The 55,979-nt window shown below is 73.7% G+C and carries 51 protein-coding genes, 2 rRNA genes and 1 pseudogene (2 of these 54 cut by a window edge); 23 read left to right on the forward strand and 31 right to left on the reverse strand.

Going from position 1 to position 55,979, the window contains the following annotated elements; all coding sequences use genetic code 11:
- The 4 genes from RVR_RS20100 to RVR_RS20115 form a co-directional block, all read left to right on the forward strand.
- A 23S ribosomal RNA gene (locus RVR_RS20100) occupies positions 1-979 on the forward strand (it extends 2,147 nt beyond the left edge of the window).
- Between the two features lie 106 nt (positions 980-1,085).
- Positions 1,086-1,202 (forward strand): 5S ribosomal RNA (rrf, locus tag RVR_RS20105).
- Positions 1,203-1,269: 67 nt separating this feature from the next.
- Positions 1,270-1,794 carry a GNAT family N-acetyltransferase gene (locus RVR_RS20110; protein ID WP_202235167.1) on the forward strand — a complete coding sequence of 175 codons (525 nt, stop codon included), beginning with the start codon at positions 1,270-1,272 and terminating at the stop codon, positions 1,792-1,794.
- Between the two features lie 35 nt (positions 1,795-1,829).
- The gene (locus tag RVR_RS20115; protein ID WP_202235168.1) at positions 1,830-3,527 is read left to right on the forward strand and encodes a hypothetical protein; all 1,698 of its coding nucleotides are present in this window, start codon (positions 1,830-1,832) and stop codon (positions 3,525-3,527) included.
- Between the two features lie 121 nt (positions 3,528-3,648).
- Here the strand turns inward: RVR_RS20115 and RVR_RS20120 are convergent, their stop codons facing one another.
- The 3 genes from RVR_RS20120 to RVR_RS20130 form a co-directional block, all read right to left on the reverse strand.
- Positions 3,649-5,253 carry an FAD-dependent monooxygenase gene (locus RVR_RS20120; RefSeq protein ID WP_237404868.1) on the reverse strand — a complete coding sequence of 535 codons (1,605 nt, stop codon included), beginning with the start codon at positions 5,251-5,253 and terminating at the stop codon, positions 3,649-3,651.
- A gap of 59 nt (positions 5,254-5,312) precedes the next feature.
- Positions 5,313-5,927 carry a TetR/AcrR family transcriptional regulator gene (locus RVR_RS20125; protein WP_202235169.1) on the reverse strand — a complete coding sequence of 205 codons (615 nt, stop codon included), beginning with the start codon at positions 5,925-5,927 and terminating at the stop codon, positions 5,313-5,315.
- 183 nt (positions 5,928-6,110) lie between these two features.
- Entirely contained in the window at positions 6,111-7,112 is a 1,002-nt protein-coding gene (locus RVR_RS20130) for a hydroxyacid dehydrogenase (protein ID WP_237404869.1), read from the reverse strand.
- Between the two features lie 624 nt (positions 7,113-7,736).
- On the opposite strand from RVR_RS20130, the gene RVR_RS20135 reads away from it, so the two are divergent.
- Positions 7,737-8,909: a LacI family DNA-binding transcriptional regulator gene (locus RVR_RS20135; RefSeq protein WP_202235170.1), complete on the forward strand. Its 1,173-nt coding sequence runs from the start codon at positions 7,737-7,739 to the stop codon at positions 8,907-8,909.
- A 33-nt stretch (positions 8,910-8,942) separates the two neighbouring features.
- Here RVR_RS20135 and RVR_RS20140 read toward each other — a convergent pair whose 3' ends face one another.
- From RVR_RS20140 to RVR_RS20165, 6 genes are all read right to left on the reverse strand, one after another.
- Positions 8,943-10,736, reverse strand: a complete 1,794-nt coding sequence (locus RVR_RS20140; protein ID WP_202235171.1) for a type IV secretory system conjugative DNA transfer family protein — start codon at positions 10,734-10,736, stop codon at positions 8,943-8,945.
- Between the two features lie 4 nt (positions 10,737-10,740).
- Positions 10,741-12,159: an ATP-binding protein gene (locus RVR_RS20145; RefSeq protein WP_202238812.1), complete on the reverse strand. Its 1,419-nt coding sequence runs from the start codon at positions 12,157-12,159 to the stop codon at positions 10,741-10,743.
- 30 nt (positions 12,160-12,189) lie between these two features.
- Positions 12,190-13,734 carry an SCO6880 family protein gene (locus RVR_RS20150; protein WP_202235172.1) on the reverse strand — a complete coding sequence of 515 codons (1,545 nt, stop codon included), beginning with the start codon at positions 13,732-13,734 and terminating at the stop codon, positions 12,190-12,192.
- Entirely contained in the window at positions 13,731-15,080 is a 1,350-nt protein-coding gene (locus RVR_RS20155; protein ID WP_202235173.1) for a hypothetical protein, read from the reverse strand. Before RVR_RS20155 ends, RVR_RS20150 begins: the two co-directional genes overlap by 4 nt.
- Complete coding sequence (locus tag RVR_RS20160) at positions 15,070-15,921, reverse strand: hypothetical protein (RefSeq protein ID WP_202235174.1); 852 nt, start codon at positions 15,919-15,921, stop codon at positions 15,070-15,072. Before RVR_RS20160 ends, RVR_RS20155 begins: the two co-directional genes overlap by 11 nt.
- Before the next feature lie 210 nt (positions 15,922-16,131).
- On the reverse strand, positions 16,132-16,440 hold the full coding sequence (locus RVR_RS20165) for a hypothetical protein (protein WP_202238823.1): 309 nt from the start codon (positions 16,438-16,440) through the stop codon (positions 16,132-16,134).
- A 260-nt stretch (positions 16,441-16,700) separates the two neighbouring features.
- Between RVR_RS20165 and RVR_RS20170 the strand changes: the two genes are divergently transcribed.
- Both RVR_RS20170 and RVR_RS20175 read left to right on the forward strand, forming a co-directional pair.
- Positions 16,701-17,711 (forward strand): bifunctional lytic transglycosylase/C40 family peptidase, encoded by a 1,011-nt coding sequence (locus RVR_RS20170; RefSeq protein ID WP_202235175.1) that lies wholly within the window; start codon positions 16,701-16,703, stop codon positions 17,709-17,711.
- 277 nt (positions 17,712-17,988) lie between these two features.
- Positions 17,989-18,681 (forward strand): phosphatase PAP2 family protein, encoded by a 693-nt coding sequence (locus tag RVR_RS20175; protein WP_202235176.1) that lies wholly within the window; start codon positions 17,989-17,991, stop codon positions 18,679-18,681.
- 292 nt (positions 18,682-18,973) lie between these two features.
- Here the strand turns inward: RVR_RS20175 and RVR_RS20180 are convergent, their stop codons facing one another.
- Positions 18,974-20,575, reverse strand: a complete 1,602-nt coding sequence (locus RVR_RS20180) for an FAD-binding oxidoreductase (RefSeq protein WP_202235177.1) — start codon at positions 20,573-20,575, stop codon at positions 18,974-18,976.
- Between the two features lie 613 nt (positions 20,576-21,188).
- Entirely contained in the window at positions 21,189-21,359 is a 171-nt protein-coding gene (locus RVR_RS20185; RefSeq protein WP_202239701.1) for a hypothetical protein, read from the reverse strand.
- 236 nt (positions 21,360-21,595) lie between these two features.
- Between RVR_RS20185 and RVR_RS20190 the strand changes: the two genes are divergently transcribed.
- Both RVR_RS20190 and RVR_RS20195 read left to right on the forward strand, forming a co-directional pair.
- On the forward strand, positions 21,596-22,483 hold the full coding sequence (locus RVR_RS20190) for an SCO4651 family lipoprotein (protein WP_202235178.1): 888 nt from the start codon (positions 21,596-21,598) through the stop codon (positions 22,481-22,483).
- A gap of 129 nt (positions 22,484-22,612) precedes the next feature.
- The gene (locus tag RVR_RS20195) at positions 22,613-22,786 is read left to right on the forward strand and encodes a hypothetical protein (RefSeq protein WP_202235179.1); all 174 of its coding nucleotides are present in this window, start codon (positions 22,613-22,615) and stop codon (positions 22,784-22,786) included.
- Positions 22,787-22,818: 32 nt separating this feature from the next.
- Here RVR_RS20195 and RVR_RS20200 read toward each other — a convergent pair whose 3' ends face one another.
- Positions 22,819-23,145, reverse strand: a complete 327-nt coding sequence (locus RVR_RS20200) for a metal-sensitive transcriptional regulator (RefSeq protein ID WP_202235180.1) — start codon at positions 23,143-23,145, stop codon at positions 22,819-22,821.
- Between the two features lie 189 nt (positions 23,146-23,334).
- Between RVR_RS20200 and RVR_RS20205 the strand changes: the two genes are divergently transcribed.
- Both RVR_RS20205 and RVR_RS20210 read left to right on the forward strand, forming a co-directional pair.
- Positions 23,335-23,955, forward strand: coding sequence for a DUF47 domain-containing protein (locus tag RVR_RS20205; protein ID WP_202235181.1), 621 nt, complete (start codon positions 23,335-23,337; stop codon positions 23,953-23,955).
- 5 nt (positions 23,956-23,960) lie between these two features.
- Positions 23,961-24,956: an inorganic phosphate transporter gene (locus tag RVR_RS20210; RefSeq protein ID WP_202235182.1), complete on the forward strand. Its 996-nt coding sequence runs from the start codon at positions 23,961-23,963 to the stop codon at positions 24,954-24,956.
- Between the two features lie 166 nt (positions 24,957-25,122).
- Here RVR_RS20210 and pstB read toward each other — a convergent pair whose 3' ends face one another.
- From pstB to RVR_RS20280, 14 genes are all read right to left on the reverse strand, one after another.
- Positions 25,123-25,899, reverse strand: a complete 777-nt coding sequence (gene pstB / locus RVR_RS20215; RefSeq protein ID WP_202235183.1) for a phosphate ABC transporter ATP-binding protein PstB — start codon at positions 25,897-25,899, stop codon at positions 25,123-25,125.
- 43 nt (positions 25,900-25,942) lie between these two features.
- On the reverse strand, positions 25,943-27,025 hold the full coding sequence (pstA, locus tag RVR_RS20220) for a phosphate ABC transporter permease PstA (RefSeq protein ID WP_202235184.1): 1,083 nt from the start codon (positions 27,023-27,025) through the stop codon (positions 25,943-25,945).
- Positions 27,022-28,008 carry a phosphate ABC transporter permease subunit PstC gene (pstC, locus tag RVR_RS20225; protein WP_202235185.1) on the reverse strand — a complete coding sequence of 329 codons (987 nt, stop codon included), beginning with the start codon at positions 28,006-28,008 and terminating at the stop codon, positions 27,022-27,024. The genes pstA and pstC overlap by 4 nt, the downstream gene beginning before the upstream one ends.
- A 109-nt stretch (positions 28,009-28,117) precedes the next feature.
- A complete protein-coding gene (gene pstS / locus RVR_RS20230) occupies positions 28,118-29,263 on the reverse strand; it encodes a phosphate ABC transporter substrate-binding protein PstS (RefSeq protein WP_202235186.1) in 1,146 nt (381 codons plus the stop codon).
- A gap of 479 nt (positions 29,264-29,742) precedes the next feature.
- Positions 29,743-30,162, reverse strand: coding sequence for an NUDIX hydrolase (locus RVR_RS20235; RefSeq protein WP_202235187.1), 420 nt, complete (start codon positions 30,160-30,162; stop codon positions 29,743-29,745).
- Positions 30,159-31,376: a CHAD domain-containing protein gene (locus tag RVR_RS20240; RefSeq protein ID WP_430393156.1), complete on the reverse strand. Its 1,218-nt coding sequence runs from the start codon at positions 31,374-31,376 to the stop codon at positions 30,159-30,161. Before RVR_RS20240 ends, RVR_RS20235 begins: the two co-directional genes overlap by 4 nt.
- A complete protein-coding gene (locus RVR_RS20245) occupies positions 31,354-33,609 on the reverse strand; it encodes an RNA degradosome polyphosphate kinase (protein ID WP_202235188.1) in 2,256 nt (751 codons plus the stop codon). The genes RVR_RS20240 and RVR_RS20245 overlap by 23 nt, the downstream gene beginning before the upstream one ends.
- Before the next feature lie 419 nt (positions 33,610-34,028).
- Positions 34,029-34,958, reverse strand: a complete 930-nt coding sequence (gene mshD / locus RVR_RS20250; RefSeq protein WP_202235189.1) for a mycothiol synthase — start codon at positions 34,956-34,958, stop codon at positions 34,029-34,031.
- Entirely contained in the window at positions 34,955-36,151 is a 1,197-nt protein-coding gene (locus RVR_RS20255; RefSeq protein ID WP_202235190.1) for an MFS transporter, read from the reverse strand. The genes mshD and RVR_RS20255 overlap by 4 nt, the downstream gene beginning before the upstream one ends.
- Before the next feature lie 147 nt (positions 36,152-36,298).
- On the reverse strand, positions 36,299-37,780 hold the full coding sequence (locus RVR_RS20260; protein ID WP_202235191.1) for a sensor histidine kinase: 1,482 nt from the start codon (positions 37,778-37,780) through the stop codon (positions 36,299-36,301).
- On the reverse strand, positions 37,777-38,520 hold the full coding sequence (locus tag RVR_RS20265) for a response regulator transcription factor (protein ID WP_202235192.1): 744 nt from the start codon (positions 38,518-38,520) through the stop codon (positions 37,777-37,779). Before RVR_RS20265 ends, RVR_RS20260 begins: the two co-directional genes overlap by 4 nt.
- A gap of 184 nt (positions 38,521-38,704) precedes the next feature.
- Positions 38,705-39,997: a S1C family serine protease gene (locus RVR_RS20270; protein WP_202235193.1), complete on the reverse strand. Its 1,293-nt coding sequence runs from the start codon at positions 39,995-39,997 to the stop codon at positions 38,705-38,707.
- 182 nt (positions 39,998-40,179) lie between these two features.
- Complete coding sequence (locus RVR_RS20275; RefSeq protein ID WP_202238827.1) at positions 40,180-41,202, reverse strand: LacI family DNA-binding transcriptional regulator; 1,023 nt, start codon at positions 41,200-41,202, stop codon at positions 40,180-40,182.
- A 44-nt stretch (positions 41,203-41,246) separates the two neighbouring features.
- The gene (locus RVR_RS20280; protein WP_202235194.1) at positions 41,247-42,056 is read right to left on the reverse strand and encodes a winged helix-turn-helix transcriptional regulator; all 810 of its coding nucleotides are present in this window, start codon (positions 42,054-42,056) and stop codon (positions 41,247-41,249) included.
- A gap of 197 nt (positions 42,057-42,253) precedes the next feature.
- Between RVR_RS20280 and RVR_RS20285 the strand changes: the two genes are divergently transcribed.
- The 6 genes from RVR_RS20285 to RVR_RS20310 all read left to right on the forward strand — a co-directional run bounded on the left by RVR_RS20285 (position 42,254) and on the right by RVR_RS20310 (position 47,486).
- The gene (locus tag RVR_RS20285) at positions 42,254-43,063 is read left to right on the forward strand and encodes an alpha/beta hydrolase (RefSeq protein ID WP_202235195.1); all 810 of its coding nucleotides are present in this window, start codon (positions 42,254-42,256) and stop codon (positions 43,061-43,063) included.
- A 52-nt stretch (positions 43,064-43,115) separates the two neighbouring features.
- Positions 43,116-43,400: a MoaD/ThiS family protein gene (locus RVR_RS20290; RefSeq protein WP_202235196.1), complete on the forward strand. Its 285-nt coding sequence runs from the start codon at positions 43,116-43,118 to the stop codon at positions 43,398-43,400.
- 1 nt (position 43,401) lies between these two features.
- Entirely contained in the window at positions 43,402-45,069 is a 1,668-nt protein-coding gene (locus tag RVR_RS20295) for a hypothetical protein (RefSeq protein WP_202235197.1), read from the forward strand.
- 112 nt (positions 45,070-45,181) lie between these two features.
- On the forward strand, positions 45,182-45,889 hold the full coding sequence (locus tag RVR_RS20300) for an LmeA family phospholipid-binding protein (protein ID WP_202235198.1): 708 nt from the start codon (positions 45,182-45,184) through the stop codon (positions 45,887-45,889).
- Positions 45,890-46,328: 439 nt separating this feature from the next.
- A complete protein-coding gene (locus RVR_RS20305; RefSeq protein ID WP_202235199.1) occupies positions 46,329-47,165 on the forward strand; it encodes a sulfurtransferase in 837 nt (278 codons plus the stop codon).
- Between the two features lie 30 nt (positions 47,166-47,195).
- Positions 47,196-47,486, forward strand: a complete 291-nt coding sequence (locus RVR_RS20310; RefSeq protein WP_202235200.1) for a DUF1416 domain-containing protein — start codon at positions 47,196-47,198, stop codon at positions 47,484-47,486.
- Positions 47,487-47,812: 326 nt separating this feature from the next.
- Here RVR_RS20310 and RVR_RS37795 read toward each other — a convergent pair.
- From RVR_RS37795 to RVR_RS20325, 3 genes and pseudogenes are all read right to left on the reverse strand, one after another.
- Positions 47,813-48,034: pseudogene (locus tag RVR_RS37795) on the reverse strand (DUF3099 domain-containing protein); the annotation flags it as partial.
- A 160-nt stretch (positions 48,035-48,194) separates the two neighbouring features.
- Positions 48,195-48,905: an alpha/beta fold hydrolase gene (locus RVR_RS20320; protein WP_202235202.1), complete on the reverse strand. Its 711-nt coding sequence runs from the start codon at positions 48,903-48,905 to the stop codon at positions 48,195-48,197.
- Between the two features lie 58 nt (positions 48,906-48,963).
- A complete protein-coding gene (locus tag RVR_RS20325; RefSeq protein ID WP_202235203.1) occupies positions 48,964-49,326 on the reverse strand; it encodes a DsrE family protein in 363 nt (120 codons plus the stop codon).
- Between the two features lie 128 nt (positions 49,327-49,454).
- Between RVR_RS20325 and RVR_RS20330 the strand changes: the two genes are divergently transcribed.
- The 4 genes from RVR_RS20330 (at position 49,455) to ygfZ (ending at position 52,482) form a co-directional block, all read left to right on the forward strand.
- Positions 49,455-50,150 carry a hypothetical protein gene (locus RVR_RS20330; protein ID WP_202235204.1) on the forward strand — a complete coding sequence of 232 codons (696 nt, stop codon included), beginning with the start codon at positions 49,455-49,457 and terminating at the stop codon, positions 50,148-50,150.
- Between the two features lie 308 nt (positions 50,151-50,458).
- Complete coding sequence (locus RVR_RS20335; protein WP_202235205.1) at positions 50,459-51,022, forward strand: heme-binding beta-barrel domain-containing protein; 564 nt, start codon at positions 50,459-50,461, stop codon at positions 51,020-51,022.
- 19 nt (positions 51,023-51,041) lie between these two features.
- Entirely contained in the window at positions 51,042-51,476 is a 435-nt protein-coding gene (locus tag RVR_RS20340) for a Fur family transcriptional regulator (protein WP_202235206.1), read from the forward strand.
- Between the two features lie 25 nt (positions 51,477-51,501).
- Positions 51,502-52,482: a CAF17-like 4Fe-4S cluster assembly/insertion protein YgfZ gene (gene ygfZ, locus RVR_RS20345; RefSeq protein ID WP_202235207.1), complete on the forward strand. Its 981-nt coding sequence runs from the start codon at positions 51,502-51,504 to the stop codon at positions 52,480-52,482.
- A gap of 78 nt (positions 52,483-52,560) precedes the next feature.
- On the opposite strand, the gene dtd is transcribed toward ygfZ, so the two are convergent.
- Entirely contained in the window at positions 52,561-52,986 is a 426-nt protein-coding gene (gene dtd / locus RVR_RS20350; RefSeq protein WP_202235208.1) for a D-aminoacyl-tRNA deacylase, read from the reverse strand.
- A 328-nt stretch (positions 52,987-53,314) separates the two neighbouring features.
- Between dtd and RVR_RS20355 the strand changes: the two genes are divergently transcribed.
- Positions 53,315-53,971 (forward strand): RsiG family protein, encoded by a 657-nt coding sequence (locus RVR_RS20355; RefSeq protein ID WP_202235209.1) that lies wholly within the window; start codon positions 53,315-53,317, stop codon positions 53,969-53,971.
- 251 nt (positions 53,972-54,222) lie between these two features.
- Positions 54,223-55,491, forward strand: a complete 1,269-nt coding sequence (locus tag RVR_RS20360) for a GNAT family N-acetyltransferase (RefSeq protein ID WP_237404870.1) — start codon at positions 54,223-54,225, stop codon at positions 55,489-55,491.
- A 143-nt stretch (positions 55,492-55,634) separates the two neighbouring features.
- On the opposite strand, the gene RVR_RS20365 is transcribed toward RVR_RS20360, so the two are convergent.
- Positions 55,635-55,979 carry the 3' portion of a GNAT family N-acetyltransferase gene (locus RVR_RS20365; RefSeq protein ID WP_237404871.1) on the reverse strand. The gene runs 66 nt beyond the window's last position, so only the last 345 of its 411 coding nucleotides appear in the window; the start codon falls outside the window, past its right edge; the stop codon is at positions 55,635-55,637.

Genomic DNA, 55,979 nt, shown 5'->3' on the forward strand with positions numbered 1-55,979 from the left:
CATCCTAAGGTAGCGAAATTCCTTGTCGGGTAAGTTCCGACCTGCACGAATGGCGTAACGACTTCTCGACTGTCTCAACCATAGGCCCGGTGAAATTGCACTACGAGTAAAGATGCTCGTTTCGCGCAGCAGGACGGAAAGACCCCGGGACCTTTACTATAGCTTGATATTGGTGTTCGGTTCGGCTTGTGTAGGATAGGTGGGAGACTTTGATCATCGAGCGCCAGCTTGGTGGGAGTCGTCGTTGAAATACCACTCTGGTCGTGCTGGATGTCTAACCTCGGTCCGTGATCCGGATCAGGGACAGTGTCTGGTGGGTAGTTTAACTGGGGCGGTTGCCTCCTAAAGGGTAACGGAGGCGCCCAAAGGTTCCCTCAGCCTGGTTGGCAATCAGGTGTTGAGTGTAAGTGCACAAGGGAGCTTGACTGTGAGACTGACGGGTCGAGCAGGTACGAAAGTAGGGACTAGTGATCCGGCGGTGGCTTGTGGAAGCGCCGTCGCTCAACGGATAAAAGGTACCCCGGGGATAACAGGCTGATCTTCCCCAAGAGTCCATATCGACGGGATGGTTTGGCACCTCGATGTCGGCTCGTCGCATCCTGGGGCTGGAGTCGGTCCCAAGGGTTGGGCTGTTCGCCCATTAAAGCGGTACGCGAGCTGGGTTTAGAACGTCGTGAGACAGTTCGGTCCCTATCCGCTGCGCGCGTTGGAGTCTTGAGAAGGGCTGTCCCTAGTACGAGAGGACCGGGACGGACGAACCTCTGGTGTGCCAGTTGTTCTGCCAAGGGCATGGCTGGTTGGCTACGTTCGGGAGGGATAACCGCTGAAAGCATCTAAGCGGGAAGCCTGCTTCGAGATGAGGGCTCCCACCCACTTGATGGGGTAAGGCTCCCAGTAGACGACTGGGTTGATAGGCCGGATGTGGAAGCCTCGTGAGGGGTGGAGCTGACCGGTACTAATAGGCCGAGGGCTTGTCCATGTGTGCTCGCGTCCACTGTGTGGTTCTGAAACAACCAGCTACCCACATGCCATTGCCTGTTGAGAACCGGGTGTGTGGTGTGTGGGTGTGGAGAGTTTCATAGTGTTTCGGTGGTCATAGCGTTAGGGAAACGCCCGGTCACATTCCGAACCCGGAAGCTAAGCCTTTCAGCGCCGATGGTACTGCAGGGGGGACCCTGTGGGAGAGTAGGACACCGCCGAACAATCATTCAGCTCGGGTCCCCCGATTCATCGGGGGACCCGAGCTTTTTTGCGTTGTATGGTCCGTCCATGGAGTACGAGATACGGCCGGTACTGCCGGCCGAGTGGCGGCGGAGCAGGGACCTGCGGTTGGCGTCGCTCCGGGATCCGGTCGCTCCGCTGGCGTTCGCGAGGACGTACGCGGAGGAGTCGGTCCTGGGCGACGACCGGTGGCAGCAGCGGGCGTCGGGAGTCGGCTCGCAGCAGTTCGTCGCGGTGGGCAAGGGAGTTGCGGGGGCCGACGGTGGCGCGCCCGTCGAGGAGCGCTGGGTCGGGATGGCGGTGGTGGTCGAGGAGCGGCCCGGCTACTTCTGCGTCAACGCCGTCTACCTGGTGCCCGAGGCCCGCGGCCTCGGTGTGGCCGACCGGCTGCTCGCCGTCGCCCTGGACTGGGGGTGGCAGCGGGCCGACCGGCTCCACCTCTGGGTGCACGAGAAGAACCCGCGGGCCGAGGCGTTCTACCGGCGGCTCGGCTTCGGGCGGACCGGCAGGACGATGCGCTCGCCCGTCGACGTCTCCTACACCGAGTACGAGTTGGCGCTCGACCGTCCCTGAGACCGTCAGCCGGGAGGACGACCAGGAGACCGCGCATGGGAACAGCCGCGTCGTCCGGGAGTTCAGCCGGGAGTCCGTCAGAGGGTGAGGAGCGTCCGCGGCGGGCCTCCGGCGCGGAGCAGGACGCGACGGCGGCCCGCGGCAGAGCACGGGCGGGCACGAGCGGGAAGGCGCTGCGGCGCGCGTCGATCCTGACAGTTGCGTCGGTGGTGGGGATGGTGCACCTGACCGGTGGCGCGCTCGCCGACCCGTCCGGTGCGGACGGCGGGGCCCGCGCGGGATCGTACGGCAGCGACAGCAGTGGGCGGGCCGGACTGGGCGGGGCCGGGGGCGGTCCGCAGTCCGGGGCGATCGGGATCGGCGGGGCTTTCGGGAACAGCTCCAACGGTGCCCCTGCGTCGGCCGGGATGAGCGTCGGGGACGGGAAGACCGGCGCCGGGGCGTCGTCGTACGGCAGCGGCACGAACTCGGCCGGGGTCGGCGCGTCCAAGTCCGGCCCGAGCGGCGGGTTGTCGGTCGGCGACGCCACCGCGACCGGCAGCGGGGCGGGGGCTGACGCCAACGCCTCGACCGGCAGCGGGACCTCCTCCGCCGAGGCGTCCGGCGGCGCGCGGAGCGCCGGCGCGACGAGCGGGTCCAGCGGGAACGGGACCGCGGCCTCCGCGAGTACGGACGGCGGCGGCTTCTCGGGTGCCAACGCGAGCTCGGGTGCGGTCGCTTCCTCCGCCTCGGCCTCCGGCGCCAGCGGTACGACCTCGGCCAGTACGGCCGCGGGCCCGCTCGGCAGCGCGGGCAAGGCAGGTGTCGGGGTGAGCGGCGCGTCCGCGAGCACGTCCGCGGCCGGTACCTCCGCCGCCGGCACCGACGCCGGCGGGAGCCAGGCGCAGGCGTCCGCGACCAGCACGTCCGGTCCGACCTCCGCGACCTCGACGGGGATCGGCGGCCCGTTCGGCGGGGTGTCGTCGGCAACCGCCTCCGCGCCCGACGGCGGGACCGCGACCGCCCAGGCGCCCGGTGCCGCGCCTGCTGGCATCTCCGGCCCGCCCGGCACCAGCGTGTCGGCCAGCGCGTACAGCGGCGCGATAGCCGGCACGCCCGGCGCGACGCTGGGATCGCCCTGGGGCGCGACCACGACGTCGAGTTCGGCCCCGGCGGCCTCGGCGTCAGCTCCGGCCGACGCGGCGCCGCCGTCGGCACCTGCTGATTCCGCGCCGGCGTCGGCCCCGGCGGCCTCGGCACCCGCCGATTCCGCTCCGGCCTCCGCGCCTGCCGACGCCGCCCCGGCCGCCCCCGCCGCGCCCGCCGGTGATGCGGCGGCCGCGTCCGCGCCGGGCGACGACGGCACGGCCGCGGCCGCCGCCACGGGCAGTTCGGGCGATGACGGGGCGGCGGACGGGGCCACGGACGGAGCTTCCGCCGACGGCGCTTCGTCCGACGGTTCCTCCTCCGACGGCGCTTACGGGGGCGACTCGGGCGCTTCCGCTTCGGCGGGTGGCGGTTCCTCCTCCGACGGCGGCTACGGCGCCTCCTCGGACGGCGGCTACGGCGGCAGCGACGGCGGTTCTTCCGCGTCCGGCGGCTATGGCGGAGGTTCGGACGGAGGTGACGGCAGTGGGGACGGCGGAGGCGACGGAGGCGGCGACGGGGGTGGTTCCGGCGGCTACGGGGGCGGCTCCGGCAGCGGCGGGGAAGGCGGTGGCGGTGACGGCGGGGGTTCCGGGGGCGGGGACTAGGACGCGTCCCGCGTGCGGCCGCTCCCGGGCGGCTGCGCGCGGAGGCTGGACCCCGATGGCCGGCCGCAGCACCGCCGTGGCCGGTCGTCCGGGTCTCCTGCCCGGCGTACCCCCTTCCCGGTCAGCCCGCGTCAGCCGTCCTGCCGGCCAGGTCCATCCGGCCGGGAGCCGGGGCGGTGAACCAGCGGTCGAGGGACGCGCGCAGGGCGGCGAGGTCGTCGGCGCTCGGAGCGGGGGAGGAGCAGGCCCAGGCCGTGTAGCCGTCGGGGCGGACGAGGAGCCCGGTGACGTCGCCGGACGGCACGGCTTCCTCCGCGGTGACGAGGTCGACGCCGGCCGGTGCGTCCCCCAGAGCGGCCGCCAGTACGTGGTCCGCCGTCAGATCGATCAGCAACGGCCGCCCGGTACGCGCGAGGTCGGCGAGCCGCGTGGGGCCCGTGGCGGTGAGCAGCGTCAGCTCCGGCGCGAAGTACCCGACCGCGGGGTGCGGGTCGGACAGCCCCATGGCGTAGCGGACGTCGGTGCCGGCGGTGAGGTCGGCGAGGTGCTGGACGACCTGCTTGCGGGTGAGCAGTTCGGTGAAGAGCTCCCGCAGCGCGGTGGTGTCGCTGCCGGGCGCGGTGAGGGCGGACTGCGCCTCGGCGTTCAGCACCATGCGGCGGGCGGCCTGGCGGCGCTCGGCGTCGTAGCTGTCGAGCAGGCCGGCGGGGGCGGCGCCGCGCAGCGCGGCGGCGAGCTTCCAGCCGAGGTTGGCCGCGTCCTGGAGGCCGAGGTTGAGCCCGGGGCCGCCGCCGGAGGTGTAGACGTGGGCCGCGTCGCCGACGAGGAAGACGCGGCGGTCGCGGAACCGGTCGGCGACGCGGGTGTTGCCGCCGTCCACCCGGCGCAGCACGTGCGGGCCGGGGCCGTCCGGCGGGGCGAGCGGCAGGTCGGCGCCGAGGACGCGGCGGACGCTCGTCTCCATCTCGGCCAGGGTCATCGGTCCGTCCGCGGCGGGCTGGTCCCACTCCGTGGTGCTGACCAGGGGCGGCTGGCCGGGGAAGGGCGCGTAGGAGAAGCCGCCGTGCTCGGTGCGGTGCGGCAGGAAGGGCCGGATCGGGGGGTGCCCGGGGACGGTGAGAGAGCCGTCGGCCGGGTCGACCCGCCCGGCCGGGAGGGTGACGTGGGCGGTCCGGTTGGTGCGGTGGTCGTAGCTGACGCCGGGGAAGCCGATCCCGGAGAGCTTGCGGACGACGCTGTGCGCGCCGTCGGCGCCGACCACGTACCGGGCGCGGAGCCGCCGGTCGCCGCCGGGCCCGGTGACGTCGAGGGTGACCGCCTCCCCGTCCTGGGCGACGGAGGTGACCCGGTGGTCGCGCCGCAGGTCGACGCCGAGTGCGTGGGCGCGCTCCTCCAGTACCTGGACGACGCGCTGCTGCGGGACGGCCAAGCCGTATACCGGGCTGGCGTCCAGCAGTCCGAGGTCGAGGGCCATCGCGGCGAACATGAAGTACGCGGAGTTCGGCCGCGGAGGTTCCGGGCTGCCGCTGAGCGGTTCGTGCAGGCCGCGGTGGTCGGCCAGGCGCACCACCTGGCCGAGCAGGCCGTTGGCCTTCGGTTCCGTGCCGGGGCGCGGCAGTCGTTCCAGCACGGTCGGGCGGATGCCGGACAGGGCCAGCTCACAGGCGAGCATCAGACCGTTCGGTCCGCCCCCCACGATGATCACATCGGCGGTCACGGTCGTCATGTCTCCTCGGGGTGGGCGGACGCGGGGGCGGCGCCGGGCGCGCCGCTCCCGCCGCTCCGCTACGGGACCGGCAGGCCGGCGGCCAACCGGTCGAAGACCTCGGTCAGGACCGCGCCGAGCGGTACGGGTTCGGGCGCGCGCAGGCCGTGTTCGACGGCCGTCGCGCTGCCGGCGGCCACCACGGCCGCGACCAGCTTCGGGTACACGTCGCGCTCGGGGTCCGTCCCGGTGCGTCGCGCGACGGCTGCCACCAGCTCCTGCTGGGCCGCCGCGTTGGCCTTCACGATCTCGCCGGCGAGCGCGGGTTCGGCGAGCATCAGCCGCACCCCCTCGCGCCAGCGCTCCTCCTGCGGCGCCGCGCCCTCCGGCGGGGCGAACTGGCTCAGCACGGCGTGGAGCAGCGCGTCCCACAGGGGTTCGCCGGCCGGGCGGGCCAGCAGCTCGTCCGCGACGCGGTGCATGCGCTCCACGTGGCTGGCCGCGATCGCCTCCGCCTTGCCGGAGAAGTAGTTGCGGAACGTGCGGACGGAGACGTTCGCCTCCGCGGCGATCCGGTCCACCGTCACGTTCGGCCAGCCGTGCAGGACGCACAGGCGGATCGCCGCCTGGCTCAGCGCGACGCGGGTCTCCCGCTTCTTGCGTTCACGCAGGCCGGGTTCCTCTGCGGGTGCCATGCGCCGACCCTAGGGCAATCGTGCCGCAACGGCAAGATTGCAGAATCGGCAGTTTTGCGGGAGGGGGTTGGAGGCAGGGGGCGGCGGCAGGGCTCCGGCCGATGCGCGCCGCCCGGGGCGCGTCACGCTGTCCGCGCGAGGTCCGCCGGGCGGAGGTCAACGGGCTCGGTACGGGCTGCGGCGTCACGCTATCCGCGCGAGGTCCGCCGCCTGCACCCTGCCGCGCAGCGGCTGCCCGGTGATCCACCGCTCGACCTCGTCGACCGCGTAGCCGCCGAGCCGTTGGACCTCGCTGCCCTGGCATCCCGCGATGTGCGGGGTGACCAGGACGTTCCGCAGGAGCAGCAGCGGGTGCCCGGCGGGGAGCGGCTCGGGTTCGGTGACATCGAGGTAGGCGTCGATCCGCCCGGTCCCGCACTCGCGGGCGAGGGCGTCGGTGTCCACGAGCCGGCCCCGCGCGCTGTTGATGACGGCCGCGCCGTCCCGCAGCAGGGCGAGCCGGTCCGCGTCGAGCAGGTGCCGCGTCTCGGGCAGGTCGGGGGCGTGCACGGTGACGATGTCGCTGCGCCGGCACAGGTCGTCGAGGCCGACGAGGGTGGCCCCGAGGGCGTCCGCCTCCGCCGCGCCGACGTAGGGGTCGGCCAGCAGCACTTGGAAGCCCGCCGCGGCGCCGACGAGGCGGCCGATGACGCCCCGTCCGATCCGGGAGGCGCCGATCACGCCGACGGTCGCGCCGTCGGCCCCCTGCCGCAGGTGGAAGACGGGCTCGCGCCCGGTGACGTACGCCGCGGCGGTGCCGAGCGCGCGGTGGGAGGCGAGCCAGATCGTGGCCATGGTGTACTCGACGACCGGCGCCGCGTTGGCGTCGGCGGCCGAGGAGACGGCGATGCCGCGCGCCCATACCGCCGGGGTGGCGTGGTGGCGCACGCTGCCGGCCGCGTGGACGGCGGCGGCCAGCCGGGGCATGCGGTCAAGGGCCTCGGCGTCGAGCACCGGGCAGCCCCACCCGGTCAGCAGCAGCCGGGCGTCGGCGAGCGCGCGGGCGGCGCCCGGGTCGGCGAGGTCGGTGACCAGGTCCGGGTGGACGTCGGCGAGCGCGTCGAGCCGGGCGCGCAGCGGGGCGGGCAGGACCAGGTCCAGGATGTCGGGCCGCATCGCCAGTACCAGCTTCGGCCGCTCCGCCATGTCTGCTCCTCGCGTGTGGTGGTCCTGCCGCCTGCCGCCTGCCGCCTGCCGCCTGCCGTACGGGCCTGCCGTGCGCCGCCGGACCGTACCCGTGCCGCCGGGTGCCCGCCGTCCGCTGTCCCTGTCGTACCCGCGGCCCCTGGACATTCCACCCGTCCGGCACGCACCACGCGTCCATCGGGACACGGACGTCCCCGGGGTACGGGCGTGCCCGCGAGCGTGTCGCGTGCGGGCGGCGCCGCGGGAGCCGCCGTTCTCGCCCCATCCCGGCGTGGCCGGTCGGAGCGAGCGCTCCGATCGTCGTGTAAGCGGTTACTGCATCGCACCCCGCAGCCTAGGTCCCCGCCCAGGGGCCGTCAACGGGCCCTCCGCACCGCCCATCCGCCCTCACGTCCGATTTGCCCTTGTGGGAACCGCCCTTGGGACCGGTGGCCGGCATGGCGCATCCCTCCGAGTGGTCGGGCCGGCTGGTTGCCCTGGCGTAGTAACCGGTTCAGAAGGAGAGCCGCCGCTCGCCGGGGTGCCGGGCCCGCCGCCGGGCGGCTGCCGGGCGGCAGGGCACCAGTACGCTGGGCCGCGGGACGGTGGTGTGCGGCGGCTGCGACGGGACTGCGGATGGCGGAGATGGCGGAGCGTTCATCAGGGCCGAGTGCGGGTGCGAGTGCGGGTGCGGGACCGGGTGCGGCGTCCGGCGGGCGGCAGGGCGCGGCGGGCCGCGGCAGCGGCAGGAGCACGATCCGGGACGTCGCCGACCGCGCGGGCGTGTCCGTCGCCACCGTCTCCCGGGTGCTGGCCGGGAACTACCCCACGTCGGCCGCGGCCCGCGCGAAGGTGCTGCGGGCGGTGAAGGACCTCGACTACGTCATCGACGGCCGGGCCCGGGCCCTGGCCGGCACCGGCCCGAAGACCATCGCGGTGATCGTCTCCTCGGTGGACAGCGCGTTCTACACCGGCATCGCGCAGGGGGTGGAGCAGGAGGCCGCCGCCCGGGGCCGGCTGTGCCTGGTGTGCAGCCACGGCGGCGACGAGGCGCGCGAGCTGGCGCTGGTGCAGATGATGCGCGAGCAGCGCGCGGAGTTCGTGGTGCTGGTCGGCGGTGTGGTCGAGGACGAGGGCTACCGGGCCCGGCTGGCGCGGTACGCACAGGGTCTGGCCGCGGCCGGCTCCCGGCTGGTGCTGTGCGGGCGGTCGGCCCCGGGCCCCGACATGCCGGTGCTGGTCGTCGAGTACGACAACGAGGCCGGCGCGTACGCGGTGGTGAGCCACCTGCTGGCGGCCGGGCACCGCGACATCCTCTTCCTGGGCGCGCTGCCGGGCCACTCCACCATCGAGCAGCGGGTCGGCGGCTACCGCAGGGCACTCGCCGACCACGGCGCCGGCCGGGCCGCGGAACGGATCGCCCGGGTGCGCCTGGGACGGGCCGACGGCCACGCGGTGATGCGGCAGATCCTCGCCGACTGCGACGGGCGCCCGGAGTTCACCGCCGTCTTCGCCGGTGACGACCACGTCGCGGCGGGTGCGATGGCGGCCCTGCGCGAGTTCGGCCTGCACACCCCGCGGGACGTCTCCGTGGTCGGCTACAACAACGACGGCCTCGCCCAGGACCTCAACCCGCCGCTGACCACGGTCAACATCCCGTCGTACGAACTGGGCCGGGAGTCGGTGCGGTTGGCGCTCGCCGAGAAGGCGGTCCGCGGCGCGGGCGGCGGGCCGTACGCGCCCGCGCAGAGCCGCCACCTGCTCGGCACGCACCTGGTGCTGCGCGAGTCGGTGGGCCCGCCCCGGCCGCGGGGCTGAGGCGGCGTCGGACCGGGACGCGCGGGTGCGGACTCAGCGGATGCGGACCGCGTCCGGGACGGCCGGCGGGAGCGCGTCGGCGGTGGCGTCCCCGAGTGCCAGCCGCATGTCCGCCTGCCGCCACAGCGGCGACCGCCAGTGGGCCGTGCCCTGCTCGGGGGAGCGCAGCACCGCGAGGGTCGGCAGCCCGGCGGCGTGGCCCTCGGCGAGGAGCACGGGCAGCTCGGGGACGGGGGCGAGCGCCGCCACGTCGTCGAGGACGAACGTCATTGGTGGGTCGAGCCGACCGGCGGGTGACCTTCCGGCCATGCGCCGGCCGTGCTCGACCACGCTGGAGACGAGTGCGGTCAGCAGGGGCATCGCACCCGGATGGGAGCGCGGGTCCTCGATCCGTTCGCCCACCACATAGAGCGTTCCCCGTTCGGCGGTGAATGACTCCAGGTCGAGCCCCCCGGACTTGGCGGGCGTGCAGGCGTCCCGGACGTGCACCGAGTTGAGCGGTTCGAGGGCGCGCCGGATCAACGCCTGGGCGGCGTCGCGGCGTTCGGGGTGGGCGTGCAGCACCGACTCCAGCTCGCCGCTCCAGCCGGACGCGGCGGCGCGGTCGCTGCGCAGCACCCGTACCGCCTCGCCGGCGCTCGCGCCGCCCGCCGACCACCGCTGCACCTGCCGGAACGGCCGCCCGTCCACGGCGGCCGCGTGCAGCCAGCAGCGCAGCAGCGTCACCGCCGCGTCGTGGACGATCGCCTCGTCGGCGCGGGCGGTGCGCAGCGGCGCGAGCAGCGCGGCCGCGCGTACGCGGGCGGTGTCCGGGCGCTCGCACCCGCCGTGTGGCGCCCACCGCAACCGCCCGGGCACGTCCACCAGGTGGGCCGGGTCGAAGACGTGCACCGGCCCGAGCTTCGCCCGGTTCCCGGCCGTCTGGTGGTACGTGTCGGTGTCCGCGGTGGTCACCACCACCGGCCCTGCGGCGGCCAGCACGGCCGGCTGCACCACCCGCTTGGACTTGTCCCCGCGCGGCTCCGCGAACAGCGCGTAGGTCCGGGTCAGTTCGCCGTCGGCGAGCGCGGCCGGCGGGGCGGCGGCCGGAACCGGCGCCGGGGGCGCCGCGGGGGCGGGCGCGCCCGCGGGCACCAGGTCCCCGGCGTGCACCGGGGGGAGCTGCGTGGTCGGCGCGTCCTCGGCGGCGGGGGCGCCGGGCGGCCCGGGCGGCACCGCGCGCGGCACCGTACGGAACCAGGCGTCCAGGCTCTCGTCGCCGGAGCGGGCGTAGGACGGCGGGGCGGTGCGGCGGCGCGGCGCGGGCACCTCCGCGGGATCCGTGCGGCCCGGGCCGGCCTCCGCCCCGGCCGGGTCGGTGTCGCCGGCCTCGTCCCCGCCGCCGTACCCGAACCCGTCCGCGTCCCGGGCCTCGTCCTCGGCGGCCTCCTGCTCCCGGGCGGCCTTCGCGGGGCGGCGTGGTGCCCGGGTGCGCTGCGGGCGCGTGCCGCGCAGCCGTGCCACCGCGTTCAGCAGCCACACGAAGAAGGCGATCAGCGCCGCGATCTGCGCGGCGAACACCCACCAGAACAACTGTGCCCCCGGCAGCCGGCCCCGCGGCACCTGCGGCCACGCCGCGGCCATGTCGTGCGGCTGGGTCACCAGGTGGCGCATGGCCCGCGGGGTGCGGGTGAAGTGCGCGCCCTGGGGCCAGCCGCCGTGCGCGAGGATCCCGGCGATCCCGGTCGCCGTCCACACCAGCAGGGTGACGCCGAGCAGGAGGCCGATGACCCCGACGATCAGTCCGTCGGGCAGGCCCCCCGCGTTCTCCTTCCTGCGCGCCGCCATGCCCTCACGCCACCGCGTCGTCTGCCATGTGCTTGGCGAGGGCCGCCTGGGCCGCGTGCGCCTCCGCGCGGGCCTCGGCCTCCGCCTCCGCCTCGGCCTCGATGCCGGCCAGGTGGTCCTGCGAGGACTCCGTCATCGCCCGGTCGGTGAAGACCAGCGGCCGCTCCGCCTCGGTGATCAGGTGCTTGACCACCTGCACGTTGCCGTTGACGTCCCACACCGCGATGCCGGGCGTGAGGGTCGGGATGATCTCCACCGCCCAGCGCGGCAGGCCCAGCACCCGGCCGGTGGCTCTCGCCTCGTCGGCCTTCTGGGCGTAGATGGTGCGGGTGGAGGCCATCTTCAGGATCGCCGCCGCCTCCTTGGCCGCGGCGCCGTCCACCACGTCGGACAGGTGGTGCACCACCGCCACGAAGGACAGGCCGAGGCGCCGGCCGAACTTCAGCAGCCGCTGGAAGAGCTGGGCGACGAACGGGGAGTTGATGATGTGCCAGGCCTCCTCGACCAGGAAGATGCGTTTCTTCCGGTCGGGCCTGATCCAGGTGTGCTCCAGCCACACGCCCACGATCGCCATCAGGATCGGCATCGCGATCGAGTTGCGGTCGATGTGGGAGAGGTCGAAGACGATCAGCGGCGAGTCGAGGTCGATGCCCGCGCTCGTCGGGCCGTCGAACATCCCGCGCAGGTCGCCGTCGACCAGCCGGTCCAGCACCAGCGCCACGTCCAGGCCCCAGGCGCGCACGTCGTCCAGGTCGACGTTCATCGCCTCGGCGGACTCCGGCACCGGGTGCCGCAGCCGCTCCACGATGTCGTCGAGGATCGGCTGGCGGTCCGTCACCGACTCCGCGACGTAGGTGTGCGCGACCTTCAGCGCGAAGCCGGACCGCTCGTCCAGGCCGCGGCCGAGCGCCACCTCGATGATGGTGCGCAGCAGCGCGAGCTGCCCGGTGACGGTGATCGCCGGGTCCAGCGGGTTGAGCTTGATCCCGCCGTCCAGCGCGGCCATCGGGTCCAGCCGGATCGGGGTCAGTCCCAGCGCCTGCGCGATCAGGTTCCACTCGCCGACGCCGTCCTCGCCCTGCGCGTCGAGCACCACGACCTGGCGGTCCTTGAACCGAAGCTGCCGCATCACGTAGGTCTTCTCCAGCGCCGACTTGCCGTTGCCGGACTCGCCGAGCACCAGCCAGTGCGGGGCCGGCAACTGCTGGCCGTAGAGCTGGAACGGGTCGTAGATGTACCCCTTGCCGGAGTACACCTCGCGGCCGATGATCACCCCGGAGTCGCCCAGTCCGGGCGCGGCGGTCGGCAGGTACACCGCCTGCGCCTGGCCGGTGGACGTGCGCACGGGCAGCCGGGTGGTCTCCACCCGGCCGAACAGGAAGCTGGTGAACGCGTCGGTGACCGCAGCCAGAGGGTCCAGCATGGGCATCGGTGGCCTCCTCCTCCGGGCGGGCTAGCGGCGGATGCCGGTAGCGAACGGCAACGTGTTCACGAAGGCCCGGTGGTGTTCACGATCGCACCATTCGAGCTTCAGATACGACTTACCCGCGGACGCGCGGATCGTGCGCTTGTCGCGCGCCAGCGCTTCGGGGGAGCGCGAGGAGACCGTGATGTAGCCGACCAGGTTCACCCCGGCCGCGCCGCTGGCCAGGTCCTCGCCGCGTTGGTCGATCCGGCCGTGGTGGGCGACGTCCCGCGGGTCCACCACGCGGTTCATCTTCGCGGCCCGGCTCGCCTCGGCGTCGTCGTTGGTCTTCTCCGTCAGCATCCGCTCGATCGCCACGTCGGTGGGCTCCAGGTCCATGCAGACCGCGACGGTGCGGATCACGTCCGGGGTGTGCACCAGCAGCGGCGCCAGGAAGTTGACGCCCACCGGCGTCATCGGCCACTCCTTGACCCACGCGGTGGAGTGGTGCCAGGGCGCGCGGGTGCTCGACTCCCGGGTCTTCGCCTGGAGGAACGTCGGCTCGGTGGCGTCCAGTTCGGCGGGCCACGCGTTGCGGCGGGTCATCGCCTGGATGTGGTCGATGGGATGGTCCGGGTCGTACATCGAGTGCACCAGCGACGCCAGCCGGGCCTGGCCGAGCGGCTGGCGGACGCGGATGTCGGCCTCGGCGAGGCGGGCGCAGATGTCGTTGAGCTCGCGGGCCATCACCGCGGCCAGGCCGCCGTCCTTGTCCACCCGGGTGCCGCGGTGCACGGTCGCGCGGGCCATCGCGTTGCCCTCGGCGGCCAGCTCGCGGGTGAAGTGCATGCACGCCACCAGGTAGGCGCGGTGCTGCTCGGAGGAGGTCGACACCATCGACTGGAGCTGGTCGTAGGAGTCCTGGAGCCAGCGCGGGGCCTCCGGCTCGCCGCGCTGCGCCACGTCCTTGGCGTGCGCGTCCGGGTCGGCCGGCAGCGTGCGGGCCAGCATCTGCAGCCGCGTCACGAAGCCGTCGCCGTTGGCCACGTGCTTCAGCAGGGTGCCGAAGCGTTCCACCAGCGCTTCCTGGTCCTCGCTGTCGCGCAGGCCCACGCCCGGGCCCTCGATCTCGATCGCCGCGGTGACGGTGCGGCGGTCCACGTGCAGCAGCACCGCGATCTCGTCCGGCCCGAAGGGCGCGGCCAGCCAGGTGATCCGGCCGATCCCCGGCGGCGGGCCGATCTCGACCTCCCGCCCGTCCAGCGCGGTGCCCGCCTCCTGCGCCGACGAGCGGTAGGAGGGCGCGACCCGCAGGGTGCGCCGGTAGGCCCGGTTGATCTCGAACCAGCGGTAGAACGTGCGCCGCCGGTAGGGCATGTAGACCGCGGCCAGGGCCAGCACCGGCCAGCCGACCAGGCCGACGATGCGCAGCATCAGCACCGGGATCAGCAGACCGGACATCATGCCCAGCGCCGCCCCGACGATGATCAGCGCGATCTCGCCGGTCTCGCGGTTCTTGCCGACGATGGCGTTGGGCCGCGCCTTGCCGATCAGGTACGTGCGGCGCGGCTGGGTGAACGGCTGGGTCGTCACCGGCGCTCACCTCCTTGGGACGAGCCGTTGTTCGAACCCGGTGCCGGTCCGCGGCCGGGGCCTGACCGGTACGGGGAGCCGCTGAGCGGTCCGGTGCCGCCCGGACCGCCGCCGGAGCCGCCGGAGGAGCCGCCCGTGCCGCCGCGGCTGCTGTGCGCGGCCATGCCGCCGGCCACCGGGTTGGAGGGCTGTCCGCCGCCCTGGGCCTGCTCCTGCGGGCCGCCGCGGGCGCTGTGGGTGGTGATGCCCTGCCGGACCAGGGCGGCCGGCGAGGAGATCACCGCGGCCGCGGAACTCTGGCCGCTCGCCTTGCGGTTGTTGCGCAGGTTGACCACGTCGTCGCCGAAGCCGGGCACGAAGCGGTAGATCATCGCGCTGGCGAAGATCGCCAGCAGGATGATCGCCAGGCCCGAGACGACCGCGGAGAACGAGTCCGGGCCGTTCTTCGACCCCGACAGCGCGCCGGCCAGGCCCAGCACGATCACGATCACCGGCTTCACCAGGATCACCGCGATCATGATGCCGGCCCAGCGCCTGACGTGGTGCCACATGTTCTTGTCCACCAGGCCCGCGTAGACCGCGGTGCCCAGCAGCGCGCCGACGTACAGCAGCGCCGCGCGGATCACCAGTTCCAGCCAGAGCACGCCGGCGGCCAGCACCGACACCAGCGAGACCACGATCAGCATGACCGGGCCGCCGCCGATGTCGTCGCCCTTCTTCAGCGCGCCGGAGAAGGACCCGAAGAACACGTCGGTGTTCGACTTGGTGCCCGAGGAGATCACGTCGGTCACCGCGTCCGTCGCCGAGACCACGGTGTAGAGCACCAGCGGGGTGAAGGCGGAGGCCAGCACCGTCAGCCACAGGAAGCCGACCGCCTCGGTGAGCGCCTCGGTCATCGGCACCCCGCGCACCGCGCGCTTGGCGACGGCCAGCAGCCACAGGACCAGGGTCAGGATGGTCGAGGCGGCGAAGACCACGGCGTACTGGCGCAGGAACTCGGTGTTGGTGAAGTCCACCTCGGTCGTCTTGGTCACCGCGGTGGAGAGCTTGTCGATCGTCCAGGAGGCGGCCTCGGCGCAGCCCTTGCCGAGGGAGGTGAGGGGGTCGAGGCTGCTGGTGCCGCTGTCGCCCTTCGGCGAGACGGGCGTGGTGCCGCTGTTGCAGTAGTCCTTCGTCGGGCCCGACAGCAGGTTGCAGGTGTCGTTGCTCCCCGAGGCGGACGGGGTCGGCGTCGGGGTCGCCGAGGGGTCGGCCATCGCGCGTGTCGCGGCGGTCCACAGGACCGTCTGCACGGCGAGCACGGCTGCCGACAGGGGCAGGATCCGGGTGCGGGCGCTACCTCGCATAGGTGAACCCTCCGTACTGCTGTACGGCACCGGCGATCTGGTCCGCCGTGGCGATCTGCTGGTCCCCGCTGACCGGCGCGGGCCCGTCCTTCTGGCTGGACGAGGCGATCTTCCAGTCCCCGCCCGTGCCGCCGGCCGAGCCCGGGGGTTCCCAGACCAGCTTCTCGGTGATGGTGAACCAGGAGGCCGTGACGGGCTTGGTGGAGTCCGTGCCGGCCAGGCCGGCCAGCGCGGTGCACCAGACCTCGACGGTGGCCGCGTCCGCGGTGCTCGCGGTGGTCTTCGTGCCGACCGGGATGGTCCGCGAGACGAGGGTCAGGCCCTGCGGCGCGGACCCGTCGGGGTTCAGGCCGAGGGCCTTTATCGCGCCGGTGGAGTACGCCTGGTCGAGCGAGCCCTGCAGGGCAGCGGTCGCCGAGGGGGCGTAGACGGTGGCCACGATCCGGTGCCGGGCCGTGGTGTTGAACATGTCGACGCCGCCCAGCGCGACCGCGTAGTTGGCCGCGGCGGACTGGGCGCCCTGCTGGGTGTGGGCGAAGCCGGCCGCGATGCCGCCGGACTTCCCGGTGACGGGGCGCTCGCCGGTGGGCGCGGTGGCGGAGGCGGAGCCCTTCGTGGCGGCGCCCGAGCCGCTGCTCCCGCCAGAGCCGGCGTCGTCGGTGGACGACGAGGACCCGCCGCCGCGGGTGGCGAACGCCAGCGCCGCGACGAGCACGACGACGACGCCGACCACCGTGACCAGGGCACGCCGCGGTTGCGGGCGCCGCCCGGCCGGTCCGTGCGTGCCGTGGCCCTCGGGCATCCGGGTCCGGGTCGGGGGGCCGTCCTGGCCGAGGCTCATCGTGCGGTCGCCCCCCGGGGTGCCGCGGGCACGGCGCGTCGGCGCGTGGTGCGGCGGGGCGCGTCGCAAGGGACGACGGCGCTGCTTGGTCGAGTGGGCATCAGCACGCAGCCTCGGTCGGGACGGTGGAGCCTGGGACGGGCTCCGGGGGGAGAACGGTGGCACCCGGGGGTGCCGGGACGGCGGTCCGGCGGATCCGGTCCGGCCGGGCTAGATCGCCATTCCGTAGACGATGGTGAACAGCGTGCCGAGGGAACCGATGATGAACACGCCGGTCAGACCGGCGATGATCAGTCCCTTGCCCTGCTCCGCGCTGAAGGTGTCGCGTAGCGCGGTCGCGCCGATCCGCTGCTTGGCCGCACCCCAGATGGCCAGGGCCAGGCACAGCAGGATCGCCACCGCCATGACCACCTCGACCATCACACGTGCTTCGTTGCCGAGGGAACCGAAGGGTCCCCAGTCCGGGGCGATGCCACCGATGATGGTGTTGATGTCGCCCTTCGCCGCTGCCAGATACATGTAACTCACCACCCCGCTCGATCAGTTGACTCCCTCGCCGGGGCGCAAGGGGCCATCATCTATCTTGACGGAGGAATCCGCCGTTGGATGTCGACTGGGCGACTTTCTCGGCGGATCGTCCGTGTGATCCGGCCCGCAGCAGTCAAACTGGTGAACGGACCGGTGTTCGAGAGCACAGACGACTACTGTGTGTATCACGAGCGTCACCGTAGGGCAACGATGAGAGTGGGATCGTCCGAGGATCGGAAAGGTGGGGGGTCGTGCGCCGGATCTGGCTGGTCGTCATCATCGCGCTGGGCCTGTGCTTCTCGTTCCTCGCGCTGCTCGTCGTGGGCACCTTCTCGGCGGCCGCGGGGCTGACCGACGGGGCGAACAGCCAGGCGGTCGCCCTGGCCAAGGGCTCGGTGCCCGCGGAGTACCAGCCGACCGTCGAGAAGTGGGGCAACCTGTGCCCGTCGCTCAACCCGGCGCTGCTGGCCGCACAGCTCTACCAGGAGAGCGGCTGGAACGCGCACGCGCAGAGCGGCGCCGACGCGCAGGGCATCGCGCAGTTCATCCCGGGCACCTGGGCCACCCACGGCATCGACGGCGACGGCGACGGCAAGGCCGACGTGTGGGACCCGCAGGACGCGATCCCCTCGGCCGCCACCTACGACTGCCAGCTCGCCGCCTATGTGAAGGACGTCCCCGGCGACAACACCGACAACATGCTCGCCTCCTACAACGCCGGCGCCTACGCGGTGATCCAGGCCGGCGGCGTCCCGCCGTACGCCGAGACGCAGAACTACGTGAAGACCATCCGCACGCTCGCCGAGAGCTTCGCGGCGCCGGTCGCGCGGCTGGAGCCCAGCCAGCAGGCCGCGGGCGCGATCACCTACGCCCAGTCGAAGCTCGGCACCAAGTACCTGTGGGGCGGCGAGGGCACGGCCGCGCAGGGCGGCCGGTTCGACTGCTCGGGCCTGACGCAGGCGTCCTACCGCGCGGTCGGGGTGACCCTGCCCCGGGTGGCCAACGACCAGTGGAACGCGGGCCCGCACCCGAGCCGGGCCGAACTGCTTCCCGGCGACCTCGTCTTCTTCGCCTACGACCTGAGCGACCCGCGCTCCATCCACCACGTCGGGATCTACGTCGGCGGCGGGTACATGATCGACGCGCCGCACACCGGCGCGGTGATCCGGTTCGACCCGATCGACTCGCCCGACTACATCGGGGCCACCCGGGTCACCGAGAGCGGGGCGCAGGCGCTGCCCACCGCGTCGCCCGCGTCCTGACGGCGTCCCCGACGTCCTCGGCTTCCGCGGCGTCCCCGGCGTCCTGACGGGCCGTCGCACCCCGGGGTCCTCGCGGTGCGGACATCCGTTCGTACGACTGTTCTTCCTGGTCACCCTTGCATAACAGCATGGTGATCATCTGGCGAAGACCGGAACGCTACGTAGTGTGCCGGCCGTTGTACGGGGGAGAATGGCGCGAGACGCAAGCGACGGGGGTTGCGCACGAGCCGACCGTGAACGCACGCTCAGGTGCGTTGCCCGACGAGGGGTGGACCCGATGGCGAAGGTCGCAGGCGACACCGTGAACCCCGACGTCAGCCTGCTGCGCGGGGTCAACGGCCTGTCCGGGCACGCCCCGCGCGGCGTCGACCGCCTGGTCGAGTGGGCCGGCGGGTACGGCCTGGTCGCCTTGGCGTTCGTGCTCGCCCTGTGGTGCTGGTGGCGGGTGGCCCGCCGTGCCGAGGACGCGCCGGCCGCGGTCGCCGGCGTGCTGTGGTCCGGGCTGGCCGCCGGCATCGCCATGCTGCTGGACCTGCCGATCCGGGCCCTGGTGCAAAGACCCCGGCCCTACGTCGACCACGACGGCCTGCGGGTGCTGGTGCACGACGGCGGCTACTCCTTCGTCAGCGTGCGCGGCGCGGTGATCGCCGCGCTCGCGGTCGGGCTCTTCACCGTCGACCGCAGGTTCGGCGCGATCGCGCTGCTGGCCGCGCTCGCCGAGGGGTTCTGCGACGTCTACGTCGGCGCGTACTACCCGACCGACGTCATCGGCGGGTTCGCGCTCGGCGCCGCCACGGCCCTGCTGCTGACCGCGCCCGCGCTCGCGCTGCTCACCGCGCTCACCCGCCGCCTGGCGCGCGGCCGCGTCGCCGCGCTGGTCCGCGCCACGCCCCGCACCGCGCCCGCCGCCCGGCGGCTGGGCCCGCGCGAGGTGGGGCACCGCGCCGCCGACAAGGACCTGGCGGCCTGATCCGTTCCTCCCTGGCCTACCACCGCCCGTCGCGGAGCGGCGCCGGTGCGCGCCGTGTGCCGACCCGGCCTCTCTGTCGTGCTTCAAGGAGCGCGACGGCTGGGTGCTCATCGGTGACACCCGGCCCGACCCGCAGGGCCCGGTGGTGACGCCGGAGACCACGTCCAGAGCGTGAACGTCAACACCTGGGCGTGACTGGACAAGCAGGACGGAGATCCAGGCCGTCAACCGCTGAGGGTGGGGGCTGCGCGGCGCCGGTCCGCCTCCCGCACGGCGGCGGGGCGGCGGGACGTCACAGGGCCTGGGGGAAGTCGAAGAGGCGGCCGGGGTCCAACTGCTTCTTCAGCGCCGTCAGCCGCTCCGCGTTCTGGCCGTAGTACGCCGTCCGCCAGTCCGTCAGGGTCGGGTCGGTGTAGTTCTGGTACGCCCCGCCGGAGGCGTAACGCCGCATCGCCGTGTGCGTGTCGCCCAGCCACGACGTGTCCGCCAGCTCGCGGGAGGCGAGGTACTGCGCCAGGAACCGCGAGCCCCGGTGCGCGAACGCGGTGGCCGTGGGGGAGGGGCGGTTGACCGCCCCGCCGAGCGCGGTGAGGGCGATGCTGCCGGCCCCGCCCCCGGACTGTCCCGCGAGCCGCTGCATCTGCCCCACCAGCGCCTCGACGCCGCCGTCCGGAAGGTTCACGTCGTAGAAGTCCGAGCGCGCGGTGTACGTGTCCCGCTCCAGGCTGCCCGCCGGGGCGAGGTGGCACTGGGCGGCGCTGCGCCCCTCGCAGCCGGCGTAGGAGAACATCGCGTCGACGTACGTGTGCGGGCGCAGCGACACCGACGAGGCCGGCGAGCCGGCCGCGGTGGCCAACCGGTCCGCCGCCGCGGCCAGGTCGTCGCGGGAGCCGGTGGAGGTCAACGCGACCGACACGGTGGGGGTCTGGCCGACCGTGCAGTTCAGGTCGAGGGCGGACCATATGGTGTCGGGCAGGTCCGGGCCCCAGCCCTGCCAGCCGCGGACCAGGTCGGCGGCTCGGCTCCACGGCCAGGTCAGGTAGCCGGTGACCACCTCGGGCACCGGGTGGGTGGCGAAGGTCAGGGACGTCACCACGCCGAAGTTGCCGTTGCCGGCGCCGCGCAGCGCCCAGAAGACGTCGGGTTCGGCGTCCGCGGACACCTCGTGGCTGCGGCCGTCCGCGGTGATCAGCGTCGCGCCGGTGAGGTTGTCGCAGGTCAGTCCCATCGAACGGCTCATGACGCCGTGGCCGCCGCCGAGCGCGAGCCCGGAGACGCCCACCGACGGGCAGGACCCGCCGGGCACCGTCCTGCCGTGCTGGGCGAGGGTGTTGTAGACGTCGATGAGCTTCGCGCCGGCGCCGATCGTGGCGGTCGTGCCGTCCAGCCGGATCGAGTCGAGCTTCGAGACGTCCACGATCAGCCGGCCGGTGCCGCTCGACCAGCCCGCGTAGGAGTGGCCGCCGCTGCGGACCACCGGTGTGGTGGCGGTGCGGCGGGCGAAGTCCAGGCAGGTGCGGATGTCGTCCGCGCCGGTGACGTAGGCGACCGCGGCCGGGCGGAGAGAGTCGAACCGGGTGTTGTACAGGCGGTGGTCCAGTGCGTAGGCGCTGTCCTGCGGGCGTACCAGGGTGCCGTCCAGCGACGTCGCCAGCGCCGTCCAGTCCGGCTTCACCGGCGCCGTGCTGCGCGTCGCGGTCGGTGTCGCGGAGGCGGAGGACGCCGAACCCGGCGCCGACGCGGGGGGTTTCGCGTCGTCCCCGCCGCCGTCGCCGTCGCACCCGGTCAGCAGCGTCGCCGCCAGCGCGCCGCCGCCCGCCGCCAGTGCGGCTCGCCGTGGGACCCCTCCGGGGGTCCTGCCGGCAACCCGGTTCCGGTTCTCTGCCCGGCCCATGCGTCTCACCGTCGCCATCCCTGCGTAAGGCCCTACGGGCCTGGAGGCGGGCGTGTTCCGCCACTCCCGCACCTTCAGCTTCCCAAGACGCCGCACTGGTATGGCCGGTTGCGAGCTTTTTTCGGGCGGCGCGGGGCGGGGGGGGTGTTGCGGAGCGTTCCGACGGTACGGGTTCGCGCCGCGGGGGTTCGGTGGTTCACCGGCTGCGGGGCTGGTGGGTGATTGGTCGCGCAGTTCCCCGCGCCCCTTTCGGGTTCGCGCCGCGGGGGTTCGGTGGTTCACCGGCTGCGGGGCTGGTAGGTGGTTGGTCGCGCAGTTCCCCGCGCCCCTTTCGGGTTCGCGCCGCGGGGGTTCGGTGGGTTTCCGGGCGCGGGCCGGCGGGGGTTGGGCGCGCAGTTCCCCGCGCCCCCGGGGCGGGTGCTCGCCGTTGTCGGGTGGGGGTGCGCTGCGGAGCAGCCGCACCTTCGCAGGGGCGCGGGGAACCGCGCGGCCCGCCACGGCGGACCCGCGGGGTGGGGCGGTGCGGGGCACGCGGCGCGGGGACGCGGGGTGGGGGTGGCGCGCCCGGCGGAGGTACGGGACCCGAGTGGCCCGGGGAGCGACGTGGGCGTCGTCAGGCGGGGTGGGTGGCGGCGTCGCGGCGGGCGCGGTCCCGGGCCCGCCGGGCGGGCCCCTTCCAGCCGCACGTGCACCGCGCCACCGCGAACGCGCCTCGCTCGACGACGGTCACCTCGTGACCGCCGTCACCGCGACCGTCACCGCTGGACGACCCGAGATCGGACACGACTCCACGGTAACGGGCGTGACGGCCCGCTCAAGACCGTCGTTATCCCGGTGAGACCCAGCCGGAAGGGCGGGTCCAGGGACGGACGGGCGATGGTGGCAGCGGTGACCCCAGCGGCGCGCGCGACGGGTGTGACGAATGCGACAGCGGACGGCGGCGCGGCGGCCGCCCGCCGCCCGGACCGCGGGCGGAGCCGACGGGGCGGGCGGAGCGGCCGGCCCCCGCGCCGTACCCCCGTGCCGCTGCGGCACCCCGCCGCCGCGGTCGCCGCGCTGCTGTGCGCGGCGCTGACCGCCGGCTGTGGCGGCCCGGCCACGGGCACGGCTTCCGGCTCGACCCCCGCGGACGCGGCCCAGACCCGCGCCGTCACCAACGCCGCGGACACCCTGGCCGAGGCGGGCAGCTCCAAGGTGGCCACCGCGATGCGGATGGCGAGCGGCGGCACCTGGGTCACCATCACCGGCACCGGCGGGTTCGACTACGCCGAGCAGCGCGGCGAGGTGGTGGTGCTGCTGCCCAAGGACGCGGTCGGCAAGGAGGAGCACAAGCCGATCACCGAGCTGATGACGCCCGGCGCGCTCTACATGAAGAACCGCGGCGCGGGCGTCCCCGCCGGCAAGTGGGTCCGGGTGGACACCACCCGCCTCCCCGACGGGAACCTGGTCACCGGCGGCGCCACCGAACCGCTGGCCGCCGCCGAACTGCTGCGCGGTGCCGAGGACGTGGCGTACTCCGGCACCGAGCGGCTCCAGGGCGTCCAGGTGCGGCACTTCCGGGGCACCACCGACATCGCCAGGGCCGCCCGCATCGCCTCGCCCGCCGTGCGCGGCCCGCTCGGCGCCGCGGCGAAGGGCTTCACCGTCACCCGGGTGCCGTTCGACGCGTGGCTGGACGCGCAGGGGCGGCTGCGCAAGCTCACCGAGCGGTTCACGATGAGCACAGGCGCCTCGTCCGCCTCGTCCGGCGCCGCCCAGGGCGCCGCGGGCACGCCGGGCGCCGGACCGGACCAGGACGTGACCGTCGTCTCCACGACGACCTACGACGGCTTCGGCGCCCCGGTCGCCGTGACCATGCCCGCCGGGACCGACATCTGGGCCGGCAAGATCGTTTCTGCCCGGCCCTGAGGCGGCCCCGCCGGATCGGGCCTGCTGGAAATGGTCCATCCGTGCCATGCGCCGGGTCGCGTATGGTCCCTACGCTTGATGACGGCCGTTCGCAGGCGTACGGGGACGCGTAGAGAAGGTGGTGCGGGAATGGCGCCGTCACTCATGGCATCGGTGCAGGACGATCCGGTGGCGCTGGCCGAGATCGATCTGTGCGGCGAGCTGATGATCGCCGCTTCCGCCGCCGTCGAGGAGCGCTTGAGCTTCGACCGGATCGACGAGGTCCTGGAGGTGGCCCGCGTGCGCGCGGCCCGGGTGAAGTAGGGGACGCCGGGTACCGCGGCGCCCCGCGGTGCTCAGGTGCGCAGCAGGCGCGCTATCGCCGCTGTCGCCTCGGCGACCTTCTCGTCGATCTCCGGCCCGCCGCCGACCGCGGCGGCCGCCACGCAGTGCCGCAGGTGCTCCTCCAGGAGCTGGAGCGCGAAGGACTGCAACCCCTTGGTGCTGGCCGAGACCTGGGTGAGGATGTCGATGCAGTAGACGTCCTCCTCGACCATCCGCTGCAACCCGCGCAGCTGGCCCTCGATCCTGCGCAGCCGTTTGAGGTGGGACTCCTTGTCGTGGCTGTAGCCATGCGGCCCGTGCGGCTTCACAATCTCCCCGGTGACGCCTTCCGTGGCCATCCGATGCCCGCCCTTCTGTCCTGTTATACCCCCGATGGGTATACCTTACCGAATCGATACCCTGTGCGAGGCATCCCCTGTCGGGGGGACTTCGTCCGATGGGCGACACTGGTGGACGCCGGTTAGCCGCGGCCGGATGATGCACCTAGCATCAACGAGACCGAAACTCATGCACCCCGAGGACCTCACGTGCGCTTTCGTCTGACCCCCAGGGAGACGAGCTTCTATGACATGTTCGCCGCTTCCGCGGACAACATCGTCACCGGTTCGAAGCTCCTGATGGAACTGCTCGGGGCCGATGCGCCGACCCGGACCGAGATCGCAGAACGCATGAGGGCGGCCGAGCACGCCGGGGACGACGCGACCCACGCGATCTTCCACCAGCTCAACTCCTCCTTCATCACGCCGTTCGACCGGGAGGACATCTACACCCTCGCCGGCTCGCTCGACGACATCATGGACTTCATGGAGGAGGCCGTCGACCTGGTCGTCCTCTACAACGTGGAGGAACTGCCCAAGGGCGTGGAGCAGCAGATCGAGGTGCTGGCCAGAGCGGCGGAGCTGACCGCCGAGGCGATGCCGAACCTGCGCACCATGGCCAACCTCACCGAGTACTGGATCGAGGTCAACCGGCTGGAGAACCAGGCCGACCAGATCCACCGCAAGCTGCTCGCGCACCTGTTCAACGGCAAGTACGACGCCATCGAGGTGCTGAAGCTGAAGCAGATCGTCGACGTGCTGGAAGAGGCTGCCGACGCGTTCGAGCACGTCGCCAACACGGTGGAGACCATCGCGGTCAAGGAGTCCTGACCTCCGTGGACACCTTCGTTCTGCTCGTGACCATCGCGGTCGCGCTCTTCTTCACGTACACCAACGGGTTCCACGACTCGGCGAACGCCATCGCCACCTCGGTCTCCACCCGCGCCCTGACCCCCAAGGCGGCGCTGGCGATGGCCGCGGTGATGAACCTGCTCGGCGCCTTCCTGGGTTCGAAGGTGGCGGGAACCGTGAGCAAGGGACTGATCGCCACGCCCGAGGGCCGCCACGGGATGGGCATCCTCTTCGCCGGACTCGCCGGAGCCATTGTATGGAACCTGGTGACCTGGTACTTCGGGCTGCCGTCGAGTTCCAGCCACGCGCTGTTCGGCGGTCTGGTCGGGGCGGCGCTCGCCGGGGGCACCGAGGTCCACTGGGACGGCGTGGTCGACAAGGTCATCGTGCCGATGTTCGTCTCCCCGGTGGTCGGTCTGCTCGTCGGCTACCTGGTGATGCTGGCGATCCTGTGGTTCTTCCGCCGGGCCAACCCGCACAAGGCCAAGCGCGGCTTCCGGATGGCGCAGACCCTCTCGGCCGCCGCGATGGCCCTCGGCCACGGCCTGCAGGACGCCCAGAAGACGATGGGCGTGGTGGTGCTGGCGCTGGTGATCCACGACCCGGGCCGCGGCTTCGGCATCCCGATCTGGGTGAAGCTGATCTGCGCGGCGATGATGTCGCTGGGCACCTACGCGGGCGGCTGGCGGATCATGCGCACCCTCGGCCGCCGGATCATCGACCTCGACCCGCCGCAGGGCTTCGCCGCCGAGACCACCTCCGCGGCGATCCTCTACACCACGTCCTACGTCTTCGCGGCTCCGGTCTCCACCACCCACGTCATCACCTCGGCGATCATGGGCGTCGGGGCGACCAAGCGGGTCAAGGCGGTCCGGTGGGGCGTGGCGAAGAACATCGTCGGCGGCTGGTTCATCACCATGCCCGCCGCGGCGCTCGTCGCGGCCGCCTGCTTCTACCTGGTCCAACTGGTCTTCGGCTGATTTCCGCCGCCGCCCGCACGGCCCGCACCACCCGTGCTGCCCGCACCGCCTTCGCCACCCGCACCGCCCGCACCGACGAAGAAGGGCCCCGGCTCCCTCCCAGGGGAGCCGGGGCCCTCGCGCCCTGCGGTGGCACCGCCATGCAGCACCGCACGGCGGTCCGGTGTCAGCCGAAACGGCCGGAGATGTAGTCCTCGGTCGCCTGCACCGACGGGTTGGCGAAGATCCGCTCGGTCTCGTCGATCTCGATCAGCTTGCCCGGCTGCCCCACCGCCGCCAGGTTGAAGAACGCGGTGCGGTCCGACACCCGCGCGGCCTGCTGCATGTTGTGGGTGACGATGACGATCGTGAAGCGCTCCTTCAGCTCCCCGATCAGGTCCTCGATGGCGAGGGTGGAGATCGGGTCGAGCGCGGAGCACGGCTCGTCCATCAGCAGCACCTCGGGCTCGACCGCGATCGCGCGGGCGATGCACAGTCGCTGCTGCTGGCCGCCGGACAGCCCCGAACCGGGCTTGTTGAGGCGGTCCTTGACCTCGTTCCAGAGGTTGGCGCCCTTGAGGGACTTCTCGACGACGGCGTCCAGCTCGCCCTTCTTGCGGATGCCGTTCAGCCGCAGGCCGGCCGCCACGTTGTCGTAGATCGACATGGTGGGGAACGGGTTGGGGCGCTGGAAGACCATGCCGACGGTGCGCCGCACCGTCACCGGGTCCACGCCGCTGCCGTACAGGTTCTCGTCGTCCAGCATCACCTTGCCCTCGACGCGGCCGCCGGGGGTGACCTCGTGCATGCGGTTCAGGGTGCGCAGGAAGGTGGACTTGCCGCAGCCGGACGGGCCGATGAAGGCGGTCACGGAGCCGGGCTCGACGGTCATCGAGATGTCGTCGATGGCCTTGTGGGCGCCGTAGAAGGCGGACAGGCCGCTGACGTCTATTCGCTTGGCCATGGTGGGGATCACTTCATTTCTGCTAGGTCTGCTGATGGCCGCGTCAGCGACCTGTGTTCTTCGGCGCCTTCCAGCGCGCGATGAGCCGGGCCACGAGGTTCAGGATCATCACGAAGGCGATCAGGACCAGGGCCGCGCCCCAGGCGCGGGCGTAGCTCGCGGGGTTGCCGTCCACGTACTGCTGGTAGATGTAGTACGGGAGCGATTCCTGCGGGCCCTTGAACGGGTTGTTGTTGATGTACTGGGCGCCGTAGATCAGCAGGGCGACCGGGGCGCTCTCGCCGGCGATCCGGGCGAGGGCCAGCATCACGCCGGTGGTGATGCCGCCGATCGCGGTGGGGACGACCACCTTGGTGATGGTCCGCCACTTCGGGACCCCCAGGGCGTAGGACGCCTCGCGCAGCTCGTTGGGCACGAGCTTGAGCATCTCCTCGGTCGAGCGCACCACGATCGGCGTCATCAGGATCGCCAGGGCCAGCGAGCCGGCGAAGCCGGACTGCGGCGCCTTGTCGAAGGCGATGAACCACAGCGACAGGATGAACAGGCCCGCCACGATCGAGGGGATGCCGGTCATCACGTCGACGAAGAACGTGACCACCTTGGCGAGCCAGCCCCTGCCGTACTCGACCAGGTAGACGGCGGTCAGGATGCCGAGGGGGGCGGCGATGGCGGCGGCGATCCCGACCTGCTCCACGGTGCCGATGATGGCGTGGTAGATGCCGCCGCCGGGCTCGATGGTGAGCACGTTCTTCATCGAGTGGGTCAGGAAGGTGCCGTCGATCACGCCGGCGCCCTGCTTGATCGTCGTCTCGATCAGCGAGTAGAGCGGCAGGACGGCCAGGATGAACGCGGACCAGACCAGGCTGGTGGCCACCCGGTCCTTCGCCTGGCGGCGGCCCTCGACCTGCGCGGTGATCGCGTAGGACCCCACGACGAAGAGCAGCAGCGCGATCAGGCCCCACTGGATGTGGCTGGACAGGCCCGCTCCGGCGCCGATGGCGACGGCGACCACGATCGAGCCGACGGCGATCGCCGGGGCGGTCCAGCGCGGCAGCCGCCGGGTCGCCAGCCGCCTGGCGGCGGGCACGGCGGCGGACGAGGTCGCGTCGACGGCGGTGTGCGTCATGCGTTGGCCCCCGAGTACTCCTTGCGCCGGGCGATGATCAGCCGGGCGGCTCCGTTGACCAGCAGGGTGATGACGAACAGCACCAGACCGGACGCGATCAGGGCGTCCCGGCCGTACTGGGTGGCCTCACCGAACTTGGCGACGATGTTCTGGGAGAAGGTGCCGCCGGCCGGGTCCAGCAGGTGGGCGCTGAGGGTGGGCGACGCGGACAGCACCGTGGCCACCGCCATCGTCTCGCCGAGCGCGCGGCCCAGGCCCAGCATCGAGGCGGAGATGATGCCGGAGCGGGCGAAGGGGAGCACCGACATGCGGATGACCTCCCAGCGGGTCGCGCCGAGCGCGAGGGCCGCCTCCTCGTGCATCTTCGGCACCTGCCGGATCACCTCGCGGCTGACGTTGGTGATGATCGGCAGGATCATGATCGCCAGCAGGATGCCCACCGTGAACAGCGAGCGCGGGGTGGAGTTCGGGTCGGCCTTGTGGAAGACGACCGTCCAGCCCAGGTAGTGGTCGAGCCACAGGTTCAGGCCGCGCAGGTGCGGCACCAGGAAGAGCGCGCCCCACAGGCCGTAGATGATGCTGGGCACCGCGGCGAGCAGGTCGATGACGTACGCGATCACGTCGCCGAGCCGGCGCGGCGCGTAGTGGGTGATGAACAGCGCGATGCCGACCGCGATGGGCACGGCGATGACCATGGCGATCACCGCGCTGACCACGGTGCCGTAGGCGAGGACCGCGATGCCGAACTTCGGCGGGGTCAGCGCCGCGTTCCACTCGAAGGTGGTGAAGAAGTTCGCGTGGTCCTTGGAGATGGCGCTGACCGCGCGCACGGTCAGGAAGAGCGCGATGGCGCCCATGATCACGAGGACGAAGATGCCCGAGCCGCGGGAGAGTCCGGCGAAGATCCGGTCGCCCGGGCGGCTGACGGTCTTCGCCCGGCCCGGCGGGGGAGGGGCGGTGGGGGGCGGTGCGGTGGTTGTCATGGGGAACTCCGGTCTGGGGTGGGGGAGGGGAGCTCCCCCGGCGGCGGTGCACCGGATGTGCGGCGGGCCCCGCGGTGGTCGTCGCCGACCGCGGGGCCCGCCGCCGGGGTCAGGACAGGGCGGAGATGGCGGAGCGGACCTTCGTGGCGATCGCGTCCGGCAGCGGGGCGTAGCCCGCGCCGGCGAGCTGGCCCTGGCCGTCGGCGCTGGCGATGTAGTTCAGGAAGGACTTGGTCAGCGGCAGGGTGTCGGACTTGTTGCCCTTGTCGCAGGCGATCTCGTACGTCACCAGGACGATCGGGTAGGCGTTGTCCGCCTTGGTGGTGTACGCGGCGCTCAGGTCGAGGGCCAGGTCGGAGCCGGTGCCGACGACCTTGGCCTGCGCGATGCCCGCGGAGGCGTTGGCGCTGGTGGCCTCGACCGGCTGCGAGGCGCCGGTGGCGATCTTGACGGTCGGGATCTGGTCGGCGGTCGCGTAGGACAGCTCGAAGTAGCCGATCGCGCCCTCGGTCTGCTTGACCTGCGAGGCCACACCGGAGGACTGCGCGACGGCCTGGCCGCCCTTGCCCGCCCACGCCTTGGCGTGCGGGTAGGGCCAGTCGGCCTTGGCCGCGCCGCCGAGGTACTTGGTGAGGTTGTCGGTGGTGCCGGAGTCGTCCTGGCGGTGGAAGCTCTGGATCTTGGTGCTCGGCAGGTTCGCGCTCGGGTTGAGCTTCTTGATCGCCGGGTCGTTCCAGGTGGTGATCTTGCTGTTGAAGATCTTCGCCAGGGTCGGGGCGTCCAGGACCAGGTTGCTCACGCCGGGCAGGTTGTAACCGATGGCGATCGGGCCGCCGACCATCGGGAGGTCGATGCCCTCGCCGCTGGTGCACACCTTCTGGGAGGAGGTGATCTCGTCGGGGGCGAGCGGGGAGTCGGAGCCGGCGAAGGCGTCCGTGCCCTGGTTGAAGTCGATGACGCCCTGGCCGGACGACGACGGCTTGTAGTTGATCGTGGCTCCGGAACACGCCTGCTGGTAGTTCTTCACCCAGGCCTCCATCGCGTTCTGCTGCGCGGTGGAGCCGGAGGAGAGGATCTGCCCCTTCGCGCAGGAGATCGACGACGCGGCGGCGGAGGTCGAGGAGCTGCTGCTCGTCGACGAGTCGCTGCCGCTGTCGTTGTTGTCCGAACCGCAGGCGGTCAGGACCAGCGCGCCGGTTATCGCCGCCGCGCCGACGGTCAGGGCCCGCATTCCGCTCTTACGCTGAAGCTTCACCTTCGTGTGTTCCTTCCAAAAGCCCGCCGGTGGACGGCGAAGCACAGGGTTTGGTTGTTCTGCATCCACCCGGCGCCTTGCTGCTCACCGGTAAGGCCGAAATTAGGGAGATCAGGTGAAGTGACCGACGGGGGAGGGTGAACGCGAGGTGAACCTCGTCCGTCGGTGTGGTGGCCCCGTGGGCGGGCCGGCCGGAGATGGGCCAGGTGGGGCGGGCGGGAAGCGGGTGACCTGGGCATACCGTCGCCGCGCGCCCGGGACGCGCGCGGGCCACGGGTCTACGCGCGTGGCCGTCGGGCCCGGGAGGACGGCCACGGAGGACGGTGCGGCGGCGCGGCGGCGTCCCGGCGGTGCCGTTCCGGCGGCGCGCGGGGGACGCCCCGGTGGCCCGGGAAGGACTTCGGCGGTGCGGCGGCGTCCCGGCGGCGTCCCGGCGGCCTCCCGGGCGTCCGGCGGGCCCAGCCCGTCAGCCGGCGGGCTCAGCCCGCCAGGACGCGCAGCAGCGCGGCGACCAGCTCGCTGTCCCGGTCGTGCGTGAGCCGCCGCCGGGCCGCCTCCGGGGGCAGCCAGACGATCCGGTCCACCTCGTCGTTGGGCGAGAACGGCGGCGTGGAGGCCGCGGACGGCGCCTCGGCGGCCCAGTAGCGGACCTCCTTGGGACGTCCGGCCGTCCAGTAGTACGCCGCCGGCAGCGGCGTGCCGAGCACGCACTCCACGCCGGTCTCCTCGCGGGTCTCGCGCACCGCGGCCGCCGCGTGGTCCTCGCCCCGCTTCAGCTTGCCCTTGGGCAGGCTCCAGTCGTCGTAGCGCGGCCGGTGGATGAGCGCGACCTCGACCCCGGCGCCGTGCGCGGCGCGCCGCCACAGCACGGTGCCGGCCGCCCGGACCGTGCTGCTCATGCCTGCCACAGGCGGGAGAAGGCGAAGCGGGCGGCCTCCACGTCATGCCGCTGGTCGGCGTGGAGCACGCCCAGCGCGTAGGCGGTGGCCGGGGCGATCCGGGGGGTGCGGGCCGCGGCGGACACCGCGGCGGCCGACTCGGCGGCCTCGTGGTGCCGCTGGAGGACCATCGCGGCCTCGGCCAGCCGCGGGTCGCCGTGGCCGCCGGCCCCGGGCACCTCGGCCGCGTACCGGCTCAGCCGCAGCAGGATGCGCACCTGGTGCCATGGCGCGTCCTGGAGGTCCGCGGTGAGGTCGGCGCCGAGCGCCGCCTGCACCGCCTCGGCGTTGTACGGGTGGCCGGCCCGGCGCAGCGGAAGCCGGGCGGCCGCCTCGGCGAGCCGGGTGTGCGCCTGCCCGGCCAGCGGCGGCAGCACCGCGGCCGCGGGCTCGCCGGCCCGGGCCGTCAGCGGCACCTCGGAGGCGAGCACCGCGATCGAGTCGGCCAGCGCGTGGAAGCGGGCCGAGCCCATCGCCTGCAAGGTCGCCGAGTGCGCCCGGGTCCGGGCCAGCGTGAGCTGCCGTTCCAGCAGCGCGGCGGCCCGCGCCGCGCCGACCGCCAGCGGCCCGCCCGACTGCGCCAGCGCCGCGCCGCGCGCGGCCACCGCGGTGGCGCCGCCGGACCGGCGCCCGCCGCCCGCCGGCTCGACGACGGAGCCGATGTCGGCGGGGCCCGCCTCGGCCGCCCGCCGGGCGCCGGGCGCCAGCGGCGCCCGCGCGGCCGCGCCGTCCGGGCCGGCCGCCGCGTGCGGCAGCGTGTCCTCGGCGGGCGCGAGGGCCGACAGCCGGCGCAGCGCGTCCAGCAGGCGGCCGAGCCGCGCCGCGTACTGCGGCTCGCGGCCCAGGGTGGCGCCGAGCCAGCCCAGCTCGGTCCGCACCGGTTCGGCCCAGGCGGGGTCGGTCAGCTCGCCGTAGGTGTGCAGCACGCCCGCGATCCGCCGGGCGCTGCCGCGCAGCAGGGAGTCCGCCACGTCCTCGTCGTCGCCGCGCACGCCGAGCCCGCGCAGGAACGTGGTGGCCTGCGCGCGCAGGTAGGACGACAGCGCCTCGCCCGCGCTCCCGCCGTCGACCGCCGTGCTGACGCCCACCGCGCTGCTCCCCGTGTCCGTGCCGTCGCCCGGTCGACCGGGGATCTCCTGTGCGAGCAGGTCGCTACGTCGCTGCTGACGGGCCACGCCGGCGCCTCCGGGCGTCGATGAGCATTTCCTGGACGTTGCGCAGCGGGTGGCCGTCGGAGTCGGTGCTGTGCCGGGTCCATTCGCCGTCGGCCGCCAGGTGCCAGGACGACGTGGAGTCCGACATCCCGGTCTCCAGCAGGCCGTCGAGGGTGGCGCGGTGGCCGGGGTCGGTGACCCGGACCAGCGCCTCGATCCGGCGGTCGAGGTTGCGGTGCATCATGTCGGCGCTGCCGATCCACACCTCCGGCTCGCCGCCGTTGCCGAAGACGAAGACCCGGGAGTGCTCCAGGAACCGGCCGAGCACGCTGCGCACCCGGATGTTCTCCGACAGTCCCTCCACGCCGGGCCGGACCGCGCAGATGCCCCGTACCCAGATGTCGACCGGCACGCCGGCCTGCGAGGCGCGGTAGAGCGCGTCGACCACCACCTCGTCGACGATCGAGTTGACCTTGATCCGCACGAAGGCCGGGCGCCCGGCGCGGTGGTGTCCGATCTCGGCGAGGATGCGCTGGATCAGGCCGTCGCGCAGGCTGCGCGGGGCGACCAGCAGGCGGTTGTAGGTCTCGCGGCGCGAGTAGCCGGACAACCGGTTGAACAGGTGGGAGAGGTCCGCGCCGACTTTGGGGTCGGCGGTGAGCAGGCCCAGGTCCTCGTACAGCCGCGCGGTCTTCGGGTGGTAGTTGCCGGTGCCGACGTGGCTGTAGCGGCGCAGGGTGTCGCCCTCCTGGCGGACCACCAGCGACAGCTTGCAGTGCGTCTTGAGGCCGACCAGGCCGTAGACGACGTGGCAGCCGGCCTCCTCCAGCTTGCGGGCCCACTTGATGTTGGCCTGCTCGTCGAAACGGGCCTTGATCTCGACCAGCACCAGCACCTGCTTGCCCGCCTCGGCCGCGTCGATCAGCGCGTCGACGATCGGCGAGTCGCCGGAGGTGCGGTAGAGGGTCTGCTTGATGGCCAGCACGTCGGGGTCGGCGGCGGCCTGGTCGAGGAAGGACTGCACCGAGGTGGAGAACGAGTCGTACGGGTGGTGCAGCAGGATGTCCCGCTCGCGCATCGCGGCGAAGATGTCCGGCGGCGAGGCCGACTCGACCTCGGCGAGGTCGCGGTGGGTGCCGGCCACGTAGGGCGGGAACTTCAGCTCCTCGCGGTCCAGCGCGGCGATCGCGAACAGCCCGGTCAGGTCGAGCGGGCCGGGCAGCGGGTACACCTCGGTGTGCTTCATCTTCAGCTCGTGGACGAGCAGGTCGAGCACGCGCGGCGCGATCGACTCCTCGACCTCCAGCCGGACCGGGGGCCCGAAGCGGCGCCGCATCAGCTCCTTCTCCAGCGCCTGGAGCAGGTTCTCCGCGTCGTCCTCCTCGACCTCCAGGTCCTCGTTGCGGGTCACGCGGAACATGTGGTGGTCGAGGACCTCCATGCCCGGGAACAGCTCGTCGAGGTGGGCGGCGATCACGTCCTCCAGCGGGACGTACCGCTGCGGGCTCGCCTCCAGCAGCCGGGACAGGATCGGCGGCACCTTCACGCGGGCGAAGTGCTCGTGCCCGGAGACGGGGTTGCGCACCACGACCGCGAGGTTCAGCGACAGGCCGGAGATGTACGGGAACGGGTGCGCCGGGTCGACCGCCAGCGGGGTCAGCACCGGGAAGATCTGCTTGCGGAAGAGCGTGGCGAGCCGGGCCTGCTCCTGGCCGGTCAGGTCGCCCCAGCGGATGACGTGGATGCCCTCGTCGGCGAGCTGCGGGCCGACGTCGTTCTGGAAGCACGCGGCGTGCCGGGCCATGAGCTCGCGGGAGCGGGTCAGGATCAGGTCCAGCACGTCGCGCGGCTGGAGGCCGGACGCGGAGCGGGTGGCGACGCCGGTGGCCATCCTCCGCTTGAGGCCGGCCACCCGGACCATGAAGAACTCGTCGAGGTTGCTCGCGAATATCGCCAGGAAGTTCGCCCGCTCCAGCAGCGGGGTGGCCGGGTCCTCGGCGAGTTCGAGGACCCGCTCGTTGAACGCCAGCCAGCTTCGTTCGCGGTCCAGGAAGCGGCCCTGCGGGAGTTCCTCGCCGAACTCCTCCCCCGCCTCGGCGAGCCCCGGCGGCTCGGGTTCGAGGTCGGGGACCACACGTGGGCGGAAGGTGCCGTCGGGAGAGCTGAAGGCGGTGCCGTTCGAGGCGTGCCCGCCGTTGCCGGCGGCGGCCTGGGCCGTCTGTGCGGGTACGTTCGGGTGATTTGTCTGGGCCATGGGTTTCGAGCCCTCCTCCGGTTCCGGCACATCCGCCGCGTCGGCGGCCCCCGTGCGGCGGCCGACGGCCGTCGCTCCATTGTCCCGTGTACCTGCGGGTTCCGGCAGGTCGGGCGGGGATGCGGGGGGCGGGGCAGCGGGCTGCACCCGGCGATGTTCGCAAGCGCGGTTGAATGACCGGTAAAGAGAGCGTTGCCGTCAGGCAAGCGCAGGGCTTCCACCCGGGTGCCCCGACCCCCGCGGCGGTGTGTCCCGCCGGTCCCGGGGCCTCCCCCCGGCGGGCGGTTTGCCGCGCGGTCCCCGCCCCCCTGCCGGGGCGCTCGCCGGTGGGCACCCGGGATGCGCGGGGGCGCCGGGGCGCCTCCCGGGCGGGGCCCCGAGCCCGGGCACCGGCGGGTGGCCCTGCGGGACAGGGCGTCCTAGTACTCCGTGCGGTACATGAGATCGGTCTCGTGGGTGGTGAAGCCGAGCCGTTCGTACACGGTGACGGCGGGCGCGTTGTCGGCGTCCACGTAGAGCATCGCCGTGGCCAGGCCCCGCTCCTGTGCGAGGTGGCGCAGCCCGATCGCCGTCAGGGCGCGGCCGAGGCCGCCGCCCTGCTCGCCCGGGGCGACCCCGACCACGTACACCTCGCCGAGCCCGTCGGACCGGTGCACCTTCGTCCAGTGGAAACCGACCGGCACGGAGCCGCGGAAGGCGAGGAAGAACCCGGCCGGGTCGAACCAGGGCTCGGCGACGCGGTCGTCGAGGTCGGCGCGGGTCATCCCGCCCTGCTCGGGGTGGTGGGCGAAGGCCGCCGCGTTGACCGCGAGCCAGGACTCCTCGTCCTGGCCGGGCACGAAGGTCCGCACGTCGACGCCCTCGGGCAGCCGCGGCTCGGGCACCCCGGTCGCCTCCGGGTCGAGCGGGCGGCGCATCTGCCGCAGCTCGCGGAAGAGCTTCATGCCCAGTTGCCGGGCGAGGTGCCGGGCGGCCGGGTGCCCGCCGTGCGCCCACACCCGCAGCCGCCGGCCGCTGGCCGCGAGCAGGTCGGCGGCCAGCGCCTGCCCGTGGCCCTGCGAGCGCCGCCGCGGGTGGACCAGGAACTCCGCCGACGGCGCCTCCACCGGGTCGGTGCCGTCGATCTGCCCGTACCCGGTCAGCTCCTGCGCCCCGTCGCCGTCCGGTCCGGGGGTCCACAGCAGCAGGTGCCGCACGCCGGGCCGGCCGGCGTTGCGGACGTGCAGCCGGCCCTGCTCGGAGACGGCCGGCTGGCCGTCCTCGGCGGCGGCCGCCCCGATCAGGTCGAGGACGGCCCGGGCGGCATCGGCGGGCAGGTCGGTCAGGGTCTCGATGCGGCGGTCGCTCATGCCGTGATCGTACGGCGCCGCTCCGTGCCGTCCTCGGGTGCCACCTGCCGCCGTACCGGGATGATCGCGGCCGACACGCAGGCGGTCGCCGCGGCCAGCACGAAGCCCGGCCAGTAGGCGGTCGCCGAGATCAGCGCGGCCATCGCCGGGGGCACCACGGCCGCGGTGAGGTTCTGCCCGGTGTTGTGCACGCCCAGGGCCCGGCCGGACCAGGCCGGCCCGGCCCGCTCGGCGGTCGAGGTGAAGGACAGGCCGTTGGTGCTCGCCGAGATCCCGATCGCGACCACCAGCAGGGCCGGCGTCAGCGGCGACGGGTACGCCGTGGTCAGCGCGGTGGCGCCGATCACGACGGCGGTGACCGCGGCGAGCTGCCGCATCGGGCGCAGCCGCTCGCCGACCGCGTCCGACCAGCGTCCGACCAGGATGCGGGAGACCGCGCCCAGCGCCTGGGCGACGGCGATGAGCTGCCCGGCGTGCACCGGCGACCAGCCGCGCACGTCGACGAGCAGGACCAGCGCGAACGCCCCCGCGGTGAACTGCGGGATCACCAGCAGTGCCGCCGAGCCGTGGATGCGCCACAGCACGTTCGACCCGCGGTAGGGGTTCGGCGCGGGCTCGGCCGCGGCCTTCGCGGTGCGCGCCGGGTCGGCGGCGAACAGCGCGATCAGCGCCGCGATCACCGCGCAGGCGACGGCGAGGAACCCGATGGCGCCCGGCAGCCCGTGCGCGTCGGATAGCGGTGGCATCGCCAGCGCGGCCACACCCATGCCCAGCGGCGTGGAGGTCTGCCGGATGCCCATGGCGAGGCCGCGCTCCCGCGCGGCGAACCAGCCCATCACCAGGCGGCCGCTGGCGGAGTACACCGAGGCGCCCGCCGCGCCGGCCACCACCAGCAGCAGGCCGAGCGCGAGCATGCCGTGCGCCACCCACGCGGCCAGCGCGAGGCAGCCCGCCGCCAGGCCCAGCCCGCAGGCGATCACCACCCGCTCGCCCCAGCGGTCGGCCGCGGCGCCCCACAGGTACAGGGCGAGCACGAGCCCGGTGGTGGGCGCCGCGACGAGCAGCCCGACCTGGGTCAGCGAGAGGTGTTCCTGCCGGCGCAGGATGTCGGCGAGGTACGGGATGCCGTAGACGAACGCGCAGGCGGCCGTCTGGGCCGCGGTTCCCAGGGCCAGCATCAGCCAGCGGCGCATGGGGCACCTCCTCGGTGGGTGGTGCACCCAACTATGTCGGCTCGCCGAGGGGTGAGACAGAGTGTTTCGCCCAGTGAGACGACCGAAGGGGGGTGTCACGCCCCCGGCGCCCTGCGGGCGGGGCGTCCCGGGCGGCCCGGCGCCGCCTCACCGCCCGTCGGACGGCGGCACCTCGGGCGGGCCCGGGTCCGCGAGGGACGCCCCCGACGGGATCTCCGGCGGCGCGGTGGCCGCCCCCGGCAGCCGCAGCGCCGCCAGCGCGCCGCCGCCCGGCGCCGGGGACAGCGACACCTCGCCGCCGGCCTGCTGCGCGGTGCGCGCCACGATGGAGAGCCCCAGGCCGCTGCCGGGCAGCGACCGCGCCGACGGCGAGCGCCAGAACCGCTCGAAGACGTGCGGCAGCTCCTCCGAGGGAATCCCGGGGCCGTGGTCCCGCACCGTCAGCAGCCCGTCGCGCAGCCGCACCTCGATCTCCCCGCCGGACGGGGAGAACTTCACCGCGTTGTCCATCAGGTTCACGATCGCCCGCTCCAGCGCGGCCGCCTCCGAGCGGACGTACCACGGCGAGACGTCGGCGAGGATCTTCAGGTCGGGGCCCCGCAGCCGGGCCCGGGCCAGCGCGGTCTCGGTCACCTCGTGCAGCGCCACCACCTTCAGTGTCGGCCCCGCGTCCGGCCGGGACAGCTCCTGGAGGTCGCCGATCAGCGACGCCAGCTCCGTCATCTGCGCCTTCACCGACGCCAGCAGCGCCCTGCGGTCCTCCGGCGGGATCGCCCGCCCGGTCGCCTCGCTCCGCTCCAGCAGCTCGATGTTGGTGCGCAGGCTGGTCAGCGGCGTGCGCAGTTCGTGGCCGGCGTCGGCGATGAGCTGCTGCTGGCGGTCCCGGGACGACGCCAGGGCGGCCGTCATCGAGTTGAAGGACGCGGACAGCCGGGCGATCTCGTCCTGCCCCTCGACCGGGATGCGCACGTTCAGGTCCTCGGTCCGCGCGATGTGCTCCACGGTCTGGGTGAGGTTGTCCACCGGCCGCAGTCCGGTCTGCGCGATCAGCAGACCCGCGCTGGCCGCGCCGACCGCGCCGATCCCGGTGACGGCGAGCAGCACCCACGCGAGCGTGGTGAGCGGGTCGCTGACCACGCTCAGCGGGCGCGCCACGGACAGGGCGATCGGCTGGGACTGGCCCTGCACGACCAGTTCGGCGTCGGCGTTCACCGTGTAGACCCGCAGCGCGGTGCCGCGGCTGTGCACGGTGTGGGTCACCGAGTCCTGCTGCGGGCCGGCGGCCGCCACGGCGCGGTCGGCCGGGGTGGTGGTGAACGTCCTGCTCCCGGTGATCAGGCAGGTCTTGCCGTCGGGCAGCACGATCTGGGCGGAGACGTTCGACGGGTTGATGTTGTACTGCCCGCTGTCCGGCGCCTGGGACTGGCAGGAGAACGGACCGAGGCTGCGGCTGGCCCGCTGGAGCTGCTGCTTCGCGTCCTCCAGGCCCTGGCTCAGGGACCTGTCAAGCTGGGAGTTGAGTTCGTTGCGCGTGATCAGCCAGCAGGCCAGCGCGGCCAGGGCGACCGCCACCAGCACCGCGGCCGCGGTCAGGATGGTGAGCCGGGAGCGCAGGGGGAGGCGGTTCACGCGTGCCCGCCGTCGGGGGCGCGCAGCACGTAGCCGACGCCGCGCACGGTGTGGACCAGCCGCGGCATGCCGCCGGCCTCGGTCTTGCGGCGCAGGTACATGACGTACACGTCGAGCGAGTTGGAGGAGGGCTCGAAGTCGAAGCCCCACACCGACTTGAGGATCTGCTCGCGGGTGAGCACCTGGCGCGGGTGGGTGAGGAACAGCTCCAGCAGGGTGTACTCGGTGCGGGTCAGCTCCACCGGCTGCCCGGCCCGGGTGACCTCGCGGGTGGCGGTGTCCATCCGCAGGTCGGCGAAGGCGAGGGTGTGCGCCGCCTCGTCGTCGGCCTGGCCCTGCGCGGCGGCGTACGAGCTGCGGCGGAGCAGGGCGCGCAGCCGCGCCAGCAGCTCGTCCAGCTCGAACGGCTTGACCAGGTAGTCGTCGGCGCCGGCGTCCAGGCCCGTGACCCGGTCGCCGACGGTGTCCCGCGCGGTGAGCATCAGGATCGGCGTGGTCACCCCGGTGGACCGCAGCCGCCGCGCGGTGGTCAGGCCGTCCATCCGCGGCATCAGCACGTCCAGCACGATCGCGTCCGGGCGGTAGCTCTCCGCCTGCTCCAGCGCGGCGAGCCCGTCGGCGGCGAGCGCGGTGTCGTACCCCTCGAAGGCCAGGCTGCGGCGCAGCGCCTCCCGGACGGCCGGCTCGTCGTCCACGATCAGTACGCGCGCCGGCGCCTCGCCGCTGTCCCCGTTGCTCATCCGATCCCTACCTCACGGCCCGTCTGTGATGTTCCCAAGCGTCGCACGCCACCCCCGCTTTCCCCATGCCCGCGCCCCCGGCCCGCGCCCGCCCGCTGCGGCGGGCGGCGGTGCCGGGGGCGCGGGGCGCCGCGGACGCACCCGGTCACCGGGAGGAGGTCCGGCGACCGCGGTCCGTGCCCGGTCAGCTCTGGTCCCCGCCGTCCCGCAGGTAGGACAGGTCGGACTTCACCGTGTTGATCGGGATGGCGAACCCGAGGCCCACGCTGCCCGCGCTCGACGAGGACGAGCTGCTGTCGGACGAGCTGGAGTACATCGCCGAGTTGATCCCGACGATCTGCCCGCTCATGTTGATCAGCGCGCCCCCGGAGTTGCCCGGGTTGAGCGAGGCGTCGGTCTGGAGCGCCTTGTAGGTGGTCGTGGAACTGCCGGTGCTGCCGTTGTACTGGTTGCCGCCGAAGGAGAACGGCCACTGGTCGCCACCGCTGCCGCTGCCGCTGCCGTCGCCGTAGCCCCCACTGCCGTCGCCGTAGCCCTGCTGGCTCTGGCTCTGCCCCTGGTCCTCCTCGACCGGCACGGTCACCTCGCGGTCGAGCGCGGAGACGATGCCGCTGGTCACGGTGTCGCTGAGGCCCTCCGGCGAGCCGATCGCCACCACCTGGTCGCCGACCGCGACCCCGGAGGAGTCGCCGAGGATCGCCGCCGGCAGCCCGCTGGCGCCGTTCACCTTGATCAGCGCGAGGTCCTTCTTCGCGTCGGCGCCGACCAGCGACGCGGAGGCGGTCTTGCCGTTGCTGTAGGTGACCTTGATGCTCTGCGCGCCGGAGATCACGTGGTTGTTCGTGACGATCTGGCCGTTGGAGGTGATGATCACACCAGCGCCGGTGGACGTGCCGTCGCTGAGGGTCGCGGTGATCTCCACCACGCTGGCGTTGACCGCCTTGTAGACCCCGGCCACGCTGCCGTCCACGGCCGAGGCGTTGACCGCGGCCGCGGCCGCCACGCTGCTGGTGGAGTGGTCGGTCGCGTGGCCGATGAGCGCGCCGGCGCCGCCGCCGATCACGCCCGCGGCCAGCGCCACCGCCGCGGCCAGCGCGAACGGACGGCTCATCCGGCGGCGCCGGTGCGGGACGGGCGAGGCGCCCACGGCCGCGTAGCCGGCCTGGTAGGCGGGCGGCGGCGGGTAGCCGCCGATGCCGCCCGCGCCTTCCATGCCGCCCGCGCCGGTCGCGGTCTCGGGAGTCGAGTGGACCACCGAGCCCTGGATCACGGTGTGTCCGGGCTCACCGCCCGCGTACGGGTCCTGGACGCCCGTGTACGGGTCCTGGTAACCGCTCCCGGTGTACGACTGCTGCTGCGCCGGCGGGGCCGCGGAGGTCGGCGGCTCGCTGTACGGCGCCTGCGGGTCGGACTGGAGCGGAAGCTGCGCGTCGTGCGGGTACTGGGGTGCGCCGCCGTTGCGGCTCTCGCTGGTCATGTCTATGACTGTGGGCTCGGTTCATGAGAGCTTCCTGAGTGCACGCTGAGAAGCCCGGCAGAAGTAGGTATGCCCGATATAAGGAAGATCGACCGCGGTGTGGCGCGGGCCCCGCGCCGACCGCCCGGGCCCGGGACCCCCGGGGCCGCGGGCGGCACGAGGCCGCCGCGGGAGGCGGGAGGTCAGGCGCAGCCGCAGGAGCCCCGGACCACCAGCCGGGACGGGAACTGCCGCACCCGCTCGCGGCGCGAGCCGGGCACCCGCAGCGAGTCGTCGAGCACCGCGTCGACCGCGGCGCGGGCCATCGCCTGCCGGTCGGAGGCGACCGTGGTCAGCGGCGGGTCGGCGAGCGCGGCCTCCTTGACGTCGTCGAAGCCGGCCACCGCCAGCCCGCCGGGCACGTCGATCCGCAGCTCGCGGGCGGCCCGCAGCACGCCGATGGCCTGGTCGTCGGTCGCGCAGAAGATCGCCGGCGGCCGGTCCGGCCCGGCGAGCAGGTCGAGCGCGACGCGGTAGGCGTCGTAGCGGTTGTAGGGCGCCTGGAAGAGCCGTCCCTCGGTGCTCTTGCCGGCCTCTGCCATGGCCCGCCGCCAGCCGACCACGTGGTCGGTGACGGGGTCGCCGACCTCGGGGGTGCCCTCGGTGCCGCCGAGGCAGGCCACGTAGTCGTGACCGTGTTCCAGCAGGTGCCGGGTGGCCAACTGGGCGCCGCCGATGTCGTCGGTGACCACCGCGATGTCGTCGATCGCCTCGGGCCGCTCGTGGAGCAGCACCACCCGGGCGTCCCACGCGTCGATCTCTATGGCGGCGTTCTCGCTGGGGCCCTGGCTGATCAGGATCAGGCCGGACACCCGCATGCCGAGGAAGGCCCGCAGGTAGTGCACCTCGCGGTCGTCGAGGTAGTCGGAGTTGCCGACCAGCACCATCTTGCCGCGCTCGGACGCGGCCTGTTCGACCGCGTGCGCCATCTCCGCGAAGAACGGCTGGCGCGCGTCCGGGACGATCAGGCCGATCAGGTCGGTACGGCGGCTGGCCATCGCCTGCGCGACCCGGTCCGGCCGGTAGCCGAGCTGCTTGATGGCCGCGAGCACGCGCTCGCGGGTGGCCGGGGCTACCGGCCGGGGTCCGTTGTTGATGACGTAGCTGACGACCGCGGTCGAGGTCCCCGCCAGCCTGGCCACATCGTCACGCGTCACCTTGGGCACGTCGCGCAGTCTACGCGTGTCCAACCTGGCGTCATATAAGAGTGTCAGACGGTCTGCTCGGCCGAGCTACGGCCGCTCGCGGACCGCTCGCCGGTGCCGGCCGCGTCGCCCGGGTCCGCCGGGTCGGACCGGTCCGCCTGCTCGGCCTTCTCGGACCGGTCGGACCTCTCCGACCGCTCGGGCTTCTCCGGGGTGACGAAGCGGTAGCCGACGTTGCGCACGGTGCCGATCAGCGACTCGTGCTCCACGCCGAGCTTGGCCCGCAGCCGCCTGACGTGCACGTCCACCGTGCGGGTGCCGCCGAAGTAGTCGTAGCCCCACACCTCCTGGAGGAGCTGGGCGCGCGTGAAGACCCGGCCGGGGTGCTGCGCGAGGTACTTCAGCAGCTCGAACTCCTTGAAGGTCAGGTCGAGCACCCGGCCCTTGAGCTTCGCGCTGTACGTCGCCTCGTCGACCGACAGGTCGCCGTTGCGGATCTCCATCGGGCTGTCGTCGTTGCCGATCTGCTGGCGGCCCATGGCCAGCCGCAGCCGCGCCTCGACCTCCGCCGGCCCGGCGGTGTCGAGCAGCACGTCGTCGATGCCCCAGTCCGCCGTGACGGCGGCCAGGCCGCCCTCGGTGACCACCAGGACCAGCGGACAGCCGGGGCCGGTGGAACGCAGCAACTGGCACAGGCTGCGCACCTGCGGGAGGTCCCGCCGGCCGTCGATCAGGATCACGTCGGCACCGGGGGTGTCGACCAGAGCCGGGCCCTCGGCGGGCGCCACGCGCACGCCGTGCAGCAGCAGGCCGAGCGCGGGCAGCACTTCGGTCGAGGGTTGAAGGGCGTTGGTCAGAAGCAGGAGAGAACTCACCGGGCGCTCCCGTAGGTCGTCGTCCGGCCGCGGGGCGCAGCGGGGGACGAGGACAGCGGTGCCAGGACACGTCTCGCGACCTGTCTCAAAACCGAACCCTCCTCGTTACTCCTGCGAGGCGCCTTCGCGTGCCGGAAAGCACGAAAGGACCCGGGGGCGACATTGCCCAGGTCCTCTTCCAGGGAAGAATAGCCCACATGGACAGCCGTGCCGAGAGCCATGACAGCCTTTTGCGTGTTCCGGTGGTCACTTCGGGTGGCCACCGGGCGGTGCTGTTGACGTCGGACGACGTGCCGATCGAGGCCGAGCACCTGCCGGCACCAGCCAGTTCAGGCCGCCTCGCGATCGTGGTCGCGCACGGCTTCACCGGCGCCCTGGAACGGCCGGCGCTGCGCCGCGCGGCGCGGCGGCTGACGGCGTTCGGCGGTGTGGTGAGTCTCTCCTTCCGCGGCCACGGCCGCTCCGGCGGGCGCTCCACGGTCGGCGACCGGGAAGTGCTCGACCTGGACGCGGCGGTGCGCTGGGCACGGCGGCTCGGCTACGCGGACGTGGCCACCGTCGGCTTCTCCATGGGGGGTTCGGTGGTGCTGCGGCACGCCGCGCTGTTCGGCGTGGACGCGGTCGTCTCGGTCAGCTCGCCCGCCCGCTGGTACTACCGCGGCACCCCGCCGATGCGGCGGGTGCACTGGGCGGTGACCCGCCCCGTGGGGCGGCTGGTCTCCCGCTACGGCCTGCACACCCGCATCCACACCCGCGACTGGGACCCGGTGCCGCTCTCCCCGGTGCAGGCGGTGCCGCTGATCCCGCCGGTCCCGCTGCTGGTGGTGCACGGCGACCGCGACGCGTACTTCCCGCTGGACCACCCCCGTTCGCTCGCCGAGGCGGCCGGGCCCGGCGGCGCGGAACTGTGGATCGAGCCCGGTTTCGGCCACGCGGAGAACGCGGCCGCGCCGGAACTGCTGGACCGGATCGGCGCGTGGCTGACCGCCCGTTTTCCCGCGAGCTGACGCCGACCCGCCATGATGGACCCGCACGACGCACTGACCCGAGGACGGAGCGATGGCAGGACCTGACACGGCGGCGCCCGCGGCGGGCACGATCCGCTACTGGGCGGCGGCGAAGGCCGCGGCGGGCACGACGGAGGAGCCGTACCACGCGGCGACCCTCGCCGACGCGCTGGCCGCGGCCCGCGCCCGGCACGCCCGCGAGCCGGAGTTCGCCCGGGTGCTGCTGCGCTGCTCCTTCCTGGTCGACGGCACCCCCGTCGGCACCCGCGACCACTCCGCGGTCCCCCTGCCAGACGGCGGCACGGTGGAGGTCCTTCCGCCGTTCGCGGGAGGATGAGATGAACGACTTCCACGGTTCCGACCGGCCGTACGGCGTCCCCGCCGACGGAGACCCCGGCCTCCCGCCCGCCGGGCAGGCCCCGGCCGAGGGCTTCCCGCCGCCCCCGCCGCCCGCCGACGGCTACGCGCAGCCGTACGACCAGGCGTACAGCCAGGCGTACGGGTACGCGCCGCCGTCCCCCGCGGGCTGGGCCGACGGCGGCGCCGGCGCCCCCGCGCAGGGCGGATACGGCCGCTCGGGCCACCCGCAGCCCGGGTACGATCAGGCCGCCTACCCGCAGCCCGGGTACGCGCAGGGCGGCTACGCGCAGGCCGGGTACGACCAGGCCGGGTATGAACAGCCCGGGTACGAACAGCCCGGATACGGCCACGACCAGGGCGCGCCCGCGCGGAACGATTACCCGCAGGCCGCCCATCCGCAGGCCGCCCATCCGCAGGCAGGCGACCCCTACGGCACCGGGGCCGCGCCGGGCGGCGGCTACGTACCGGAGCCGTTCGCCGCGCAGCAGCCGCAGGGTGGGGCGGACCCCGGCGCCGGCTACGGCGGACCGCCGGCTGGCGGCGCGTGGGAGGGCCAGGTCTTCAGCGGTCCGCCGCAGACCGCGCAGCCGGCCGCGGACCCGTGGGCCGCGGCCCCCGCCGCCGCGCCCGCCTGGGGCACCACCCCTGGCGGCGCCCCCGGATACGCCCCCGGCCAGGACGCCGGCCCCGGCGCTCCGTACGGGCGGCAGCCCGCGCCCGCCCCCCGCCACGCCCCGGACGTCCCCGCGACTGGGATCGCGCCGGCCGGCCACGCGCCGACCGGGCGGGCAGCGGCCGGACACACCCCCGCGGGCCGCGAGCAGGAGCCCGAACTGGAGCGGACCGCCGCGCTTCCCGTCGTCGAGCTGGAGGAGTCGGCCGCGCCGCCGCACCGCACCGGTTCGCCGATCATCCCGCCGGGCATCCAGCCCGCCGGGCTGACCGCGGCGCTCGGCCTGCTGCTCGCGGGCGGGGCGGCGGTGGGCAAGCCGGCCTTGGCGGTCCTGCTGGTGGTGCTCCAGGCGGTGACCGCGGCCGGCTGGTTCCGGCTCAACGGGATGTGGCCGGCCCGGCAGGGCATCGTGCTGGCGTTCCTGTCCGGCGTCACCGTGGACATCGCGGTGCTCGCGGTCAGCGGCGGCCACGGCCCGGTCGCGCTGCTCGGCACCCTCGGCGTGTGGCTGCTGCTCGTGCTGGTGCTCCAACTTCGCCACCACGGATCGGCCGACGAACGCCTCTCGTCGCTCACCGCGACCTCCGCCTCCACCCTGCTCACCGTGGTCGCGGGCGGCTACCTGCTCACCGCCACCTCGCACGCGGGCACCGACCCGGTCGTCGTCGGGACGGTCGCGGTGGCCGCCGCGACACTGGTGCGCGCGCCGCGGCTGCCGGGCGGGGAACCGGTGTCGCTGGTCGCCGCGCTCGCGGTGGCCGCCGTCACCGGCGCGCTCACCGGTCCGGCCACCGGCTTCGGCACCGGCCACTCGGTGCTGCTCGCCGCGGCGGCGGGGGCCTGCGCGCTGGTCGGCCTGCGGGTGGCCAGCTACGACTGGCCCTCCCGGTTCGTGCACTTCACCGCGGGCGTCGCGCTGCCGCTGACCGCGGCCGCCCCGGTCGTCTACGCACTGGGCGCCGCGCTGTCCTGATCACCCGGGTGAGATAAATGACGGGGTCCGGCGGGAACCGTTCGGGCCCCGCCGCCCGTCAGGCGTTGCGAGCGAGTCGAACGGTAGAACGGTCAACAGCCGGGAGTAACCCATGCGCGCGGCGCGAATAACCCTGATCGTGGTCCTGGTGCTCGGCGTGGTCCTCGCCGGGCTGGACCGGATCGCCGTGCACGTGGCCCAGAACAAGGCCGCACAGGAGGCGCAGTCGGCGGAGGGGCTGACCGACAGGCCGACGGTGGGCATCAAGGGCTTCCCGTTCCTCACCCAGGCCCTCGCCCGCAAGCTCGGCCACGTGACGGTCGACGCCGACGGCGTCGCGGCGACCAGCGGCGGCCGGACCGTCCAGGTCGAGGACTTCCACGCCGACCTGTACGACGTGAAGCTGTCCAACGGCTACAGCCGGGCCTCGGCGGACCGTGCCACCGGCACCGCGAAGATCGACTACGCGGAGCTGACGAAGGCCGCGCCGGCGGGCATCACCGTCTCGTACCCGGGCGGCGGCGCCACGGACACCGTCCGGCTCACCGGGTCCTACCTCGGCACCCACTTCAGCCTGCTCAGCAAGGTCAGCGTCGTGGACCCGTCGAGCGGCGCCGCCCCCAACACGATCCAACTGCACGCAGAGGGACTGCCGAAGGCGTTCACCGCGCTCGGCCTGGAGGCCAAGCTGCGCGACGAGATCGACATCACGCCCCAGCTCACCCACCTGCCGTCGGGGCTGGGGCTGACCACGGTCACCACCGGCCCGGCCGGCATCACCGTCAAGTTCGCCGGGAAGGGCGTGGTTCTCGCGGGCTGAGACGCCGGTGTCCACCCGTGCCCACCGGTGCCCGCTCCGTGCCGGCGCCGGGTCCGACGCGGTCGCCCGCCTTCCGTTTGGGGTCGGCGCGCGAGGGGTACCGTGCGGATGGCGGCCGTCATGTGTATCGCCATACGGACAATCTCGTCTCGTCATCCGATACACCGGTGACACGTCACGGTTCATTTCCCTACGATCGGGACTCATGAAGCGACAGGCGGACCTCACGAAGCGGCGGGCAGTGGACCTGTGCCGCGTTGCCGCCATGCTCTGTCGACTTTCCTGAGGGCGCCCGCCCCGCCGCCACGCCGCGGCCGAACGGCCCGTGCGGCCGGCCCCCGCCCTCCCCGCCTGCCGTCAGGCACCCCGACGCGCCCCTGCGCTTCGACGCAAGCGACCGCGCCACCGCACATTCCGTACTGCCCCGGAGGAGAACAGCATGAGCCGCAGTGACGTCCTGGTGGACGCCGACTGGGTCGAGGCCCACATCGACGACCCGAAGGTGGTCATCGTCGAGGTGGACGAGGACACCTCTGCCTACGAGAAGAACCACATCAAGAACGCGGTCCGCATCGACTGGAAGACCGACCTCCAGGACCCGGTCCGCCGCGACTTCGTCGACCAGGCGGGCTTCGAGGCGCTGCTGTCCGCCAAGGGCATCGCGAACGACGACACCGTGGTGCTCTACGGCGGCAACAACAACTGGTTCGCGTCCTACGCCTACTGGTACTTCAAGCTCTACGGCCACGACGCGGTGAAGCTGCTCGACGGCGGCCGCAAGAAGTGGGAGCTGGACGCCCGCGAGCTGGTCAGCGAGGTGCCCTCGCGCGCGGCCACCTCCTACACGGCCAAGGCGCAGGACACCTCGATCCGCGCCTTCCGCGACGACGTGGTGTCCGCGATCGGCGCGCAGAACCTGGTCGACGTGCGCTCGCCCGACGAGTTCTCCGGCAAGCTGCTCGCCCCCGCGCACCTGCCGCAGGAGCAGTCGCAGCGCCCGGGCCACGTGCCCAGCGCCCGCAACATCCCGTGGTCGAAGAACGCCAACGACGACGGCACCTTCAAGTCGGACGACGAGCTGAAGGAGCTCTACGCCGACGAGCAGGTGGACCTCGCCAAGGACACCATCGCCTACTGCCGGATCGGCGAGCGCTCCGCGCTCACCTGGTTCGTGCTGCACGAGCTCCTCGGCGTGGACAACGTGAAGAACTACGACGGCTCGTGGACCGAGTACGGGTCCCTGGTCGGCGTGCCGATCGAGCTCGGCTCGAACTGACCGACCGCGACGAGGCGAGGACTGAACCCTATGTGTGGAGCGAAGGCCGGCGGCCCGGACCTGGCAGGAGTTGACGTGGCGAACGAGACGATCATCCAGGGGTCCGTGACCCGCGACGGCGAGCCGGTCAGCGGCTACGTCCGCCTGCTGGACGGCGGCGGGGAGTTCACGGCCGAGGTCCCGACCTCGGCGACGGGGCAGTTCCGCTTCTTCGCCGCCCCCGGCACCTGGACCCTGCGCGCCCTCGTGCCGGGCGCCACGGTCGACCGCACCGTGGTGGCCCAGAAGGGCGCCGCCGCGGAGGTCGCCATCGCCGTCTGATCCGGGACGCCGCCCGATCCCGGCGGCCCGGCGGACCCGGACGGGCCGCACCCCGCGCAAGGGGGTGCGGCCCGTCCGCACGTCCGGGAGCGGCGGCGCGCGGCCGCGGGTCAGTCCCGGTGGTGCTTGCGGTTGCGCTCGTCCAACTCCGCCCACCACGCGTCCGACTGCGGGTCGCCGCAACTGCCGCGCATGCGCCGGTCGGGGTCGGGTGCGGCCTCGTCCGCCTTGCGGTCGGCCTCGCGCGAGCCCCGGGAGCGCCGGGAGCCCGGGGCATCGCCGGAACCCCGTGCGGCCTGAGGACCCCGGGGGTCCCGAGGGCCGGGGGAATCAGAGGAACCAGGAGGGTCCTTCTCGTCCCACCACCGGTCCTCCGGGCCCTTCCGGTTCGCGACGATCGCCGCGACCGGCGGGATGAACATCGCGAACAGGCACATCCCGATCGCCGCCGGCACCGACCACAGGCGCACGACGGACCACGCCAGGACGAAGAGCACCACGCAAGTGCCCATCATGGCGAAGTACCAGTGACGACGTCGCGCGTACACACTTCAACGGTACGACCCGTACCCCCGGATGGCACCTGCCGGAACCGGCCGACCGGCCGCGATCCGGCCACGGCGCCCGGGGCGCGGGAGCAGCGCCGCGCCCCCCGCCCGGCGCGTCGCCGGCCGGGGGCTCCGGCCGGGCGCTCCGCGCGGGCGCGGATCAGCTCCCGGGGGCGTGGCCGGCGGCCGCGAGCAGCACCCGGGCCAGTTCGTCCGGCTGGGAGAACATCGGCCAGTGGCCGGTGTCCATCTCGACCAGCTCCCAAGTGTCGCCGGTCAGGAGCTCCGCCACCGCCGCGCTCGGCTCCGGCCAGTCCAGCAGGCACTTCACGTACGTCGTCGGCAGGTCCTCCAGCGGGCGGGCCAGGGCGGCCGGTTCGGTGAGGCTCGCGCCCGGGTGGGGCGTGGCGCCGGCCAGCAGCCGGGCGGTCTGCTCGGGGGTGAGCCCCTGGCCGTCGAACTCCTCCGGGCCCGGCGGCGCCCACGATCCGCCGTTCGCCGCGACCGCCTCGGCCACCTCGCCGCCGCCCGGGAAGCCGGTCACGAACGACCCGCCCGCGACCGGCACGTTGGCGTCCACGTACACCACGCGGGTCAGCCGGTCGCCGATCCGGCCCGCGGCCTGGCCGACCGGGATGCCCGAGTAGCTGTGCCCGACCAGCACCACGTCCCGCAGCCCGGAGCCCTCGACCGCCTCCACCACGTCCCGCACGTGGGCCTGCTGCCCCGCGGGCTGCTCGCCGCGGCGGTCCGCGACCCCGGCGAGCGTCACCGCGTGGGTGCCGTGGCCGGCCGCCCGCAGGTGCGCCGCCACCTCGTCCCACACCGAAGAGCCGAGCCAAGCGCCCGGCACGAGCACGAATTCCGTCATGCCCGCAACGTAGCCCAGGGGTACGACAGCGCCGCCGCGCGCGGCGGCGACCGGCGGGTCAGTAGACGAGCGCCTGGACGCCGTCCTTGGTGATCTCGCTGACGAAGACCTGGGCGCCCGCGATCCGTACACCGTCGATGACGTCGCGCTCGGTGATGTCGCGGCGGGCCGCGCACTGCGTGCACAGCGTGACCCGGCCGCCGGCCAGCACCGCGTCGAGCAGGTCGGGCAGCGGCGCGGAATGCGGGAGCTCGAACTCCGCGGCCCGCCCGGGCAGCGCGAACCAGGCGGACTCGCCGGTCAGCCAGAGGGAGACGTCCACCCCGCTGGCGACCGCGACGGCGGCCACGGTGAACGCCTGCGAGCACCGCTCGGGCCCGTCCGCGCCGGCCGTCACCTTGATCACGACTTTGTTCGTCATACGAGCACCCTAAGCGGTGGTATAAAAGCAGATCCGCGTGGATCGTACGCGTGTACACATACGTGCCCGGGGGGGCTTGGGTGGGATTCAGGGACGGCGCGGGCCGTCGTGGGGGATTCGCCGCGGCCGTGACCGGACTGGTCGCGCTGGCGGCGGTGACGGCCGGCGCGGTGATCGCGTTCGGCTCGTCCCCGGGCGGCTCGGACGCCGCCGTCACGCCGTCGGCCACCGCCCCGGCGACCGGCGCGGCCGCGCGGCCAGCCCCCTCCGTGTCCCCGACCGCGCCGGGCACCCCGTCCGCGGCGCCAGGGAAGCCCACCGGGCAGGTCGCGGACGGCGCGCACACTGGTGACCTGAGGTACTTCCTCGTCCCGCCGCCCGAGGGCGCCGACGTCTACGGCGACCCCGACGGCAGCGCGGACAGCGCGGCCGACGTGGCCGCGGGCGCCGCGGACGGGGAACAGGCCGCGCGGGCGCTGTCCACCTACGGGTTCCGCGCCGCGGCCACCCGTACGTACCTGACGGCCGACGGCGTCTCCGAGGTCACCGTCGAGCTGGTGCGGCTGCGCGGACCGGGCCAGGCCGCGGCGTACTACGCGGCGTCCGCCTACCAGGCCACCGCCCTGCCGCTCCAGGGCGGTTACCCCGCCCGCGGCTACGACCTGTCGTCCGGCTCCGCCGAGTCCACCGACACCCTGCTGGCGGTCTCCTACCAGGGCGACGTGCACATCACGATCTCGGTGACCGGCGGGAGCACGCCCTCCCGCGCCCTGCTCCAGCACGTGCTGGACGCGCAGCACCGACGACTGAGCACGGGCCGCTGACCGCGCCCGGGCGACCGCCGCGCGGGGGTGTCGGCGGCGGCGCCGTTCGACCGGACGGTCCGGTTGCAGGCGCGGTTGCCGGGCTGAGCCGCACCGGGCGTGGCCTGGGCGCGGCCGGGGAAGGGGCGCGGACTAGACTTGCGGGCGGGCCGCGCCGTACCCGTGCGCGGACCCGCACCGTCTGCCGCCGAGGAGCCCGTCCGTGGAAATCCAGTACTACTTCGACGCCCTGCTCGTCCTGGTCTGCCTGGGCGTCGCCGCGTTCGCGCTCTACGCGGTGAAGAAGCTGTACCAGGGCCAGCGCTGACATGATCGAGATCCCCTCCGACCTGCACCCGTCCCTGGTCCCGATCGCGTTCCTGCTGGGCCGCTGGACCGGCGCGGGCGTGCACGACTTCCCCGGCGCCGAGAAGTGCAACTTCGGGCAGGAGGTCGCCTTCGCCCACGACGGGCGGCCGTTCCTGGAGTACACCTCGCACACCTGGGTGCTCGACGAGGAGGGCCGCAAGGTCAGGCCGCTGGAGTCCGAGACCGGCTACTGGCGGATCGACGCCGAGCGGAAGGTGGACGTGACCACCACCCGCGACGAGGGCGTGGTGGAGATCTGGACCGGCGAGCTGGCCGAGGGAAAGCCGCAGATCGACCTGGTCACGGACGCGGTGGCCCGGCTGCCGGTGGCCCCGGAGTACAGCGGCGGCAAGCGCCTGTACGGGTACGTGAACGGCGACCTGATGTGGGTCGGCGAGAAGGCCACCCCCGCGGTGCCGCTGCGCGCGTACATGTCCGCGCACCTGAAGAAGGTGGTGGACCCCAAGGAGTGGGTCGCCGATCTGAAGGACCTTCCCGACGACGGGATCGCCTTCTTCAAGTAGGCGTACCTACACTGGGCGGGTGGCGAGCACCGACTGGAAGAGCGATCTGCGGCAGCGCGGGTACCGGCTGACCCCGCAGCGCGAGCTTGTGCTGGAGGCCGTCGACGCCCTCGACCACGCGACGCCGGACGGCATCCTGTGCGAGGTGCGCAAGACCGCGTCGGGGATCAACATCTCCACGGTCTACCGGACCCTGGAGCTGCTGGAGGAGCTGGGCCTGGTCAACCACGCCCACCTCGGCCACGGCGCCCCCACCTACCACCTCGCCGACCGGTACGACCACATGCACCTGGTCTGCCGGGACTGCGACCGGGTCACGGAGGCGGACGTGGGCGTCGCGGCCCCGCTCAAGGACGAGTTGCGCGAGCGGTTCGGCTTCGAGACGGACATGAAGCACTTCGCGATCTTCGGCCGCTGCCAGGACTGCGCCCGCAAGGCCGCGGGGAACGCCTGACGCCCGTCGCCGTACGCTTGACCGCATGAACAAGAGCCCTTTGCTGTCGCTCCCCGGCGCCGTCCCCGCAGAAGGCCCTGACGAAGGCGTCGCCGCGCACTACGGCGACCTCTTCCGCGAGCAGCGCGCGCTCGCGGACGGCACCGGCTTCGTGGACCTCTCCCACCACGGCGTCGTCACCGTCAGCGGGGAGGACCGGCTCTCCTGGCTGCACCTGCTGCTGACCCAGCACGTTGAGCAGCTTCCGCCGCGGCAGGCCACCGAGGCGCTGATCCTGTCCGCGCACGGCCACATCGAGCACGCCCTGTACCTGGTCGACGACGGCACCACCACGTGGATGCACGTCGAGCCCGGCACCCAGGGCGCGCTGCTCGCCTACCTGGAGAGCATGAAGTTCTTCTACCGGGTCGAGGTCGCCGACGCCGGCGACCGGTACGCCGTGGTGCACCTGCCCGCCGGCTCCATCGCCCAGGTGCCCGCGGAGTGGGCGGTGCGCGAGACGCCGTACGGCCGGGACGTGTTCGTGCCGCGCGAGGAGCTGGAGGGCTTCGCGGCCGCGGCGGGCCCGGCGGCCGGCGTGCTCGCCCACGAGGCGCTGCGGATCGAGGCGCACCGGCCGCGGCTGGGCCTGGAGACCGACCACCGGACGATCCCGCACGAGCTGGGATGGCTGGACAGCGCGGTGCACCTGAACAAGGGGTGCTACCGCGGCCAGGAGACCGTCGCCCGCGTGCACAACCTCGGGCGGCCGCCGCGCCGGCTCGTCTTCCTCCACCTCGACGGCAGCGAGGTGCGGCTGCCGGCCCACGGCGCGCCGGTGCGGGTCGCCGTCGAGGGCGCCGACGCCGCGGACGCCCGCGCGGTCGGCTTCGTCACCTCCTCCGCCCGCCACTGGGAGCTGGGCCCCATCGCCCTGGCCCTGGTCAAGCGGAACACCCCGGAGAACGCGACGCTGATCGCGGGAGAGGACACGGCGGCGGCCCAGGAGACCGTGGTCGCGCCGTAGGACCGCGGCCGCGTCCCCGTCGGGGTGGGCGGCGCCGCGCCGGGCCGGCGGCGACCGGAGCACGCCGCGGGCACGGCGTCAGATGTCGATGACGACCGTGAAGGGCCCGTCGTTGGTGAGGGACAGCTTCATGTCCGCCCCGAACACCCCGGTGGCGACCGTCGCGCCGAGCCCGCGCAGCCGCGCGACCACCTCGTCGACGAGCGGTTCGGCGACCGGGCCGGGCGCGGCGGCGTTCCAGGTGGGCCGGCGCCCCTTCCGGGCGTCACCGTAAAGCGTGAACTGGCTCACCACGAGCAGCGGCCCGTCGATGTCGGAGCAGGACCGCTCCTCGGGCAGGACGCGCAGGCTCCACAGCTTGCGGGCCAGCGCCGCCGCCTTCTCCTTCGTGTCGTCGTGGGTCACCCCGACCAGGACGCACAGTCCCGGCCCCTGGATGGCGCCGACGGTCTCCCCGTCGACGACGACCTTCGCTTCGCTCACCCGCTGGGCCACCGCTCGCATGGACCCATTGTCGCGGGTCCCCGCGGCTGTACCCCACACGGGTGAGGGGCGGCCGGCGGAGGCGACGGCGTACGCCCGGTCGGCGGGGTCGCACAACTGTTGTGACGGCCGTTCGGGTGCAGAGTCGCTGCGGTCGGCCGGCGGCAGATGGCAGCATCGAAGCCGGGAGGGGCGTGGCGGCACGCCCGGAGGGGACGACAGGTATGACCAGATCCGGCGCCGGAGCGACATCCGGCACCGTGCGACGGGCGCCGTGCCCGGCGCCGGGCACCGCCGTACCGAGGGCCGCCGCTTCCGCGGCGGGACGCACAGCAGGAAGGGCCAACCCATGCTGAAGGCCGACTCCACGGGCCCGCTACGGCCGCCCGCGCCACGCGGCCCGCTCGCCGACCCGCTCTCCGGCGGCCTCGCGGGTCCGTCCGCGCCCGACCTGGGCGCGCTGGACCTGGCGGCGCTGCGCGCCCTGCGGCGCGAGGCGCAGCGGGAGGAGGCCGACCTGTCCTACCTGCGGCGCATGCTGCACGGGCGGATCGACATCCTGCGCGCCGAACTGGCCAGGCGCGGCGGTGCGGAGGCACCCGAGGCGAGCGCGGCGCCCGCGGCGGACGCCGCCCAGGACGGCCCGGGAGAGGGCACCGGCTCTACCGCCGGCGGCGCGGCGGTGGTCGACCGGCTCTCGGAGATCCTCACCGACGGGCCGTCGCGGGTGCGCTCGTCGGCCCGGCACGTCACGCTCGGCACCCCGCTCACCGAGCGGGTGCGGCTGCTCGCGGAGGAGATGCTCTCCGAGGTGGAGCTGTCCGACCTCGACGCCCGTACGGACCCCGAACTGCACGCGGCGAGGGACCGGTTGGCCGGCCACGAGCAGCAGGTGTCCGGCCGCCGCCACGTGCTCCAGCAGACGGTGGACGGATGCTCGGCGGAGATCACCCGCCGCTACCGGGCGGGGGAGGCGCGGGTGGAGGACCTGCTGGCCGAGGACTGAGGGCGCCGCCGTCCGCGCGGGCGGTCCGGTGCCGCGCGCGGGCGGTCCGGCCGTACCGGCGGCCCGGCCGTCCGGAAGCGTCCCGGGCGGGTGTCCCGAGCGTGCGTCGTGTGCGTGCGGGCCCGCACGCGGCGACCGACGGCCCGGCGTGCGGGCCCGCCCGCCGGACCGCCCGCACGCGCCGCGTCCGTCGGACCGCACCGCGGATAACCGTGTGCGCCGCGCGACCCCGCCCGCCTATGGTGCCGGGCATGAACGCCGAGATCCGCACCCTCGAAGAGTCCGACGTCGCCGACTGGGTGCGGGCGCAGTACACGGGCTTCCACATCGCGCCGTCGGCCGACGCGCAGGAGGTGGAGGCCCGCCGCTCGATGATCGACCTGGCGCGGACCCGCGGGGCGTTCGACCGCGGGCGCTGCGTGGCGACCTTCCGCAGCATGCCGCGCGAGCTGACGGTGCCCGGCGGCGCGGGGGTGCCCGCCTCGGCGATCACGAACGTGGCGGTGACGGCCACGCACCGCCGGCGCGGGCTGGCCGCGCGGATGATGGCCGCGGACCTCGCCGACGCGATGGAGCGCGGGGACGTGGCGTCGATCCTGATCGCCGCGGAGTACCCGATCTACGGCCGGTTCGGTTTCGGCCCGGCGACGTGGGTGTCGAACTGGGAGATCGACGTGCCGCGCGCCGCGCTCGACGACCGCTACGCCGGGCCGGAGGACGGCGGCCGGGTGGACATGGCCACGCTCGCCGAGCTCGGCGAGTTCGGCCCCGGGGTGCACGACCGGCTCCGGGCGCGGACACCCGGCGCGATCGACCGGCCCCCGCTGTGGTGGCGGCGGACCACCGGCGAACTGCGGCTGCACGGCTGGAAGGAGCGGTTCTGCGCGGCCTACCGGGGCCCGGACGGCCGGGTCGACGGGTTCGTGCTGTGGGACGTGCAGGACCATCCCTGGCCGGGCAAGCTGCCGCGGGTCGAGCTGTCGGTCGCGGACCTGACGGCGGCCACCGACGCCGCCGAGCGGGCGCTGTGGCGGTTCCTGCTCTCGATGGACTGGATCACCCTGATCACCACCGGGTACCGGGCGCCGGACGACATCGTGCCGCTGCTGCTGGGCGACCCGCGCGCCGCGCGCACCGAGGCCCACGCCGACTTCCTGTGGCTGCGGCTGCTGGACGTCCCGGCCGCGCTCACCGCGCGGCACTACGCGGGCCCGGCCACCGGGCTGGTGCTGGAGGTCCGGGACGAGGTGCGCGACGGCGCCGGGACCGCGGCGGGTCCCGCCGCCGGCCGCTTCCTGCTGGAGACCGACGGCAAGGGGGCCGCCTCCTGCGTCCCCACGTCCGCGCCCGCCGACCTGTCCCTGTCGGCCGCCGACCTCGGCTGCCTCTACCTCGGCGACGAGTCCGCGGTGCGGCTGGCGGTGCTCGGGCGGGTCGCCGAGCACCGCGAGCAGGCGGCCCGGACGGCGGACACCCTCTTCCGTACCCCGCGCCGCCCGTGGTGCCCCGACGTCTTCTGACCCCTCGTTCCGATCCCTCGGCGGTCTCCTGCGGCTGCGATTTCCCCGCCCCGGCGGCACCGCCGGCAGCGGCCGTCCGCCGGCGGTGCCGCCGGGGCGGGCGCTCCCCGACGCGGTGCGCACCGCCCCGGGGAGCGCGCGGGTCACTGGTGGCCCAGGGCCATCCACTTGGCGGGGTCGGCGAGCGGCTCGAACCCGAGCTTCGCGTAGACGCCGTGGGCGTCCGCGGTCGCGAGCATCACGCGGCGCACCCCGTAGGGCGCGAGGTGGTCGCGGACGGCGGCGACCAAGGCGGTGCCCAGGCCCCTGCCCCGGGCGGCCCGGTCGACGTAGACGTCGCAGAGCCAGGCGAACGTCGCGAGGTCGGTGACGACGCGCGCGTAGCCGTGCTGCTCGCCGGTGTCCTCCCGGTACGCCCCGAAGTTCAGCGAGTTGGCCATGGCGGCCTGCTGCTTGTCCAGCGAACGGCCCTTCGCCCAGTACGACTC

This window comes from Streptomyces sp. SN-593, from assembly GCF_016756395.1.
Taxonomy (GTDB): Bacteria; Actinomycetota; Actinomycetes; order Streptomycetales; family Streptomycetaceae; genus Actinacidiphila; species Actinacidiphila reveromycinica.

What these genes read in the sequence shown, in the direction of transcription:
- RVR_RS20175 (WP_202235176.1), top strand. Translation starts at nt 17,989, where the DNA reads ATGGCGAAGGTCGCAGGCGACACCGTGAACCCCGACGTCAGCCTGCTG.
- RVR_RS20265 (WP_202235192.1), bottom strand. Translation starts at nt 38,520, where the DNA reads ATGAGCAACGGGGACAGCGGCGAGGCGCCGGCGCGCGTACTGATCGTG.
- RVR_RS20160 (WP_202235174.1), bottom strand. Translation starts at nt 15,921, where the DNA reads ATGAGCCTCGGCCAGGACGGCCCCCCGACCCGGACCCGGATGCCCGAG.
- pstC (WP_202235185.1), bottom strand. Translation starts at nt 28,008, where the DNA reads ATGACAACCACCGCACCGCCCCCCACCGCCCCTCCCCCGCCGGGCCGG.
- RVR_RS20305 (WP_202235199.1), top strand. Translation starts at nt 46,329, where the DNA reads ATGAGCCGCAGTGACGTCCTGGTGGACGCCGACTGGGTCGAGGCCCAC.
- RVR_RS20130 (WP_237404869.1), bottom strand. Translation starts at nt 7,112, where the DNA reads ATGGCGGAGCGGCCGAAGCTGGTACTGGCGATGCGGCCCGACATCCTG.
- RVR_RS20290 (WP_202235196.1), top strand. Translation starts at nt 43,116, where the DNA reads ATGGCAGGACCTGACACGGCGGCGCCCGCGGCGGGCACGATCCGCTAC.
- RVR_RS20300 (WP_202235198.1), top strand. Translation starts at nt 45,182, where the DNA reads ATGCGCGCGGCGCGAATAACCCTGATCGTGGTCCTGGTGCTCGGCGTG.
- RVR_RS20165 (WP_202238823.1), bottom strand. Translation starts at nt 16,440, where the DNA reads ATGTATCTGGCAGCGGCGAAGGGCGACATCAACACCATCATCGGTGGC.
- RVR_RS20335 (WP_202235205.1), top strand. Translation starts at nt 50,459, where the DNA reads ATGATCGAGATCCCCTCCGACCTGCACCCGTCCCTGGTCCCGATCGCG.
- RVR_RS20295 (WP_202235197.1), top strand. Translation starts at nt 43,402, where the DNA reads ATGAACGACTTCCACGGTTCCGACCGGCCGTACGGCGTCCCCGCCGAC.
- RVR_RS20325 (WP_202235203.1), bottom strand. Translation starts at nt 49,326, where the DNA reads ATGACGAACAAAGTCGTGATCAAGGTGACGGCCGGCGCGGACGGGCCC.
- RVR_RS20200 (WP_202235180.1), bottom strand. Translation starts at nt 23,145, where the DNA reads ATGGCCACGGAAGGCGTCACCGGGGAGATTGTGAAGCCGCACGGGCCG.
- RVR_RS20115 (WP_202235168.1), top strand. Translation starts at nt 1,830, where the DNA reads ATGGGAACAGCCGCGTCGTCCGGGAGTTCAGCCGGGAGTCCGTCAGAG.
- RVR_RS20145 (WP_202238812.1), bottom strand. Translation starts at nt 12,159, where the DNA reads ATGCTGGACCCTCTGGCTGCGGTCACCGACGCGTTCACCAGCTTCCTG.
- RVR_RS20195 (WP_202235179.1), top strand. Translation starts at nt 22,613, where the DNA reads ATGGCGCCGTCACTCATGGCATCGGTGCAGGACGATCCGGTGGCGCTG.
- RVR_RS20125 (WP_202235169.1), bottom strand. Translation starts at nt 5,927, where the DNA reads ATGGCACCCGCAGAGGAACCCGGCCTGCGTGAACGCAAGAAGCGGGAG.
- RVR_RS20245 (WP_202235188.1), bottom strand. Translation starts at nt 33,609, where the DNA reads ATGGCCCAGACAAATCACCCGAACGTACCCGCACAGACGGCCCAGGCC.
- RVR_RS20255 (WP_202235190.1), bottom strand. Translation starts at nt 36,151, where the DNA reads ATGCGCCGCTGGCTGATGCTGGCCCTGGGAACCGCGGCCCAGACGGCC.
- RVR_RS20355 (WP_202235209.1), top strand. Translation starts at nt 53,315, where the DNA reads ATGCTGAAGGCCGACTCCACGGGCCCGCTACGGCCGCCCGCGCCACGC.
- RVR_RS20285 (WP_202235195.1), top strand. Translation starts at nt 42,254, where the DNA reads ATGGACAGCCGTGCCGAGAGCCATGACAGCCTTTTGCGTGTTCCGGTG.
- RVR_RS20310 (WP_202235200.1), top strand. Translation starts at nt 47,196, where the DNA reads ATGTGTGGAGCGAAGGCCGGCGGCCCGGACCTGGCAGGAGTTGACGTG.
- mshD (WP_202235189.1), bottom strand. Translation starts at nt 34,958, where the DNA reads ATGAGCGACCGCCGCATCGAGACCCTGACCGACCTGCCCGCCGATGCC.
- RVR_RS20155 (WP_202235173.1), bottom strand. Translation starts at nt 15,080, where the DNA reads ATGCGAGGTAGCGCCCGCACCCGGATCCTGCCCCTGTCGGCAGCCGTG.
- dtd (WP_202235208.1), bottom strand. Translation starts at nt 52,986, where the DNA reads ATGCGAGCGGTGGCCCAGCGGGTGAGCGAAGCGAAGGTCGTCGTCGAC.
- RVR_RS20320 (WP_202235202.1), bottom strand. Translation starts at nt 48,905, where the DNA reads ATGACGGAATTCGTGCTCGTGCCGGGCGCTTGGCTCGGCTCTTCGGTG.
- RVR_RS20110 (WP_202235167.1), top strand. Translation starts at nt 1,270, where the DNA reads ATGGAGTACGAGATACGGCCGGTACTGCCGGCCGAGTGGCGGCGGAGC.
- RVR_RS20140 (WP_202235171.1), bottom strand. Translation starts at nt 10,736, where the DNA reads ATGGCGGCGCGCAGGAAGGAGAACGCGGGGGGCCTGCCCGACGGACTG.
- RVR_RS20120 (WP_237404868.1), bottom strand. Translation starts at nt 5,253, where the DNA reads ATGACGACCGTGACCGCCGATGTGATCATCGTGGGGGGCGGACCGAAC.
- RVR_RS20360 (WP_237404870.1), top strand. Translation starts at nt 54,223, where the DNA reads ATGAACGCCGAGATCCGCACCCTCGAAGAGTCCGACGTCGCCGACTGG.
- pstB (WP_202235183.1), bottom strand. Translation starts at nt 25,899, where the DNA reads ATGGCCAAGCGAATAGACGTCAGCGGCCTGTCCGCCTTCTACGGCGCC.
- pstA (WP_202235184.1), bottom strand. Translation starts at nt 27,025, where the DNA reads ATGACGCACACCGCCGTCGACGCGACCTCGTCCGCCGCCGTGCCCGCC.
- ygfZ (WP_202235207.1), top strand. Translation starts at nt 51,502, where the DNA reads ATGAACAAGAGCCCTTTGCTGTCGCTCCCCGGCGCCGTCCCCGCAGAA.
- RVR_RS20235 (WP_202235187.1), bottom strand. Translation starts at nt 30,162, where the DNA reads ATGAGCAGCACGGTCCGGGCGGCCGGCACCGTGCTGTGGCGGCGCGCC.
- RVR_RS20180 (WP_202235177.1), bottom strand. Translation starts at nt 20,575, where the DNA reads ATGGGCCGGGCAGAGAACCGGAACCGGGTTGCCGGCAGGACCCCCGGA.
- RVR_RS20135 (WP_202235170.1), top strand. Translation starts at nt 7,737, where the DNA reads ATGGCGGAGCGTTCATCAGGGCCGAGTGCGGGTGCGAGTGCGGGTGCG.
- RVR_RS20270 (WP_202235193.1), bottom strand. Translation starts at nt 39,997, where the DNA reads ATGACCAGCGAGAGCCGCAACGGCGGCGCACCCCAGTACCCGCACGAC.